The organism is Shewanella salipaludis (assembly GCF_012911865.1).
In the GTDB taxonomy this organism is placed as follows: domain Bacteria; phylum Pseudomonadota; class Gammaproteobacteria; order Enterobacterales; family Shewanellaceae; genus Shewanella; species Shewanella salipaludis.
This window is the reverse complement of record NZ_JAAXYH010000013.1, coordinates 57,672-110,731: the sequence shown is the minus strand read 5'-3', so window position 1 is coordinate 110,731 and position 53,060 is coordinate 57,672. Positions and strand designations below refer to the sequence as shown.

The 53,060-nt window shown below is 56.0% G+C and carries 39 protein-coding genes (1 of these 39 only partly in view); 14 read left to right on the top strand and 25 right to left on the bottom strand.

All coding sequences use genetic code 11. From position 1 onward, the window contains the following. Positions 1-630: 630 nt before the first annotated feature. From HC757_RS15615 to HC757_RS15605, 3 genes are all read right to left on the bottom strand, one after another. Positions 631-1,527 (bottom strand): alpha/beta fold hydrolase, encoded by an 897-nt coding sequence (locus tag HC757_RS15615; RefSeq protein WP_211164446.1) that lies wholly within the window; start codon positions 1,525-1,527, stop codon positions 631-633. A gap of 238 nt (positions 1,528-1,765) precedes the next feature. Continuing rightward, positions 1,766-2,479 (bottom strand): hypothetical protein, encoded by a 714-nt coding sequence (locus HC757_RS15610; RefSeq protein ID WP_169565308.1) that lies wholly within the window; start codon positions 2,477-2,479, stop codon positions 1,766-1,768. A gap of 104 nt (positions 2,480-2,583) precedes the next feature. Then, entirely contained in the window at positions 2,584-2,874 is a 291-nt protein-coding gene (locus HC757_RS15605) for a DUF1488 family protein (protein WP_169565307.1), read from the bottom strand. A 1,156-nt stretch (positions 2,875-4,030) separates the two neighbouring features. On the opposite strand from HC757_RS15605, the gene HC757_RS15600 reads away from it, so the two are divergent. From HC757_RS15600 to HC757_RS15590, 3 genes are all read left to right on the top strand, one after another. Then, positions 4,031-4,507, top strand: a complete 477-nt coding sequence (locus tag HC757_RS15600) for a DNA polymerase III subunit chi (protein WP_169565306.1) — start codon at positions 4,031-4,033, stop codon at positions 4,505-4,507. A gap of 15 nt (positions 4,508-4,522) precedes the next feature. Then, complete coding sequence (locus tag HC757_RS15595; RefSeq protein ID WP_169565305.1) at positions 4,523-7,399, top strand: valine--tRNA ligase; 2,877 nt, start codon at positions 4,523-4,525, stop codon at positions 7,397-7,399. 182 nt (positions 7,400-7,581) lie between these two features. After that, entirely contained in the window at positions 7,582-8,055 is a 474-nt protein-coding gene (locus HC757_RS15590) for a LabA-like NYN domain-containing protein (RefSeq protein ID WP_211164445.1), read from the top strand. Positions 8,056-8,356: 301 nt separating this feature from the next. Here the strand turns inward: HC757_RS15590 and HC757_RS15585 are convergent, their stop codons facing one another. From HC757_RS15585 to HC757_RS15570, 4 genes are all read right to left on the bottom strand, one after another. After that, the gene (locus HC757_RS15585; RefSeq protein WP_169565304.1) at positions 8,357-8,956 is read right to left on the bottom strand and encodes an outer membrane beta-barrel protein; all 600 of its coding nucleotides are present in this window, start codon (positions 8,954-8,956) and stop codon (positions 8,357-8,359) included. Between the two features lie 498 nt (positions 8,957-9,454). After that, positions 9,455-10,003, bottom strand: coding sequence for an HPP family protein (locus tag HC757_RS15580; protein ID WP_169565303.1), 549 nt, complete (start codon positions 10,001-10,003; stop codon positions 9,455-9,457). A gap of 361 nt (positions 10,004-10,364) precedes the next feature. After that, positions 10,365-13,580, bottom strand: coding sequence for an efflux RND transporter permease subunit (locus tag HC757_RS15575; RefSeq protein WP_169565302.1), 3,216 nt, complete (start codon positions 13,578-13,580; stop codon positions 10,365-10,367). A 37-nt stretch (positions 13,581-13,617) separates the two neighbouring features. Further along, entirely contained in the window at positions 13,618-14,886 is a 1,269-nt protein-coding gene (locus HC757_RS15570; RefSeq protein ID WP_169565301.1) for an efflux RND transporter periplasmic adaptor subunit, read from the bottom strand. 419 nt (positions 14,887-15,305) lie between these two features. On the opposite strand from HC757_RS15570, the gene HC757_RS15565 reads away from it, so the two are divergent. The 3 genes from HC757_RS15565 (at position 15,306) to HC757_RS15555 (ending at position 17,610) form a co-directional block, all read left to right on the top strand. Next, positions 15,306-15,932, top strand: a complete 627-nt coding sequence (locus tag HC757_RS15565) for a TetR/AcrR family transcriptional regulator (protein WP_169565300.1) — start codon at positions 15,306-15,308, stop codon at positions 15,930-15,932. 375 nt (positions 15,933-16,307) lie between these two features. Continuing rightward, on the top strand, positions 16,308-17,087 hold the full coding sequence (locus HC757_RS15560) for a substrate-binding periplasmic protein (RefSeq protein WP_425313981.1): 780 nt from the start codon (positions 16,308-16,310) through the stop codon (positions 17,085-17,087). Positions 17,088-17,163: 76 nt separating this feature from the next. Then, a complete protein-coding gene (locus HC757_RS15555) occupies positions 17,164-17,610 on the top strand; it encodes a thioesterase family protein (protein WP_169565298.1) in 447 nt (148 codons plus the stop codon). A gap of 8 nt (positions 17,611-17,618) precedes the next feature. On the opposite strand, the gene HC757_RS15550 is transcribed toward HC757_RS15555, so the two are convergent. Both HC757_RS15550 and HC757_RS15545 read right to left on the bottom strand, forming a co-directional pair. Continuing rightward, positions 17,619-19,118: a putative bifunctional diguanylate cyclase/phosphodiesterase gene (locus tag HC757_RS15550; protein WP_169565297.1), complete on the bottom strand. Its 1,500-nt coding sequence runs from the start codon at positions 19,116-19,118 to the stop codon at positions 17,619-17,621. 77 nt (positions 19,119-19,195) lie between these two features. Then, positions 19,196-20,038, bottom strand: a complete 843-nt coding sequence (locus HC757_RS15545; protein ID WP_169565296.1) for an HDOD domain-containing protein — start codon at positions 20,036-20,038, stop codon at positions 19,196-19,198. A gap of 384 nt (positions 20,039-20,422) precedes the next feature. Between HC757_RS15545 and HC757_RS15540 the strand changes: the two genes are divergently transcribed. From HC757_RS15540 to olsF, 4 genes are all read left to right on the top strand, one after another. Beyond that, positions 20,423-21,973, top strand: coding sequence for a methyl-accepting chemotaxis protein (locus tag HC757_RS15540; protein ID WP_425313979.1), 1,551 nt, complete (start codon positions 20,423-20,425; stop codon positions 21,971-21,973). A 463-nt stretch (positions 21,974-22,436) separates the two neighbouring features. Beyond that, the gene (locus HC757_RS15535; RefSeq protein WP_425313980.1) at positions 22,437-23,714 is read left to right on the top strand and encodes a YjiH family protein; all 1,278 of its coding nucleotides are present in this window, start codon (positions 22,437-22,439) and stop codon (positions 23,712-23,714) included. 217 nt (positions 23,715-23,931) lie between these two features. Then, positions 23,932-24,870 carry a UDP-2,3-diacylglucosamine diphosphatase gene (locus tag HC757_RS15530; RefSeq protein ID WP_169565294.1) on the top strand — a complete coding sequence of 313 codons (939 nt, stop codon included), beginning with the start codon at positions 23,932-23,934 and terminating at the stop codon, positions 24,868-24,870. 16 nt (positions 24,871-24,886) lie between these two features. Continuing rightward, positions 24,887-26,647 carry a bifunctional ornithine lipid synthase OlsF gene (gene olsF / locus HC757_RS15525; RefSeq protein WP_169565293.1) on the top strand — a complete coding sequence of 587 codons (1,761 nt, stop codon included), beginning with the start codon at positions 24,887-24,889 and terminating at the stop codon, positions 26,645-26,647. Between the two features lie 57 nt (positions 26,648-26,704). Here the strand turns inward: olsF and HC757_RS15520 are convergent, their stop codons facing one another. Then, positions 26,705-28,060, bottom strand: a complete 1,356-nt coding sequence (locus tag HC757_RS15520; RefSeq protein ID WP_169565292.1) for an NCS2 family permease — start codon at positions 28,058-28,060, stop codon at positions 26,705-26,707. Between the two features lie 408 nt (positions 28,061-28,468). Between HC757_RS15520 and HC757_RS15515 the strand changes: the two genes are divergently transcribed. Further along, positions 28,469-28,849: a PilZ domain-containing protein gene (locus HC757_RS15515; RefSeq protein WP_169565291.1), complete on the top strand. Its 381-nt coding sequence runs from the start codon at positions 28,469-28,471 to the stop codon at positions 28,847-28,849. Between the two features lie 45 nt (positions 28,850-28,894). On the opposite strand, the gene radA is transcribed toward HC757_RS15515, so the two are convergent. Then, positions 28,895-30,259, bottom strand: a complete 1,365-nt coding sequence (radA, locus tag HC757_RS15510) for a DNA repair protein RadA (RefSeq protein WP_169565290.1) — start codon at positions 30,257-30,259, stop codon at positions 28,895-28,897. Positions 30,260-30,360: 101 nt separating this feature from the next. Here radA and HC757_RS15505 point away from each other — a divergent pair, with 101 nt between their 5' ends. Beyond that, the gene (locus HC757_RS15505) at positions 30,361-32,742 is read left to right on the top strand and encodes a PilZ domain-containing protein (RefSeq protein ID WP_169565289.1); all 2,382 of its coding nucleotides are present in this window, start codon (positions 30,361-30,363) and stop codon (positions 32,740-32,742) included. A 436-nt stretch (positions 32,743-33,178) separates the two neighbouring features. Here the strand turns inward: HC757_RS15505 and HC757_RS15500 are convergent, their stop codons facing one another. Continuing rightward, positions 33,179-33,997, bottom strand: coding sequence for an alpha/beta fold hydrolase (locus HC757_RS15500; RefSeq protein WP_169565288.1), 819 nt, complete (start codon positions 33,995-33,997; stop codon positions 33,179-33,181). Between the two features lie 267 nt (positions 33,998-34,264). Beyond that, positions 34,265-35,245 (bottom strand): phosphoserine phosphatase SerB, encoded by a 981-nt coding sequence (serB, locus tag HC757_RS15495; RefSeq protein ID WP_169565287.1) that lies wholly within the window; start codon positions 35,243-35,245, stop codon positions 34,265-34,267. 78 nt (positions 35,246-35,323) lie between these two features. On the opposite strand from serB, the gene HC757_RS15490 reads away from it, so the two are divergent. Beyond that, positions 35,324-35,971, top strand: a complete 648-nt coding sequence (locus HC757_RS15490) for an AhpA/YtjB family protein (RefSeq protein ID WP_169565286.1) — start codon at positions 35,324-35,326, stop codon at positions 35,969-35,971. 80 nt (positions 35,972-36,051) lie between these two features. Here the strand turns inward: HC757_RS15490 and deoD are convergent, their stop codons facing one another. From deoD to pnp, 10 genes are all read right to left on the bottom strand, one after another. After that, entirely contained in the window at positions 36,052-36,762 is a 711-nt protein-coding gene (deoD, locus tag HC757_RS15485) for a purine-nucleoside phosphorylase (RefSeq protein WP_169565285.1), read from the bottom strand. Positions 36,763-36,895: 133 nt separating this feature from the next. Beyond that, complete coding sequence (locus HC757_RS15480; protein ID WP_169565284.1) at positions 36,896-38,119, bottom strand: phosphopentomutase; 1,224 nt, start codon at positions 38,117-38,119, stop codon at positions 36,896-36,898. Positions 38,120-38,129: 10 nt separating this feature from the next. After that, entirely contained in the window at positions 38,130-39,461 is a 1,332-nt protein-coding gene (gene deoA / locus HC757_RS15475) for a thymidine phosphorylase (protein WP_169565283.1), read from the bottom strand. A gap of 131 nt (positions 39,462-39,592) precedes the next feature. Beyond that, complete coding sequence (gene deoC, locus HC757_RS15470; RefSeq protein ID WP_169565282.1) at positions 39,593-40,366, bottom strand: deoxyribose-phosphate aldolase; 774 nt, start codon at positions 40,364-40,366, stop codon at positions 39,593-39,595. Positions 40,367-40,738: 372 nt separating this feature from the next. Further along, positions 40,739-41,578, bottom strand: a complete 840-nt coding sequence (locus HC757_RS15465) for a nucleoside-specific channel-forming Tsx family protein (RefSeq protein ID WP_169565281.1) — start codon at positions 41,576-41,578, stop codon at positions 40,739-40,741. Between the two features lie 324 nt (positions 41,579-41,902). Further along, positions 41,903-43,162: a NupC/NupG family nucleoside CNT transporter gene (locus HC757_RS15460; RefSeq protein WP_169565280.1), complete on the bottom strand. Its 1,260-nt coding sequence runs from the start codon at positions 43,160-43,162 to the stop codon at positions 41,903-41,905. Between the two features lie 177 nt (positions 43,163-43,339). Then, the gene (locus tag HC757_RS15455; RefSeq protein WP_169565313.1) at positions 43,340-44,104 is read right to left on the bottom strand and encodes a TatD family hydrolase; all 765 of its coding nucleotides are present in this window, start codon (positions 44,102-44,104) and stop codon (positions 43,340-43,342) included. Positions 44,105-44,294: 190 nt separating this feature from the next. Continuing rightward, positions 44,295-45,875 (bottom strand): peptide chain release factor 3, encoded by a 1,581-nt coding sequence (prfC, locus tag HC757_RS15450; protein ID WP_169565279.1) that lies wholly within the window; start codon positions 45,873-45,875, stop codon positions 44,295-44,297. Between the two features lie 98 nt (positions 45,876-45,973). Continuing rightward, positions 45,974-46,873: a lipoprotein NlpI gene (nlpI, locus tag HC757_RS15445; protein ID WP_169565278.1), complete on the bottom strand. Its 900-nt coding sequence runs from the start codon at positions 46,871-46,873 to the stop codon at positions 45,974-45,976. A 195-nt stretch (positions 46,874-47,068) separates the two neighbouring features. Next, positions 47,069-49,168, bottom strand: a complete 2,100-nt coding sequence (gene pnp / locus HC757_RS15440) for a polyribonucleotide nucleotidyltransferase (RefSeq protein ID WP_169565277.1) — start codon at positions 49,166-49,168, stop codon at positions 47,069-47,071. Positions 49,169-49,363: 195 nt separating this feature from the next. Between pnp and HC757_RS15435 the strand changes: the two genes are divergently transcribed. Further along, entirely contained in the window at positions 49,364-51,400 is a 2,037-nt protein-coding gene (locus HC757_RS15435) for a putative bifunctional diguanylate cyclase/phosphodiesterase (protein WP_169565276.1), read from the top strand. A 600-nt stretch (positions 51,401-52,000) separates the two neighbouring features. Here the strand turns inward: HC757_RS15435 and rpsO are convergent. After that, positions 52,001-52,270: a 30S ribosomal protein S15 gene (gene rpsO / locus HC757_RS15430; RefSeq protein ID WP_169565275.1), complete on the bottom strand. Its 270-nt coding sequence runs from the start codon at positions 52,268-52,270 to the stop codon at positions 52,001-52,003. Positions 52,271-52,377: 107 nt separating this feature from the next. Beyond that, positions 52,378-53,060 carry the 3' portion of a tRNA pseudouridine(55) synthase TruB gene (truB, locus tag HC757_RS15425; RefSeq protein WP_169565274.1) on the bottom strand. The gene runs 271 nt beyond the window's last position, so 683 of the gene's 954 nt are visible here — the last part of the coding sequence; its start codon lies beyond the right edge, outside the window; its stop codon occupies positions 52,378-52,380.

The window sequence follows — 53,060 nt, the reverse complement described above, 5'->3', positions numbered from 1 at the left end:
TGGAAGACAGTTTTTGCCAGATCGATGCTGATGAGTTTATAGTTCATAACGGTCACCTCGAGTCAGATTTTTTGCACCTAAATCATGGCACATTGCGATGCCGAGACCGAGGTGACCATCTCATCAGGCATAACTTACTGCCGTCCCGATACCAAACTGGAGCACAGACATAAGCACTGTTGCACCAGTGAGCGTTGGCGACAGGGTGAGCATCGCATAGTGATATGCTGCGAACGAGAGCCATGGAGGGCGAACTGGCCTTTATGCATGGAAGCATTTTGTCGCCGTCGAGCCTATAGGGACATATTCACGGCGTCTCACTGGGGTAGCAGTGCGGAAGGTCGTTCCTGAAACCTGCTGACAATTCTAGCCATTCATTCGAGATCCGACACTTATTGAAGTCATACTGACTCCATGATTACCTATCGTAGCTATTGCGGTTCGTCGTTGTTTGAACCTCCAGCATCAATGGCAGACAACGTACGCCTTGGGTCAAAAACGGCCATTCGTGCGGTACCGTATAACGCTGCGCTCTGCGGCGAATTTGAAGCGCAGCGGAAAATTTGTCCGACAGCAGCGCTCTGTTAGGCATCTTCTGGCCCTATGTAAAGCAAAACTGAAAGGCCTCCGTTACTTTGCCGTCGGTGCTTGCAGAAACCCACTGATCATCGGCACCAACCAATCGACCCGCGTCGTCACTTGCATGTGATCTGTATCGGGAAGCACGGCGAGCTGAGCGTGTTGGAAGAGCCGGAATGTTTCTACGGCGTGTTCCGGGCGTATGACGTCGGCGTCGCCGACAACAACCAGCGTCGGCGCGGAAACGCTGCGGATCGCATCAGTTGGAATATCCTTGAATTCCAGCACGCGTCGCGCGGCCTTGTCGTGAAATAGTCGTAGATTCTCTGGGTGAGGCGCAACCTTGAGATATTCTTCTTGCAGCTCCTGTGGCATGTTTTCTAACTTGGCATTAGCCATCGCGTCCCAGAGCCACGGATACGCGCCATCGCGCTTGAGAAGGGTCGAGGCCAATACCAGTTTGCGCACGACCTTTGGATGCCTAATCGCTACCTGCAAAGCTATGGTACCCCCGTTGCTGAAACCGAATAGATCGGCTTTTTCAATATGCAGGTAGTCCAAGAGTGCGGCAGTGTCGTCGGCCGACTGCTCGAAGCTGAATGGCCGTTCGATGATGTCTGCGGTGTGTCCATAGCCCTGCTGTTCGAACGCAATGATCTGCCGGGAACGGGATAGTTCTGGCAAGATGTGACCAAACGACGTAGTGATTGTGTCGCCACCGCCGTGTAGCAGCACCAGAGGCGGCTGCGCTGGGTTCTTGATGCCATGGATCTCGAAGTAAATGCGCAGACCGTTGATAGGAGCGTAGCCTGTCTGGACTGCTTGTTGGTTCTGATTCATTGCTAATTGCTCCGCATTCTGTGCTGCTGTTGGCGCAACGCCCCCGAAAGTGAATATTGCTACTGTTGTGGTTAAATGCAGAAGCTGCATGACGATTCTTTTATTCATTGTGAAATCCTCTCGAAAGAATATACAAGGATGACAAGGCCGGTCGATCTTGATCGACCAGCCCTTAGCCCTCTATATAGTCGTACGAGAAATGTCGAAATCGACATCAGTTGTAAATTTTTGGGGGAGTCATATCAACGTCCTGTTAACAGGCAAAAAATTGTTGGCTAAAATTAGTGACGAAGGAGCAAAAGCCAACTGTTTTTTTGTCCTTGTTTAACAGCTTGTTAGTAGCCGGTTATATACTATAGATCTCTGAAACTAAATTAGTTATTTCACTATGGGATGTCGTTAATAGTTCACGTACATCTAATGTTGTCCCCTTAAGGACAAACTTAACCCATTCGTATTTTCTTTCGATAGGTATATCGAGACCAGTTTCATTAACAATGTCTCTGATGGATTTACCTTTGGTTAAAACTAATGGCCCTTTAGGGTTTTTGTGTTCCCCGTTTACATATATTTTTCCAATAGTTAAATTCCCACCACCTTCCATTCTTACGAGGTTTCCAACGGTAGTTGTTGAATTGTCACTGTTAACTCGATCTTGCTGTTGTAGCTCAGTATGTTTATTAAAATTTACCGTTTTACAAAGATGAAGCAACCATTTATCCCCAGAAATATGCGGCTGAATATTTTCAATGATTTCTCGGTAATTACTAGAAAGGTCAGGGAGATTTGCATTTAAACTTTTTGTGAATATTTTTTTGTCTTTACCGTAAGGAAAGTGAACATTTCTTGGCGTTTTAGACGAATTAGTAATATTTGATAGATCCGTTGCAATGTAATCAAGACAGCTTCGAAGGTGCTCAAGGCAACTTTTTACCTTGGGTTTAGCTATCTGGATAATTTCTTCGCTATTTTTAGCTCCTGCATAGCCATTTTCGATTTGTTGCAATAAATCAAAAGATTCAGCTAATAGTTCATTTATGTCTGATTTACGATTTAGCACCATATCTCCTTGAGGCTACTACCCCTGCGTTAACGGGCCGGAAAACTGCGCAGCAGTTTGGAGGTCCAAGCCAGCTTGCTGTAATTGAACGCTTTGTTATATTTTTACAGGTTGTAGTTTTGGCAGGTTTCAAAATAAATAAATATCCCACCATCTTCCTCGAACACGTCATTTCTAATAAGATGTTCTGCTAAATTGCAGATGTCATATTGATTGTCTTCGAAGTTGATAAGCGCTTGCTCTTTTGTGTCTTCTGTCCTGTAGTAATCGACGAGAGCCTCCCTGCTGATTTGACAAGTTATCCTTTGGTTATCTACGTCAGCCCAGAAAGTAACGGCCTGCTTGGACATATCCCATTGGTATTCTTCCAGAAAAATGATGTCATCGAATCCCATGATGTGATCTCCAAAAAATATAACATTTAAATAGTGCGCATATGTACATTGATAAGATTCAACCCAGATTAGCACAAGCGACTGTTATGTAAAGTATAAAGCATCATTTTCACTCCAAGCGTTCCGGCTATACACACATGCGCGTTTGTACAAATAACCAGGCCTCGTTAAGGAAAGGCAAGCCGCCAAGAATTATGGGGACTATTGTTGCTATCCCGCGAATTCAAGCCATCATTCCCGCGCAAACGGGAACCCGACATGCGCCATGATGTTAAATCTGGGGGAGAGGTCAGCCGCACTCATTTTCAGCATGCGCTTTATCCTAACTGGCTGTTCCGAATGGTAGAACACTCGATAGGACAAGCAGGGTGATGAAACTCTCGGCAGAGAACCAGTGACCCACCAGCCTAGCGTCGCTGCAAGGTGAATTTGCAGCAAACCACCTGCCGTGGGCCTTCGCACTGTTACTCCAATGACACGCAGCAAGTTCGTCCCTGAATGCTCTGCGGCAACATCCCTTTCGCCGAAGGTCATTGGTGCAACAGTGCCTGTTTGGTGCCCTACCTTTGCAATCTGGTGTCAATTTTCATCTTCAAGACCCCCTATCTGCTACCGAAAACACCAGTTCCCTTCTGAGTTGCCGCTGGGCGTTGGACTCTATTGGTAAGAAGCAGGCGTGAGTCGAGCCATGGTCGCTCGTCATCCATGCACTCCACGACATTCAGGCCCTTGTCTATCGGTGCCGCCGCAAATGCAATAATATCCTTCGAAGCCGCTGCAGAGTGTTACAGCGGCTAAGTGAGACACACCATATAGGCAAAAATAGTGCGATTTAGCCGAGTTCAGGCGCACTTTTGGCCTTCGACTCTCGATTCCAAAAAAGTGGGATGTTTTCGTAAAACCTATAGGGACATATTCACGGCGTGCCAAAAGTGTGCTTGCACTGAGGCTCGCTGCAGCAAGTCACTGACCGCGATCGAAAAACTCTTGTGCATGCAAAGCCCCAAGCTGGGGTAGAAGCTGAAAGACATCCCAGGCTAAGGTTAGTCCCTTGCCATTAACCGCCATAAGTTTTTAGTGTAAACTCCCCTCTTCGTCCGCCACCCGGCTTTTGCTACTGGCTATTGCATCGACCTAGAGATAAGGCATTGAAATCATGACCCAAGCGTTGTTTTACCTCATGCCGCCTGCGGCTACAGACGCAGGCCCGGATCCGGCGTTGACGGCAATGCGGCTGCTGGCCTGTCGTCTGGCACGCCAGGCCTATGAGAGGCAGCAGCTGGTGTATATCCACTGCCAGGACAAGACAGCGGCGTTCGAGATTGACGAATTGCTGTGGCAGTTTGAGCCGACGGCCTTCGTGCCTCACAACCTCAAGGGCGAAGGGCCGCTGACCGGCGCGCCGGTGGAGATAGGTTTCGATCGCCTCGGGCCCAATAAAACTCGCCAGTTACTGATTAATCTTGCAGACCAAGCGCCTGCTTTTGCGGTAAACTTTGGCCACATTATCGATTTTGTTGCCAACGACGACAGCCATAAAGCCGTCGCCCGCGAGCGCTACAAGCAGTATCGCAACCTGGGGGTCGCATTGCAGACCCAGGACTTAGCAACGCATCCACTTAATTTAGTTTGAGAAAAACACGCGCCCATGGAAAAAACATACGATCCTCAGTCCATAGAACAAGCCCTTTACCAAAACTGGGAAGAGCAAGGTTACTTCAAGCCCCACGGCGATGAGTCCCAAGGCAACTATTGCATCATGATCCCGCCACCGAACGTGACGGGCAGCCTGCACATGGGCCATGCCTTCCAGGACACCATAATGGATACCCTCACCCGCTATCAGCGGATGAAGGGCAAGAACACCCTGTGGCAGGTGGGCACAGATCACGCGGGTATCGCCACCCAGATGCTGGTGGAGCGCAAGCTGGAGGCCGAAGAAGGCAAGAATCGCCACGACTTGGGCCGCGATGCCTTCATGGACAAGGTCTGGGAATGGAAGGCCCAGTCCGGCGGCACCATCACCAAGCAGCTGCGCCGCATGGGCGCCTCGGTGGATTGGGATCGTGAACGTTTCACCATGGACGAAGGTCTGTCCAAGGCGGTACAGGAAGTGTTCGTGCGCCTGTACGAAGACGAGCTTATCTACCGCGGCAAGCGTCTGGTGAACTGGGATCCCAAGCTGCACACGGCTATCTCGGATCTGGAAGTGGAAAACAAGGAAAAACAGGGCCACATGTGGCACCTGCGTTATCCGCTGGCCGACGGCGCCCTGACGGCCGACGGCAAGGACTACTTGGAAGTGGCCACCACCCGCCCCGAGACCATGCTGGGCGACAGCGCAGTGGCGGTGCATCCGGACGACGAGCGTTATCAGGCACTGATAGGCATGTTCATCCTGCTGCCGATAGTCAACCGCCGCATTCCCATCATTGCCGACGACTATGTCGATATGGAGTTCGGTACCGGCTGCGTCAAGATCACCCCGGCCCACGACTTCAACGACTATGAAGTGGGTAAGCGCCACAAGCTGCCCATGTTCAACATACTCACCCTGGATGCGGCCATTCGCGGTGAGGCCGAAGTGGTCAACACCGACGGCACCCTCAACACAGAAATAGATGCCAGCCTGCCGGCACGTTACGCCGGGCTCGACAGATTCAAGGCCCGTGATGCCGTGGTCGCCGAGTTCGAGACCTTAGGATTGCTGGAAAAAATTGCCCCCCATGGCCTGAAGGTGCCTTACGGCGACAGATCCGGCGTGGTGATAGAGCCGCTGCTGACGGACCAATGGTATGTGGCGGTCGCGCCCATGGCCAAAACCGCCATAGAAGCGGTGGAGAACGGCGACATCAAGTTTGTGCCCCAGCAATACGAGAACATGTACTTCTCCTGGATGCGCGACATTCAGGACTGGTGTATCTCGCGCCAGCTGTGGTGGGGTCACAGGATCCCGGCCTGGTACGACGACAGCGGCAAGGTCTATGTGGGTCGCGACGAGGCCGAAGTGCGCGCCAAGCATCAACTGGGCGGCGAGGTTAAGCTGCGTCAGGACGAAGACGTGCTGGATACCTGGTTCAGCTCGGCGCTGTGGACCTTCTCCACCCTGGGCTGGCCGGACAATCTTGAAGATCTCAAGACCTTCCACCCGACCGATGTGTTGGTGACGGGTTTCGACATCATCTTCTTCTGGGTCGCGCGGATGATCATGATGACAATGCACTTCATCAAGGATGAAGACGGCAAGCCACAGGTGCCCTTCAAGACTGTGTATGTGACCGGCCTCATCCGCGACGAAGCCGGCAACAAGATGTCCAAATCCAAGGGCAACGTGCTGGATCCGCTGGACATGATCGACGGCATAGATCTCGAATCTTTGGTGGAAAAGCGCACCGGCAACATGATGCAGCCACAGCTCGCCGCCAAGATAGAAAAGAGCACCCGCAAGGAATTTAGCGAGGGCATAGAAGCCCACGGCACAGACGCGCTGCGCTTCACCCTGGCGGCCATGGCCAGCACCGGCCGCGACATCAACTGGGACATGAAGCGCCTGGACGGTTACCGCAGCTTCTGTAACAAGCTGTGGAACGCCTCTCGCTATGTGCTGATGAACACCGAAGATCAGGACTGCGGTCCGGGTTCGCCAGCCTTCCAAGGCGGCGAGATGGAACTGTCGCTGGCGGATCGCTGGATCACGGGTCTGTTCAACCAGACGGTGAAGACCTTCGACGAGCACATGGCGGCCTACCGTTTCGACTTGGCGGCCAATACCCTGTATGAATTCACCTGGAACCAGTTCTGCGACTGGTACCTGGAGCTGACCAAGCCTGTGCTGCAGAACGGCAGCGAGGCGCAGATGCGCGGCACCCGCCACACCCTGGTGACTGTGCTGGAGGCCATGCAGCGCCTGATGCACCCCATGATGCCTTACATCACTGAGACCATATGGCAGCGAGTTAAGCCTTTAGCGGGCGTCGAAGGCGACACCATAATGCTGGCGCCTTTCCCGACGTTCGATGCCGCCAAGGTCGACACGGCCGCCATGGCGGATCTCGAGTGGGTCAAGCAAGTGATAGTGGCGGTGCGCAACATTCGCGCCGAGCTCAACATAGCGCCATCCAAGCCGCTCAACGCCCTGCTGCGCGGCGTAAGCAGCCAGGACAAGGCACGAGTCGAAGCCAACCAGACCTTCTTCACCACGCTCGCCAGGCTGGAAAGCATGACGATACTGGCCGAGGGTGAAACCGCCCCCATGTCGACCACGGGTCTGATAGGCGAGATGGAGCTGCTGATCCCCATGGCAGGCCTCATAGATGTCGCCGCCGAGATGGCCCGCATCGACAAGCAGCTGGAGAAGCTGGCCCAGGAGATTGGCCGCATCGAAGGCAAGCTGTCCAACGAGGGCTTCGTCGCCAAGGCGCCTGCGGCTGTCATCGACAAGGAGCGCGCCAAGATGGTCGAGCTGAAACGTGACATGGACAAGCTGGGCGAGCAGAAGAGCGAGTTCGCCAAGCTGGAGGCCTAAGACGCCACCGGTAACGCGATAAGATTAAGGGCAGCCGCTGGGCTGCCCTTTTTTATGCCAAATCCGGTTATTGCGGCGCCGGCTCTCCGGCATATCCTGGGTTCCTGCATGCAGACCGCGCCCCCGCTTTGGTGCCGGCCTGTGTTATAGTCCAAGGCTCTGTTTGAATGTCAGGAATAGGTTTGAAAAAAATTGCCCTGTTTGTCGATGTGCAGAACATCTATTACACCTGTAAGCAGGCCTATGGCCGCCAGTTCAATTACCGCAGGCTCTGGCAGCATCTGAGTCACGAGGGCGAGATAGTCGCGGCCACCGCCTATGCCATCCACAGAGGCGATGACGGCCAGCTCAAGTTTCAGGACGCGCTCAAACACATAGGTTTCCAGGTCAAGCTCAAGCCCTTCATCCAGCGCAGCGACGGCTCGGCCAAGGGCGACTGGGATGTGGGGATCACCATAGATGTGCTGGAGGCCGCTGCCGGGGTCGACACTGTCATACTGTTATCCGGCGACGGCGACTTCGATCTGCTGCTGCAAAAAATCAACCAAAAATACGCTACCCAGACCCAGGTCTATGGGGTGACTGGGTTGACGGCCAAGTCACTGATGGACGCCGCCGGGCAGTTTCATCCGATAGACGAGGGCCTGCTGCTCTAACCCGGCTGCCGGCGCGGGCACGCTGTCGAAGCGAGCGCCTTGCCTGTCCTGACAACACAAGGCCCAAGGGCACAGACAAAAAAGCCCGGGAACCGCAACAGCGATTCCCGGGCTTTGCTTTAGTGTACGCTGCGAGTGCGAACACAGGCTCAGAACCAAGGCTCACACCAGACTCAGGCCAATCACAGGACTTGAGAACTGCGGCTTATGATGCCTATCCTTTAAAAGCTCAGGCTCAGCGACACGCCGAAGGTATCGACCGATATAAGGCTTGAGAGTTGCAGTTTATGCCGCCTATCCTTTAAAAGCTCAGGCTCAGCGATACGCCGAAGGTATCGACCGAGTTGCGCTCGAGAAAATAACGTTTGATGCCGACGCCCGCGCGCCACTGCTCGCTGAGCTTATACTCCAGCTCCAGCCCAACGAAGGGATCTGTGCCGTCACGCTCGTGCCTGATGTTGTCGTCCAGATAGCGACTGGAATAATCCGTATCCCAGCGGAATAATCCGCCGCTGGCAAGGGCGCTGAAACCAGCCTCTTCCCAGAAGCGATAGCCCAGCTCGGCGGCGATCCCCGACCCCAGGGTTGGCGTGATGAGTGCCACCGCCTGGTGGTAACTCTGGGGATCCAACACCTCGGCTTCGAGCCGGGTGGTGGCCTCTCCCAGATCCAGGTAACGGGCAGACAGCAGCCAATTATCCTTGAATTCATAGCCCAGTCCCAGCGACCAGGCCAGATCCGAGTCGTCGATATCGACCTTGGAACTGACCGGCAAGGCGGAGAGATGTTCGGATGACTGTCTGGCCCAGCTGCCGCCGGCATCGGCCTTGATGAACCAATGCGCCTGACTGGGCAAACTGACCAGTGTCAGTAATAGGGCGGTGAGAGCTGTCTGTTTCATAGAAATCCCTTTCCTAGTTTGGTAATGAACCTAGGATATTAATCTTAAAGAAAGCCGAAGGTTATGAGCTCAAGCAATACACTCATGCTTAACTCGGTAAGTCACACAACACCCACATCTTAGACTAAATTGAAACCCAAGATACAGCTTAATTAAGCTGCAACCCGAGGGCTGTTAACCGAGCCAGAATTAACAGCTCCGGACACATGGGGATTAGCCTGGGCGAGATTGCGGTCCATGTCTTGGCCTGCGAGCGCTTATATTTTGCAGACTAAGCCCCTTTGCCCTTTTCATAGGGGCCGGGAATACCGAGTCGGGTAGCGGGCTTGCCGCAGCCCTTTGTGTTCTATGCCCGTAATAAGATTAATCCAACAGCCGTATTTCGCAATAAACCTGTGGCAAATAACGAAATATTCTCTCGCCATTGGCCCATGGTCAACCCTAAGCAGCCTGAAAATAGCAGACTCGCAGAGAACGAGAAGCCGCTGGGGCGGCCTATTACCACCAATAGACGGGGTAATGACGCTTGGGATTGGTGGAGAGATTGTTGACCAGCAGCGCCACCAGCAAGAGAGCCACCGAGCCTGCCAGCACCGGGGTGAGTGGGTAGAGGTAGCCCAACTCATGCACCCCGTCGCCGCCTATCACGGCGATCAGCGCGGCGGCCCCTCCGGGGGGATGCATGGTACGGCTCAGGTGCATGGCGGCTATCGCCAGGGATACCGCCAGGGCCGAGGCGAAAATGAGGTTATCGCCACAGAGCTGGTAGACGCTCACCCCCAGGGCTGCGGAGAGCAGATTGCCTAAGACTAAATTTCGCGGCTGGGAAAATTCCGCCAGGGGGGCGCCATAGAGCAGCACGGCCGAAGCACCGAAGGAGCCGATGACAAACATTTGTCCGACGCCACCCGTGCCCAGCCAATCCCCCAGGCTCGCCACCAGATAGATACCGGCGAAGGCGCCGACCCATGACCAGACAATTTTCTTCAGGGGTTTTCGCGGCGGGCATACCGCCTTGGGCCTCATGCGCTTGAAGTAAAGTTTCATTTATTGTACGACCTCAATCAATAATTCGCCTTCTCTGCCGGCCCAGCGGCGCTACGGCCGGGCATTCTACAACAGAAGATCCCAGGACTCTAATGACCGACATCAAGCCGATACCACAAATTCGGCTCAAGCTTTCCGAAGCTGACACAGGCGGCCGACACAAGGGCTATGGCTCCAGGCATAGAGAGTGCCTGCCAGGGGATTTCTGTGCTGGACTGCAGCTGCTGAATGGCAACTACTGGTATTGCAGCTACTGGTATTGCAGCCATGGATGCGGCAACGGCGGCCACACACAAAAAAAAGCCTGAGTCGGGGGACTCAGGCTGCCACTAAAATGTTGCAGGGCAAGATGAGGTGTAAATTATCCCAGAGTGCCGGACCTGGAGGTTAACCCAGGCACGGGATGCGGCTCTGTCGCTGCATCTGACCCGTCAGCCTGGTTCCCGGCGGCGCGGCGCTCACCGCGTTTGGCCAGGGTATGGTAGAACAGAGGTGTCAGTATCAGGCCGAATACGGTCACCCCTATCATGCCGGCGAAGACCGCGACCCCCATGGCCTGACGCATCTCGGCGCCGGCGCCACTGGAAAATACCATGGGCACCACCCCCATGATGAAGGCGATGGACGTCATGAGTATGGGTCTGAGCCGTAACCTGGCCGCTTCCAATATGGCGTCCATGGTCGACAGGCCGTGATCTTGCTTCTCCTTGGCGAATTCGACTATCAGGATGGCGTTCTTGGTCGCCAGCCCCACCAGCACTATCAGGCCTATCTGGGTGAAGATGTTGTTGTCGCCGCCATAGATGAGCACCCCACTGAGGGCGGACAAGAGCGTCATGGGGATGATCAGGATGATCGCCAGTGGCAGGCTCAGGCTCTCGTACTGGGCCGCCAACACCATGAACACCAGGATGATCACCAGAGGGAACACCAGCAAGCCGGTATTGCCCGCCAATATCTGCTGGTAAGTCAACTCGGTCCACTCATAGGTCATGCCATTGGGCAAGGTCTCGGCCAGGATCTTCTCGATCGCCGCCTGGGCCTCGCCCGAGCTGACCCCCATGGCCGGGCCACCGTTGAGCTCGGCGGTGGTAAAACCGTTGTAATGCATCACCCTGTCCGGCCCAGAGGACTGAGACACCTTGATGAAGGAACCCAGGGGGATCATGTCACCCTCGAGGTTGCGCACCTTCAGCTGGCCTATCTGCTCGGGGCTCTGCCTGAAGCTCTCATCGGCTTGCATATTGACCTGATAGGTGCGACCGAAGCGATTGAAATCGTTGACATAGGTCGAGCCCATATAGGTCTGTAGGGTCTGGAAGACACGATCGAGCGATACCCCTTGCTGTTTCGCTTTGGTTCGATCTACATCCAGATCCAGTTGAGGCACATTGACCTGATAGCTGGAGAAGACTCCGGCCAGCTCGGGCGTCGCCCAGGCCTTGTACATCACTTGTTGGGTCACCTGATACAAGGCCTCATAACCCAGGTTGGCTCTGTCTTGAATTTGCAGACGGAACCCTCCTATGGTGCCGAGGCCTTGCACAGGTGGCGGCGGGAAGATGGCAATGAAAGCGTCCTGAATACCGGCAAACTGCTGGTTCAGCTGGGCGGCGATGGCTGCCGCCGACTGGGATGGACTGCGACGCTCTTTAAAATCTTTCAGGGCAACGAATACTATGCCCGAGTTGGGACTGTTGACGAAGCCGTTGATGCTGAGCCCGGGGAAAGCCACCGAGTGCTCGACCCCAGGATGCTCCAGGGCCAGGGTCGACATGCGCTTGATCACGCTCTCGGTTCTGTCCAGAGAGGCGGCATCGGGCAATTGCGCGAAGGCCACCAGGTACTGCTTATCCTGGCCTGGCACATAGCCGGTCGGGGTGTTGGCAAACTGCACCCCGGTCAAGGCCACCAGCCCCAGATACATCAGGCCTATGATGCCACCGAAGCGGATCACCTTGCGTACCAGGAAACCATAGCCGCTGGAGGCGCGGTTGAATAAACGGTTGAAGGGGGCAAACAGCCAGCCACCGAGCAACTTGTCCATCAGCCGGGTCAGAGCGTCCTTGGGTGCATCATGCTCCTTGAGCAACAGGGCCGACAGTGCCGGGCTCAGGGTCAGGGAGTTGATCGCCGAGATGAAGGTCGAGATGGTGATCGTCAGGGCGAACTGCATGTAGAACTGGCCCGTCAGCCCCGACATGAAGGCCGTAGGGATGAACACAGCCGCCAGCACCAGGGTGGTGGCCACAATGGGCCCTGTCACTTCCTTCATCGCCTTCTGGGTCGCCGCCACCGGGCTCAAACCCGAGGCAATATTGCGCTCGACGTTCTCGACCACCACTATGGCATCGTCCACCACTATGCCTATCGCCAACACCAGGCCGAACAGCGACAGGGCGTTGAGCGAGAAACCGAACAGGTGCATGAAGGCGAAGGTACCGACCAGAGACACGGGCACGGCCACCAGAGGAATGATGGAGGCACGCCAGGTTTGCAGGAACAGCACCACCACCAACACCACCAGCAGCACGGCCTCCAGCAGTGTCTTGACTACGGCTTCGATGGAGCCGCGCACGAATACCGTAGGATCGTAGACGATGGAATATTCCAGTCCCTCGGGGAAATTTTGTGACAGTTCGGCCATCTTGGCACGGACATCGTCGGAGATCTGAATCGCATTGGAACCCGAGGCCTGGAACACGGGAATAGCCACGGCATCCTGGTTATCCAGCAGGGAACGCAGCGCATAGGTGGAAGCGCCGAGTTCGACCCTGGCCACATCCTTGAGGCGGGTGATCTGCCCCTGGGGGCCGACATTGATGATGATGTCTTCGAACTCGGACAGCTCGGTGAGACGGCCCTTGACGTTGATCAGCAACTGGAAGTCGGCGTTGCCACTGGGCTGGGCGCCGAGACTGCCGGCCGCCGCCTGTTGGTTCTGCTCACGCACCGCATTGACTATGTCCTGGGGCGCCAGTCCGAGGGCCGACACCTTGTTGGGATCCAGCCAGATGCGCAGGCTGTATTCACCGGCGCCGAACAGACGCACGGCACCGACCCCTTCGATACGCGCCAGCTCGTCTTTGACATTGAGCGCCGCATAGTTGGACAGGTACAGCATGTCATAGCGTTGATCCGGTGAGGTCAGATGCACCACCATGGTGAGATCCGGCGACGACTTCTCAGTCACTATCCCCAGACGCTGCACTTCCTGTGGCAAACGGGGCTTGGCCCTGTCGACGCGGCTCTGCACCTGGGTCTGCGCCCTGTCCACATCCGTGCCTATGGCGAAGGTGATGGTCAGCGTCATGCGCCCATCCGAGGTCGCCTGGGATGACATGTACAGCATGTCTTCGACGCCGTTGATTTCCTGCTCCAGCGGCGAGGCCACCGTCTCGGCGATCACCTTGGGGTTGGCGCCGGGATAGTTGGCCGTCACCACTACCGTCGGCGGCACCACTTCCGGGTATTCTGTGATGGGCAATTGCCAGACGGCGATGGCCCCCGTGATAAAGAACAGCAGGGAGATCACTGCCGCAAATATCGGTCTCTTGATGAAGAATTGCGAAAACATGGCCTTTCCTTAACTCGTCTAATTTGCTACTGCGGTCTTAGCCGCGGCTGGCCGTGGCGTTGCCTGAAGCTTGAACCCCATGCGCCGCAGCCGTGCTCACTTCCGCCACTTCTGCGTCCTGGCGCTTGTCCAACAGCACCTGTTGTGAACGCAAGGACTCCAGCTGCTCGGGCGCGGCCATCGCCACCGGCTTGGGCTCGACTTGCATCTTGGGGCGCACCCGCTGCAGGCCCTTGATCACTATGCGATCGTTAGCGCTCAAGCCCTGGCTGATGATCCTCAGGCCCTTGACCTTCTCCCCCAGGGTGACCCCGCGGTATTCGAGTTGATTCTGTTCATTGACCAAGAGTACAAACTTGTTGTTGAGATCTGTGCCTATGGCCTTGTCGTCGATCAGCACGGCATCATAGCTGGCACTGCCCGCCACACGAATACGGGCAAACAGACCGGGTAACAGCAGGTTGTCTCTGTTGTCGAAACTGGCCCTGACCCTGATGGTACCTGTGCGCTGATCGACAGCATTGTCGACGAAATCGACCTTGCCCTGGTAGTTGAAGTCGCTGTCGTTGGCCAGCGCCATGTACACAGGATTGCCACCGTCGCGCTTGTCGGCCAACTTGCCCTGGGCCGTCAGACGGGCGTATTTGAGGTAAGTCTGCTCATCGACATCGAAATAGGCATGCATGTTGGCCGTCGACACCAGACGGGTCAGTTGGCTCTGGCCGGCACTGACATAGTTGCCCGCCGTCACCAGGGCGTAAGACACCCGGCCCGCTATCGGCGCCGTGACCTTAGTGTAAGAAAGGTCCAACTTGGCCTTGTCCAGTGCCGCCTGCACCGAAGCCACCGCCGCCGCGGTTTGGCGTTTATGGGCCAGACGTGAGTCGAGCAATTCTGCCGACACTGCGTTTTGCCCGAAGAGCTTGTTCGCCCGCTCGAAATCGTTGGCAGCCAGTTGCTGTGCGGTTTGGGCACTGGTCAATTCGGCGCTCAGGCGTTGCACTTCGGCAATGAAGGCGTTGGGATCTATCTGGAATAAGATCTCGCCGGCTTCCACCATGGCGCCTTCCTTGAAGCGCACCTCCTGGATATACCCGGATACCCTTGGCACCAGGGTCACGGTTTCCGGCGCCTGCAAGCGACCGGTAAACTCATCCCATTCTGTGATGCGCTCCTGGATCACTTGGGCGACGTCCACCTGAGGCAGCGCCTGTTGGGCAGCCTGCTCCGCCTGTGGCTGACTACAAGCGCTCAGGACCAGGGCCGCCCCGGCTAAGACAAGATGTCGAAAGTGTGTATTGCTCATAGTCATATCCTCAGTTCGCTGTCGGGGCACGTCTCTGTCTTCCCCGGATTCATTACGTCAATCTTGCCCCTCGGCCACATATGTACCAAGCGGTAAAAAAGTTCTGTACCGAACGGTAATATATAGCCTAAAATATTTCTGTCAACGAATTTTATACCGAGTAGTATGAAATTAAATTGACAGGCGGAACAGGCCGGGGATAACCTGACCAGGAGTAAGGATTTGATCCCCAAAGCCGGCTGAGGGCGACTTGTCAGCATAGGATGTGCCCAATACGAGGCTGGCGACAGCCGTCAGGGAAAGTGCCCGAGCGAAATGAAGACAGTCAACCTGGGGTTTCGTCACATATGTGCCAATAGATGGACAGGGGTAAAACCAGTGTTTATCCTATGGGCACTTTAGAACAGAGGAGCCATAAAATGTCAGCAGCCAACTGCCCCCCAAGCGTCGGGCGTCCACGTTGTTTCGACATAGATCAAGCACTGGAGCAAGCCCTTGGTGTTTTTTGGCGCAAGGGTTATGAAGGCACCTCGTTAACGGATTTGACCGAGGCCATGGGGATCAACAAACCCAGCCTATATGCCGCCTTCGGTAACAAAGAGCAGTTATTTCTCAAGGCGATAGAACTCTATGAGAACCGCCCCTGTGCCTTCTTCTATCCGGCGCTGACGCAACCGACGGCGCTGGCCGTGGCCGAGTTCATGCTGTACGGTGCCGCCAGGAGTTATGCAGACAGCAGCCTGCCCCAGGGCTGCCTGGTGGTGCAGGGAGCCCTCTCCTGCAGCGAAGCCGCCGCCTCGGTGAAGCAGGCGTTGATCACCCGCAGACGCGAAGGCGAACAGGCCCTATTCCAGCGTTTCGAGGCAGCCCAGCAAGAGGGAGATCTGCCTGCCGATGTCAATCCCAAGGTCCTGGCACGCTACATAGGGACTGTGCTGCAGGGCATGGCCATTCAGGCGACCCATGGCGTCAGCAGCGACGACCTGCTGCAAGTGGCACGGCTGGCCTTGAGCAACTTCCCGCGTCCCCCTGAGCCGAGCGCTTAAGCCAGCCTCAGCCTATGTGGCACTGCCCCTATATAGCACTGCCTAAGTGGCACAGTCTAAGTGCCACTGTCTAAGTGGCACAGCCTAAGTGCCACTGTCTAAGTGACGCTGCCTAAGTGGCACAGTCTAAGTGGTACAGTCCATGTGGTGCAGTCTAAGCCGCGAGTTGCACTGGCCAGGGTCAGGCCACTGCATGCGACTTAGCTCGGCGCCCTTTCCTCTTCTCTCCTTCCCGGCATCCTGCTTCCCAGGCAAATTTACACTGGATCGGACACGACGGCGACATCCGCCACCTCGGCGGTGACTGAGGTGTGAGACTGAGGTATGATAGGCCGGCCGCGACTCTGGCAGGGATATTCAATGATAGGGATGACGATGAAACGCATAGTGTTTTTACTCCATTTGGCAGTGATATTTTTTCAGCCATGGTGCTTGTCACAGGCCGGGGAGTCGATGGCGATCCCGGCGCCGCAGCCTGCCAAACTCATGTTAGCCGCCGAAGACAGCTGGCCGCCCTTCGCCGATGACCAGGGCCATGGCCTGTCTCACCGGCTGATCGCCGCGGCTTTGGGGCGGCGCGGGATCAGGGTCGAAAGCCTGGTGGTGCCCTATCAGAGAGCCATGATGATGGCCGAGAAAGGCAATGTTGACGGTGTCTTCAATGTTGCCCGTCAAGGCAGCACCCAGACGCGTTTCGTCTTCGGAGAGCGGCCCTTGTTTACCGCCAGCGCCTCCTTCTACCATAAGATGGATAAACGGCTGGCTGCCAAGGATAAGTGGTCGCTGCCCAAGGGCACAATGATAGGCATAATTAGCGGCTATGAATACGGTGATGAGCTGGCCAAACTGACCCAGCTGCAACTCGTCAAGGTGGATAATCAGCAACAGCTGATCAACTTGCTATTGATAGGCAGGATCCATGGCGCCATCATGTATGACGCCGTCGCCCGGGAGCAGCTGCAACTTATGGGGGTCGCCGACGAGATAGTGCCGGCCTTCGCCAACCACAGCAGCGATATCTTCCTGGCGTTTTCGAAACAGAATCCGGCCGCAAAGACCCTGGCGCAACAACTGGATCTCGGCCTGACAGAATTGCAACAGAACGGTGAGTACGACAAGTTGCTGGCACAATTGGGCCCGCTCGGCCGCCCCTAAGGTGCCTGTGCTACACCACAGACCCGAACCACTCACCTGCCCTTGCAGGATACGGAAGTAACCTAGACCTAAACCTATGCCGAATAACGCCTCACCCCACTACAGCCCAGACTATTGCCACAGCGTGCAGATTTACTACGAAGATACGGATTTCTCCGGGGTCGTGTATCACCCCAACTTTCTTAAGTATTTCGAACGGGCCAGGGAACATGTGATAGGTGCCGGGGTGCTGAGCCGACTCTGGCATGAGCAGCAATTGGGCTTCGCCGTGTATAAGACTGAGATGCTCTGCCTCGAGGGCGTCGAGTTTGCCGATCTGGTCCAGGTACGAACCCGCTTCTATTTCGAAAGCAAGTACCGCACCGTTTGGTTACAGGAGATCTGGCGCGAAGGCGGCAAGAAAGCCGCCGTCAGCGCCACCATAGAGATGGTGTGTATGGATAGCCAGCGCCGGCTATGCCCCATGCCGGAGGCCCTGTTGCACAGCCTCAGCCAGGATTTCATTGCACCACCCGGGTTATAGCCGCTGAACTAGTCTTTGGTTGCCGCGCGCGCCTGCAGCTGTGGCCAATTGCCCTCCAGCTCGGAGGCCGTCATGGGGGGGGCGAAGAAATCCCCCTGAATGACATCCGCACCCATGACCTGCAGCGCATCCCGCACCGCCTTGGTCTCCACCCCTTCGACCGTGACCTCGAACCCCAGTTTCTTCGCCAGGCTGATGCTGGCGCCCATGATGTGGGCCGCCTGTTCATCCTCCAGCAAGTCTTCGAGGAAGGCCTTGTCTATCTTGACCTCATCGACGGGCAAATGCTTGAGATAAGCCAGGGAAGAATGCCCTGTGCCGAAGTCATCGATCGCCAACCTGACGCCTATGGCACGCAATTGATTCAAGGTGGTCAGCGCCCGCTGCAGATCTGTCATCAGGGTGCTCTCGGTGATCTCTATCACCAGGGCATCGGCCGGCAACCGGTAATGTTCGAGCCGAGCCGCTATCTCTTCGGCCAGGCCGTCGTTGTCCAGATCACTGGTGGAAAGATTGAGCGCCACCTGGAACGTCAAGCCTGCCTGGCGCCATGCGGCTTGCTGCGCCAGTACTTGCTCCAGCGCCCACCTGCTGACCAGATCTATCATGCCGGCATACTCGGCCAGGGGGATAAACTCGGCCGGCGACACTGTGCCCAGCGAGCCATGTTCCCAGCGGATCAAGGCCTCCATCTGGGTGCAACGCCCCGAACTCAGGGCCAGCTTGGGCTGATACACCATGTGCAGCCTATCCAGCTGCAAGTCCTTGGGCAGGCTGCTGATCAACTGCAATTCCCGCTGATGAACCAGGTCGTCGCCCGAACCGTAACTGGCCACCCCATCCCTGGCATTCCTGGCCTTCTTCAATGCCAGATCCAGCCGGCGCAGCATCTGGCTCAGATCCGCATGGTGTTGTCCCAAGTCGAGCAAGCCTATGTGTACCTTGATGGCTATGGGGGTGCCCTTGACGTCGAAGGGCACCTGCATCCGCCCCTTGAGCCTATGCAGCTGCGCCTCATCCACCCGGGTATCGTAATACAGCAGAAACTCATCGCCATTCATCCGGCTGATGAAGCTGGGTGCCTGTTTCAGATGTTGCAGTCTCTGGGAAAACAGCCGCAGCAACTCGTCACCGAAGGCGAAGCCCAGCAGATCGTTGACATACCTGAACCTGTGCACATCGATCAACACCAACGCCCCCTGGGTCAGGGGCATGGAGGCACAGGTATAACGCTTGAAACCGACCCGGTTTGCCAGCCCGGTTAACCTGTCACGGGTGATGTCTTCGGGCAGGCTCAGCAGCAGTTCGCTCAGGCTCTGGTACAGGGGCTGGAAAGCCGCGGGGACGGGAGAGATCTTCAGTGGCAGATGCAGGTGCTGTTGCTGCGTCAGCTGGCGTTGCAGCTCGGCGAGAAAGCGTCGCCGCCTCAGTAGCTGCCACAGCCAGAGCCCAAGGAGTATCGTCAGGATGCCGGCGAGTGCGCCCAGCCACCACAGTTGGCCAGTCATGGCCTGCCTCTGCTAATCCTATGGCTCACTCGCATGCCTCCAGTCTCGGCGCTCGGCCGTGGGTGGGTTAATTCAACCTATTCATAGCTTTGCTTGATGGAGTTAAACTTATCCAGAAACTCGGCGTCAGCCAGTTCGTTGGCGGAAACCGGCAAGCCCCGCTGGATGAAGGGCGCCAGGCGCGACTCGAGTTCGCCCCCTGTCCTGAGCTCGCCGGTATAGAAGGCGGCGCAGCGCACAAAATCCAGGTAAGTCACCTGCTCGGGCAGGTAGGGCAGATCGGCCCAGCGCTCGACCACTTCCATCACCTCGGGAGCAAATTCCCAGCTTTTCAGCACGGCCCGGCCCAATGGCCCTTGCAGCTTGCGCACCAGGGCGCGCAGCTGATCTACGCTGCCGAAGAGTTCGGGATGGGCTTCGGCTTCGGTCAACACAGGCAAGGCGCCGATATTGTGAACCAGCCCGGCCAGGGTCAGGGTATCTGTATTCAAGCCACTGTTGCCATGCTTGGCATTGTAGAGTTGCAACATGGCACAGGCGGCGGCCGTCACTTCTATCGAAGTGCTCCAGACCTCATCCATGACTTCCCACACCATTTCGTTGGTGGAGATGAATAACTGTTCCATGGCGACCGAGGTGGCTATGGTCTTTATCTGTTGCAGGCCGATGCGGGTCACGGCGCTGTTGATATTGTCGACCGGCACACCGCGACTGAACAGGGCGCTGTTGGCCACCTTGATGATCCGGGCCGAAATGGCGGCATCCTGACCAATAACATCGGCCACTTGCTTGAGACCCGAGTCGCTGCGGCCAACGACCTCCTGCACCCGCATCGCCACTTCCGGCAGGGTGGGCAGTAATAAGGCATCATCTTTGAGTTTCTTTAACAAACCGACCAAGAGTTGGTGTTCGGTAGACATTCTGACTCCATCAAGCGCTTCGCTGTTGCAACTATGTTGACGAGTATATCAGCTAGTGGCTAGCTGGTATGGGCAAAAAAACGGCAATCGAACCCGCTACGGGATGCAGGCATGGCCTCTCCCGCCCAAAGTTAGCGGCAGGCGCAAGGAAACGGCATCCGGCGCCAGGCGCTTTGAATCCGTATAACCCTATTTTTTATGAGTAATACTGCATCTTGGTATGGCTTTATCCCGATGATCGGAGATAATAGCCGTTTTCGGGCCGCCCCAGGCGCCGCCAGCGGTAAGATAAAGGTGCCGTCAGCTGGTTAGGCAAATACAGATGAAAATGATGCCTTTAGCTCATTAGCAGGCCCCAGCCATTTCCCCCTGTCCAGGATGATTATGACTATGAACCAAAGGAATGCCACAGTGTTGAATCAGGAAGTTCGCCTCAATCAGGGCGACGAACTCATCTCCATCACGGATAAGCGCGGTGTCATCACCTATGTAAACACCCGCTTCATCGAAGTCTCGGGCTACAGCCAACAGGAACTGCTCGGCAGTAACCATAATCTGGTGCGTCATCCCGAGATGCCGAAAGCCGCCTTCAAGGAACTGTGGGACAAGCTCAAGGCGGGGCAATCCTGGCGGGGCATAGTCAAGAATCGCTGTAAGGATGGCCGTTATTATTGGGTCGATGCCTTCGTCTCTCCCCTGTTCGAAAGGGGGCAAATTGTCGGTTATCAATCCGTCCGTCTGCCGACCACGGCCGCCCAAGTCAGTCGTGCCGAGCGCATTTACCAACGCCTGAACCAAGGCAAGCCGGTGCGGGATCCGCTGTCGCTGCTGCAAAAACGTCAGTTGTCGGCGCTGGTAGCCGGCTTGGGACTGGCGTTGACAGGGTATGTGTGGGGCTGGGAAGTCATACTCGCCGGCGGGTTCCTGATGGCGCTCAATCTGGCCATCTTCTATGACGAGGCCTTTCGTATTCCCGCCCGCCTGATGGCCTTGAAACAGAATTACGACTCTGTGAGTCGTTTCATCTACTGTGGCAACGACACCTCCTCGGTGCTCGACTTCCAGCTGCTGATGCAACAGGCCAAGATGCAGGGCGTGTTGGGCCGGACCCAAGATCAAGCCAACCAGTTGCACTCTATTGCCGATCAGATGGTCGTCGCCACCCAACAGACCCATGTCAGTCTGGACAGGGAGAAGCACCAACTGGAACAGATAGCCACGGCCATGGGGCAGATGAGCAGCACTATCACTGAGGTCGCCCACAATGCCCACAGCACCTCGAACAGCATAGAAACCGCCTATAAGTTATGTATCGACAGTCGCGACAGCATGCATGCCAACACCCATAACGTGAAAGCGCTGGCCCAGGCGGTCTCGGATGCGGCCGCCAACGCCAAACAGCTGAATATCGAGGCCGAACAAGTCGCCAACGCCATGGGTGAAATCGATGCCATCGCCGAGCAGACCAATTTGCTGGCGCTCAACGCCGCCATAGAAGCGGCCAGGGCCGGTGAGCAGGGGCGCGGATTTGCCGTGGTCGCCGATGAGGTTCGGGCCCTGTCGAGCCGCACCCAACTGTCGACCGAAAGCATCTCCAAGAGTCTGGATAAGATGTTTTCCATGCTCACCAGCTGGGCACAACAAATGGATCTCAGCCGGCAACAGGCAGATAGCTGTGCCCAGGAGATCCTCGCCTCGGCCGGCAAGATAGACACCATATACCAGGAAGTCAGTGGCATACACGCGTTCGCCCAGCAAAATGCCGTGGCGGCCGAACAGCAAACCCAGGTAGTGGCTGAGATCAGCAACAATATTAATGATATAAATCAGCTGAGCACGGAGAACCTAACGGCTGCACGGGTGATAGGCGAAGCGGCACTCGAGCTGCAACAGAGTGCCGATAAAGCCAGGGCATTGCGTCATACCTTCGGTTAGGCCCGAGGACAGCCGGCCGTTTTGCGGTCGGCTGCAGACTCAACGACCTGGCTCTCTGGACCCAATCGCATCCATGCCACAGGCAGCCACAGCCACCAACGCCGCAGCCACTAACAATTAACAGTCTAATGACAATGGGAAAACCGCCGATTTATTCAACTTTTCTGCCGGCGGAATAACCAAGCATAAACCCCAGATAAGTATGCTGCGACGGCAAATCTCTCGCGACCCGAGCTGAATCGTTTTACATCCCTGGGCTAAGGCGGTAATCTTTGCCCCTTTCCGTTTCAAGGGGTGAATTATCATGCATGGCAACGCCAATACAGCCGGCACCGAGCGCGCAGGTCTGAACACTCAGCCCCCAACAAAAGGTGCACCACAGGTGGCAGAACAAGCACAACATCGCAACATAAAGACGATACTCACCTTCATCATTCCTTCCCTGATAGGCCTGTTGTTATTCATGACGCCGGTAAGCTACCAGGGCGCCGTGACTATCCCTATCGCCATCATCTCCAAGGCCCTGCAAAATGCCTTGGGCGACTATGCGACCCTTGTCGTCACCTGCGTCGTCGTGGCCACAGGCCTGGCCTCGTTGCTGACCAAGATATTCAGGCCCAAGTTTGTGTTCAACAACGAGTTTCTCAATGGCTTGCTGAATATCAGCCCACTCTGGTTCTCTATCCGCTGCCTGGGCGCCGTCTTCATCCTGATGACCTATTTGGGACTGGGGCCTGTGGCTATCCATTCCGCCAGCACAGGCGCTCTGGTGCTGAACGATCTCTTGCCCGTGTTGTTATCCGTGTTCATCTTTGCCGGTATGTTGTTGCCGCTGCTGCTCAATTTCGGCCTGCTGGAGTTATTCGGCACCCTGTTGACCAAGGTGATGCGCCCGGTATTTAACCTGCCCGGCCGCAGTGCCATCGACTGCATGGCCTCCTGGCTCGGCGACGGCAGTGTCGGTATCCTGCTGACCAGCAAACAATTCGAAGGCCGCTTCTATACCCAGAGGGAGGCGGCTGTCATAGGCACTACCTTCTCGGCCGTGTCCATCACCTTCAGCCTGGTGGTCATCTCTCAGGTGAAACTGGGGCATATGTTCGTGCCTTTCTACCTGACAGTCTGTCTGGCCGGCTTCGCCGCCGCCATCATAGTGCCGAAACTGCCGCCGCTGTCGTGGAAGAAGGACAACTATGTCGACGAAACCCCGCGCCATGTGGACGATGAAGTGATCCCCGCCGGGCATCATGTGTTTTCCTGGGGCTTCGACCTGGCGCTGCAGAAGGCGGATCGCGCCGGTGGCATCAAGCAGCTGCTCAGCGAAGGCATCAAAACCGTGGTCGACATGGTGTTCGGCATCATACCTGTGGTGATGGCCATAGGCACAGTGGCGCTGGTCGTTGCCGAATATACCCCGGTATTCAACTACCTGGGCATGCCTTTCATTCCTTTGCTGGAACTGCTGCAGATCCCCGAAGCCACGGCCGCGTCCAAGACCATAGTGGTAGGTTTCGCCGACATGTTCATCCCCTCGATTTTGGCGGGCAGCATAGAGTCGGACATGACGCGTTTCGTCATCGCCGCCCTGTCCGTGACTCAGTTGATCTACATGAGCGAAGTCGGTGCCCTGCTGCTGGGCAGCAAGATCCCGGTGAATTTCATCGAGCTGTTCGTGGTGTTCATACTGCGCACCTTAGTGACCCTGCCCGTCATCGCCGGTGTCGCTCACCTGATTTTCTAGCGTTCGCACCTGATTTTCTAGCCTTGATCCCAGGTATGGCCATCGGCCATACCTGGGCCTCCTCCCCGCCATCCCCTTGGCCGCAGCGCCGGCCGGCTGGCGCTTCAGTGCCGCAGTCATCGCCCTTCCATGTCATTCAGACGTCATCTTGCTGTCATCAATCGGTCAAGCCCCATGCCTACTCTTGAGCCAGAAACCTTAGCTCAGGTGATCACAGATGACATTAGCCCGGACCCAAGATCCAACGGCCTTATTCCCCCCCAAAGCGCAGCGACAGGACGCAGGCGCGGGTCACGCCCCAGGCAGCAAGACCAGCCATTATCATGCCCTCTGGCTATCCGACATCCATCTGGGCTGCAAAGACTGTAAGGCCGAATTCCTGCTGCAATTGCTGGCGCAAACCCAGGCGAAACACATCTATCTGGTGGGCGACATCATAGACTTCTGGGCGCTGAAACGCCGCATCTACTGGCCGGAAAGTCATAACCAGGTGCTGCAAAGGCTGTTGCAACTGGCAAGCAGCGGCACCCGCATCCTCTATGTTCCCGGCAACCACGATGAATTGCTCAAGCCCTACGCAGATCTCAAGCTGTGGGACATAGCCCTGGCGCGGGAATATATCCACCTGACCTCGGGCGGCAAGCAGTTGCTCATGGTGCATGGCGATCAATTCGACTCCCAGGTCTGTGTCGGCCGCTTCTACGCCCGTCTGGGCGATCACCTCTACGATTTGCTGTTATTCCTCAACCGCAAGCTGCATCAGGTCCGGGGCCCCTTGGGCTACCCCTACTGGTCGCTGGCCAGCTACATCAAACTCAGGGTCGGCAAGGCACAGGAGGCCATCAGGCGCTATCGCCAGGCGGTGGTGGACTATGCCAGGCGCCAGGGGGTCGATGGGGTGATCTGTGGCCATATCCACCAGCCCGAGTTGTCGCTGCAACAAGAACTCATCTATGCCAACGACGGTGACTGGATAGAAAACTGCACCCTGCTGGCCGAAACCAACCAGGGGGAGCTGCAACTGCTGCGCTGGGACGAAGCCATAGGCACCACCCGCATCGTCTCGGCCATCACTCTGGCCGCACCATGCGCCGCCCCCCATGACCACAAAAGCATGCCTACCCAGGCGACCTCAACACAAGAAGAAGTAGCCTGAACCTAAGGTGGACCCCATGATTTTTACCGTAGATAGAGTCGTCGAAGATAACCTCCCCGGCATCAACCAGAAACCCTGGCTGGCCAAACCGGCCAAGGCCATGTTGCGTTACCTGCTCAACGAGAAACAATGCAACGAGATAGCCAATCAATTCTCCTACCTGCAAGGGGTCGACTTCGTCGAGCAGGTGCTCACCAGCTTCGACTTCAGCTTTACCGTGCCGGACAACGAAATTGAAAACATCCCCTGCGACGGCAGGGTCGTCATCTTCGCCAACCACCCCATAGGCTCGCTGGATGCGCTGGCATTGATCAAACTCATCAGCGAGATCCGCCCCGACATCAAGGTGGTGGCCAACGAGCTGCTGATGGCATTGACACCGCTGCACTCCATACTGCTGCCGGTGCGCAACATGACGGGTGGCACCCCCAAGCAACACCTGGAAAAGATCCGCCAGCATCTGCGCAACGAAGGCGCTGTGCTCATCTTCCCCTCGGGAGAAGTCTCCAGGCTGCGCCCCAACGGCGTCAGGGACACCCAGTGGCAATCCGGCTTCCTCAAGCTGGCCATTTCCTGCAACGCGCCGCTGCTGCCCATGTTCGTCGACGCCAAGAACTCGGCCACCTTCTACGGCGCTTCGATGATCTACAAGCCTTTGGCCAGCCTACTGCTGGTCAAGGAGATGTTCAAACAGGCCAAACGCAACATGCCTATCCGCATCGGCGAGCTGATCCCCAGCGAAGCCGTGCGCAGCGTCGATTTTCCGCTCAAGACCAAGGTCGGCCTGCTGAAGAACCACCTGTACCGCATAGGCAAGGACAGAAAGCCGCTGTTCACCACCCAGAGCGCCATCGCCCACCCCGAGGCTCGCAGCGAGTTACAGGCGGCACTGCAGCAATGTGAATTATTGGGGGAAACCCAGGACAACAAGTTGATCTACCTGTACCAGCATAAGGACAGGAATCCCATAATGCGCGAGATAGGCAGGCTGAGGGAGATTGCCTTTCGTGCCGTGGGAGAAGGCACGGGCAAGCGCCGCGACACGGATAAATACGATCCTTACTACCAGCACCTGGTGCTCTGGGATCCCCGGGAGCTGGAGATAGTCGGTGCCTACCGCTTCGCCAGTGCGGCCAAGGTGCATGAGTTCCAGGGCGACAATGCCCTCTACAGCCAGTCCCTGTTCCAGTATTCGGCCGAGTTTGCCCCCTACTTCGAGCGCGGCCTGGAGCTGGGACGCAGCTTCGTGCAGCCCAAGTATTGGGGGAAACGCAGCCTGGATTACCTCTGGTATGGCATAGGCGCCTTCCTGGGCAAACATCCTGAGTATCGCTATCTGTTCGGCCCCGTGTCCATCAGCAACCAGCTGCCCGGCAGTGCCCGCGAAATGCTGGTGCATTTCTACCAGCGCCAATTCGGCACCCCAACCCAACTGGCTCAATCCATGTCGCCCTTCGGCCTGTCCGAGGCGCAAAAAGCCAAGCTGGATGCCCTGTACCAGGATGAGGACTATCAGGAAAATTTCAAACAACTGAAGCAGACGCTGGCCAGCATGGGGGCGGCGGTGCCGACCCTCTACAAACAATACGGCGAGTTATGCCAGGAACAGGGGGTACAGTTCCTGGCCTTCGGCGTCGATGCCGATTTCGGCGATTGTATCGATGGCCTGGTGTTGGTGGATACCCACAAGCTCAAGCATAAGAAGCGCAGCCGCTACATAGACAGTCATCTGGCGGAGCTGAACCTGGCGACCGAGGAGCCGGAAGTCTTGGCCTAGACGGCGTCACGCCTGGCCGTTACCCCGGCCAGGCATGTGACTCCGACTCGTACCCGATTAGAGTGCCCAGCCGCCCATGTAGAAGCACACCAGGCCCAGGGTAATGAGCAGCACCCCGGGTTTCAGCCGACGCCACTCGCCGCTGCAGAGACGCCCCACCACCAGAGTCACGAACCCCAGCATGATGCCCGTCACTATGTTGCAACTGAGGATGATGAACACGGCGCAGGTCAAGCCCGCCATGGCATCGACCCTGTCGTTGAAATCCAGCTTGGTCACATTGCTCAACATCAGCAGCCCCACATACATGAGTGCCGGCGCGGTCGCGTACGCAGGCACCAGATAGCTCAAGGGGGCCAGGAACATCATGACCAAAAACAACACCCCGACTATGGTCGCCGTCAGGCCCGTCTTGCCGCCGGCGGCCGTGCCTGCCGCGGATTCTATGTAGACGGCGGCGGGAGCACCACCGACCACACCGGCAAACATGCTGCTGACCGAGTCAGAGGTCAGGGCCTTGCCACCGCCTATGATATTGTCTTGCTCGTCGAGCAAGTCGGCCTGACCGGCAACGGCGCGTATTGTGCCTGTGGCATCAAAAATGGCCGTCATCACCAGTGCCAGCACTATCGGCAGCACCACAGGATTGAGCGCCCCCATCACATCCAGCTGGCCTATGAGCGAATGTTCCGAGCCCAGATCCGGCCAGGCGAACAGCCCCTGGTACTTGACCGCTGGATCGAACACCAAGCCAAATACGGACAGGAGGATGATCACCAGCAGTATGCCGCCCGGCACGCCGCGACGCTCCAGCCCTATGGTCGCCGCCAGGCCCAACACGGTTGCTATCACGGGCAGGCTGTTGATGTCACCGAGTTTGACCGGCAGCCCAGCGTCGTTGGCGACGATCAGCTGCACGCTGTTGGTGGCGATCAGGAGCAGGAACAGGCCTATGCCTATGCCTGTACCATGGGCTATGCCCGCAGGCAGATTTGTCAGTACCCACTGACGTATGCCGGTCACACTCACCAGGGTGAAGCAAACGCCCATCAGGAAGATGGCCCCCAGGGTCACGGGAATAGACATGTGCTGGCCCAATACCAGACTGAAGGCGGTGAAGGCGGTCAGGGAGATGGCGCAGCCGATCGCCATGGGCAGATTGGCCCATAGCCCCATGAGCAAGGAGCCGAAGGCGGCGATGAGACAGGTGGCGATAAACACGGCTCCGGGATCGAATCCGGCCGTGCCCAGCATATTGGGCACCACTATCACCGAATACACCATGGCGAGAAACGTCGTCAGGCCGGCGATCACTTCCTGGCGCAGATGACTGCCCCTGGCCGTAATCTTGAAATAGTTGTCGAGCAGGGCCTTAGGGGGTAAGGCGGTTGAACTGATAGATGCGGATTTCATATTGTTATACCTTTAACGCGCTCGCTCGAAGCAAGGCAATTTTTATCTTTGGGTATGTTTTATCTTTGGGTAGAGTACGCCAGCCTCGGCTGCGCCGCGGATCATACTGGATTCTGATCGCGAATGCGAAATCTTGCTGCCGCCCGACTATGCCCCGACGACTAAATGTTGACCTGAGCCCTGTTTGACCTGAGCCCAGTTTGACCGCGGCTTTCTGCGCTCTGCCCTATGAGCTATGAGCTATGAGCTATGACAGAGAGCCGAGCGGCGCCATACCGTCTAGGGCAATCCAGGGCAATCGCCGGGGAAAATCCGTGGGAAATGGGCTTAAGGGACAACAAGGACTACACTAAGCCAAGAGCAAAGAGACCAGACTGGCGGCGATCCCGAGCCGCCTGAGGAAGCATTATGGATGAAAGGCGCATGTTCTCGAGAGTGTTATTTGCCGCACCGGCACAACTGCACCAGAAGCTGCGGAGCTGGCCCACCCATATACTGGATTTGAGTCTCAACGGCGCCCTGGTCGAAGAACCCCAAGACTTCGACCCCAAACCCGATGAAGTGCTGTGGCTGAGTCTTTGCTTGCCAGATTCGGATATCCAGGTGCGGATGGAGACCCTGCTGGTCCATAGGGATAGGCGCCAGCTGGGGCTCAAGTGTACCCATATAGACATAGACAGCATCTCACATCTGCGGCGCATGATGGAACTGAACCTGGGCGACGCCTCCCTGCTGAACCGGGAGTTGCTCCGCTTCGTCCAGCGCCATGACACCGAGCCCTACGTCTAGCGGCCGTGGCCTTGCCTCTTCTACTGACAGGTGTCACGGCCAGGCTCAGATGGCCTCCAGCGCCTCGGACAACTTAGTCACTCCTATGACCTGCATTCCCGGCGGAAACTTCTTCGGCACATTGGCCTTGGGCACTATCGCCCGCTTGAAGCCATGCTTGGCCGCCTCGATCAATCTTTCCTGACCGTTGGGCACGGGGCGAATTTCCCCGGACAGGCCCACCTCGCCGAAGGCCACCAGCTCGCTCGGCAGTATCTCGCCCCTGAAGCTGGACACCATGGCCAGCAGCAGGGTGAGATCGGCGCTGGTCTCGCTGACCTTGACACCACCGACCACGTTGACGAACACGTCCTGATCCGACATCTGCAAGCCACCGTGGCGATGCATCACCGCCAACAACATGGCCAAACGGTTGGCATCCATGCCGACGGCGACCCGCCGCGGATTGGCCAACGCCGAATCATCCACCAGCACCTGCAGCTCCACCAGCAGCGGCCTGGTGCCTTCCCACACCACCATCACCAGGGAGCCGGAGGCCGCTTCGTCGCCGCGGGACAGGAAGATAGCCGACGGGTTGGCCACTTCCTTCAGGCCGCGCTCCGTCATGGCGAACACCCCCAGCTCGTTGATGGCACCGAAGCGGTTCTTATGGGATCTCAGGGTGCGGTAACGGCTGTCGCTGTCGCCCTCAAACATCACCGAACAATCTATGCAGTGCTCCAACACCTTGGGGCCGGCCAGGCTGCCGTCCTTGGTGACATGACCCACCATGATGACGGCTATGCCATGCTGCTTGGCGAAGCGGGTCAGGAAGGAAGCGGACTCGCGCACCTGGGATACGCTGCCGGGGGAGGATTGCACATCACTCATGTGCATCACCTGGATAGAGTCGATCACTATCACCTTGGGCTGTTCCTGCAGGGCTATCTCGCAAATCTGCTCGACGCTGGTCTCGGACAGCATGCGCAAGCGGGTCGTCGGCAGGCCCAACCTGTGGGCACGCATGGCGACCTGCTGCAAGGATTCTTCCCCCGTCACATACAAGGCCGGCATCACCTCGGCCAACTGGCATAGGGTCTGCAGCAAGAGGGTACTCTTGCCCGCCCCAGGGTGGCCGCCTATGAGGATGGCCGAGCCGGGCACTATGCCGCCGCCGAGCACCCGGTCCAGCTCGCCGAAATAGCTGGCGATTCTGGGGAGTTCGTTGAGATCTATCTGATCCAGTGTCTGTACCGCACTCGGGCCGGCACCGGCATAACCGGCAAATTTGCTGCCCCGCCCGGGGCTTATCGCACCCAACCTGACTTCTGTGATGGTATTCCATTCACTACATGCACTACACTGTCCCTGCCAACGGGGAAAGTCTTGTCCACACTCATTGCATACATACGCGGTTTTATTTTTTGCCATAACTCATCGGGGTTCATATAAAATCAATAAAGTAGCCGGGATTGCGGCCGACATAAGACTAACAGCCAGATACATAATAAGCATTATAAAAGAACCTGTAGATGAGCCTAGAAGAACATAGCGCCTTAATAGCCCAACTCAAACCTCTGCTGATGGAACCCGATTTTGACGAGGTATTTCAGCAGCTGACGCTCGACGAGTCCAACTCCACCCGTTTCCTGGTCAAGATGGAGTTGAACCGTCTCGCCTCGCCCTGCACCCGCATCATAGATCTGCGCGATAAGTCCGAACTGCCATGCGATGAGATCCGCCAGGGCCAGCTGAGGCATTTTCTCGACGCCCCGGCCAAGAGCGCATTGCTCGAAGCCATGTCACTGTTTCGCGACAAGTATACCCTGGGGGTATACGAGCATGTGCTCCAGGCCCATAAGGAGCGGCGCCAACGCCAGAGACAAGACAAGGCGCTGGACAAGAGCCAGGCAGACAACTTTCTGGTACCAGGCGTCGTGCTGGGTAATTACCTGTATCGCTGCGAGCAGCGGATGAACTACAGCATCAAGATCTCACTGCAACAGGGTTCGCAACCGGCCGTGGCCGGCGTCACCCTGGATCTCTCGGTCGGCGGCGCCCGAATTCGGCTGCCAAATCCTGTGGTTGTGGATGCCAGTGAGCCGGTACGCATCAAGTTGTTGGAACTGGGCGAAGAGTATTATTTTCAGGATCTGCAACAGGGGATAGAGTATCAGATAGTCGAACTGGAGACGGACAACGACTTTAGCTGGATGCGACTCAAACGCCTAGGGGGCTCACAGGCACTATCCGACCTGCTCGAACAGGTGATCCTCAGCTATAAGTTGAGGTATAAGGTCGACATCAACGATGTGTTGCTCAGCACCACTGGCCTGGGATTCGAACGTCACTATCTGCCGCACTTGCCCCACCTGCCGCTGTTTGTCGCCGGCTCGGCCCCAGCCCCGGTGCTGAGCCACATGCTGCTCAGCCAGGACAACAGCCAACTGCTGCACTATTTTCAGGATGAAAATAACATCAGCCAGCTTCCCGGCATGCTGACCCAGCCCAGGCTCACTGCCCTGCTCGCCGAGCCGGACAATGCCGAACATAGCCTGTTCTTCTGTTTCACCCACCTGGTCCAGGGCAAGCTCTTCTTCTATTCGGCGAGCCTGGCCGAGCTCAAGCGACAATCCAGGTTAGCCCTGTTCTTGGGCTTCGGCTCGACCAAGGCCAGCTGGCGGGTATTCAAGCTCATGCAGCATGAGATCAGCCACCAGAAAGGCTACAAACCTGCCATCTTGCCCGGCGACGACAACCGCTACTCTCCCTTGGTGGAGCAACAGCTGGCCGGCTTCAGCCATGTGCTGCAGTTGATGGACCTGAGCAGCGCCGCGGCTCAGCAGCATTACCAAGGCTGGCAATACGATACAGATGCCAACGCCCTCAAGGGCTTCGGCCAGGCAAAAATCACCGACAAGCCCATTAAACTGGTAGCCATGGAGTTCAGCGAAAGGCGCCAGGAATCCAGGTTTGCCTTCAAGACCAAGGTCAAGATCAACTTGGGACAAGAGGAGATCTCGGGTATCAGCCAGGATATCTCGGGCCGTGGGCTGCAGATCAAGCTGGAGAAAATTCCCCAACTGGATAAGCAAGATAAACAACAAGTCGTGCTGTTGAATTTCCCCGGTTTGCAATCGCTGGCGGGCAAGACAGACTTGAGCCAGATGCCATACCGTTTGGTCAGGCAGCGCAAACGCGGCCAGGTATTGCACCTCAACGCCGTCATGGGGCATACACCGCATGTGGGCATAGAGTTCCTGAACCGCTTGCTTGCCCACAACAAGGATAAGCTGGAACAGCTGGTCGAACGCCACGCCGAGGCGAAAGAGCTGGCCGATGGCATGAAGAACCTGCTGTTGCGCGAGCTGCACTCCTTGCCTTACTTCGTTGAAAAAACCGTGAAGTCGGCCAAGATAGCCTGCCTCGGGGTCGGTAATCCAGGCGCTCGCCTGAGTGCCCTGTTCGCGGATGCGGCGGCAACACAGAGCTTCAACCTGGGCCCCCTGCTCAGGGATGGCGGCTTCAAACGCCTGCTCCTCGAACCTATCCGCCAGATGAAGGCCAGCGACAACATGGATTTCTTCGAAGTCTTTATCCAAGTGTCACAACCATCCAGCGGCAGATTGCACCTGAAGTCAGTCGCCGCCTGTGAGCTGGGAGAAACCCGGGCCCAAATCGACTTCATCCGCCAGGCGCGCACCATGGGGCGTTTCGTCGCCCTGCGGGTCTATCGCGGCGCCACCGACAAGCCGGACATGCAGTACATAAGGCGTGAGCTGGAATACATCAGGGTGCATGCCAGCCACAGGGCCAAGCAACTGGAACAGCAGCTGTGGCATATCATAGGAGTAGGTGAGCTGCTGGACATAACCCAGGAAGTCGAGCTCAGATACCCGGTACTAAGCAGCTGAGTCAGATACCCGGCACTGGCCAGCTGAGCCCAGCCTAGGAACAAACACACAGCTGAAAGCCGCTGTGGCCCATACAGCATACTGGAGTAGGCGAGCTGCTGGACATAACCCGGGAAGTCGAGCTCAGATACCCGGTACTAAGCAGCTGAGTCAGATACCCGGCACTGGCCAGCTGAGCCCAGCCTCAGGAACAAACACACAGCTGAAAACCGCTGTGGCCCATACAGCATACTGGAGTAGGCGAGCTGCTGGACATGACCCGGGAAGTCGAGCTCAGATACCCGGCACTAAGCAGCTGAGAGACGGACACACAGCAGAAAAGCCGCTATGGCCCATACAGCATACTGAGGTAGCTGAACTGCTGGACATGACCCGGGAAGTCGAACTCAGCGCACTGGCGAGCCGAGTCCAGCCTCATAACAGGTCTCCGCCAAGGCTAGCCGGCCCGATACCAGTCCAGGATCTGCGGAAAATGGTCCCGCTCGGCGTCGATATGGGTCAACATGTTGGCATGGCCATAATCGTGCAGAAAACCATTGCACCTGGCCAGCAGGGTAAATTTCGCCTCCTGCATGCCGCACTCGGCGAGCATCTCCCGCACATCCGCCGGATTGCCCAGTACCTTGTCACCCTGGCCGGCAATAAACCAGGCCGGCGGCCATCGAACATCCCTGGCGGCAACCCCGTAATCGAAGTCATCGTCATGATCTATCCAGGGTCCCCTGACCCAGTCGATGCTCTGGCTCAAGGAGGCGCGGCTCTCGTTGTCCATCCCCAGACGCAGCCTGTCCGCGGCCAGATAGCCCTTGCCCTTGGCCAGGCCCGGGGCCAGACGATTCCAGAACAGGTCCACCATCAGCCATTTCTGCAGCGATTTTATCTTGATGCGGCGTTTACTGCCGAAAGTCAGCAGGGAACTGACACTGGGACGAATGTCGGCGAAACGGGCCAGACAACTGGCCATCAGGACCCCGCCCCAGGAATGGCCACACCAATGTACCCCGGCGGCATCCGGATGCCACTCGAGGATCGCCCGCTGCACCAGGGGTAATTGCTCGCGAATGACCTCCCCCTGTCCCAGGCCGAAGCCCCGGCTAATCCTCGGGGTGCTCAGGCCCCGCCCGGCCGTGTCCAGCACATACACCACAAACCCCGCCCTGGCGAGAAAACAGGCCAGGCCACGGCCGGACTGGCTGTAGAATACCCGTCCGTTGGACATGGCGCCATGCAGCATGAGGATGGGTGTCTTCCCCATATCCGGCGACGACGGCTGCACTCGCCTCAGATGCAGCCGACCATCGCGATAGGGAATAAAAACAGAGTCTTGCGCTACTGTTGATGCAGATATTGCTGAAGATGTTGCTGCTGAGGCGGTTTGCTGGGACACGGGAATTCACTGGCTAAACTAAGATACGAATAAATTAGCATCCAGGCAGCAGAAAACAAGAGTAAATACTCAAATCAACGATTTGAGCACCGCCCGGCCTGGCGCGCCGCCAATGGGCAAGCCAGGAGCGGCAGCTTAGCCCAGCCGCAACAGGTAAGGCAGCACCCGCAGATCCAAGCGCTCGATGCCCGCATCGGCGGCGGCGGCCAGCTTAGGCTTGGCATGGAAGGCGATGCCGAAATCTGCGGCCGTCACCATGGGAATATCGTTGGCACCATCGCCTATGGCCAGGCGCTGGCCCTCGGCTATCTGCCAGCGCTCGGCGCTGCTGCTGACCACATCGGCCTTGAACTGGGCATCTACCACCCTGCCCCTCACTTCGCCGCGCAATTTACCCTGCTCGATCACCAACTCGTTGGCGAAGGCGGCATCCAGTTGCAGCAGCTGCTGCAGATGGCTGACGAAGGGAGTGAAGCCCCCCGAGGCCAGCACCAAACGCCAGCCGTGGGACTTGAGCTCTGCGACCATCTCCCTCAGCCCCGGCATCAGCGGCAAGTCGGCGCATAACCTGTCTATGATCCCCGCATCGGCACCGGCGAGTTGTGCCACCCTCTGGCGCAGACTCTGCTCGAAATCCAGCTCGCCCTGCATGGCCCGCTCGGTCACGGCAGCAACCGCCTCACCGACGCCGGCCATGGCGGCCAACTCGTCGATGCATTCTATCTCTATGGCCGTCGAGTCCATGTCCATCACCAGCAGTCCCGGCTTATTCAGTTGCGCCAGCGCCCCTGAAGGTATGAATAACTCGGCCCCAAGATGCCCGGGGAAAGCCAGTCGCTGCGCCTGGCTCAAGGGCTGCGCCAGGCTGATTTCGGCGCCATACAGGCCACAGCCGCGCAGGAGCCGCGCCATGCTGAAATCACACTCGAGCCGTGCCAGCCAGTCTGCCAACCCAGGCTCTGCCTCGAGATCCCGGTAGATTAGCCTGAAACTGTGCGCCGTGCCGGCGCTGTCGGCTTCCGGATAACGGCCTATGATCCGGCCCTGAAACGCGCATGCCGATGACGCTTGCTCTCTTAACCATACAAATAAAGCGGCTTGGCTGGGCTTATCCATTAAGTCTTCTTCTCCGGCTATCGGCCTCACCCGGAATCCATTATGATTAGGCAAGCGCACGAACAATTAAGGGGCACAGTGTTATTTCTCAAAGGGCTGAAGAAGCGCCATAAGATCAGTCGACTGCTACAGGTTGCCATAGCACTGACCCTGATGGTGGGCCTCATTCAGCTGTGGCAGACAAGCCTACTACAAGGGCAAGAGCTTCTGAAGTCCCAAACACAAAAGATGGCCAGATTATTGGTACAACAGACAGCCTATGGCGCCGCCCCGGCATTGCAGCTGCAAAACGATGAGCAACTCCAGTGGCTGACCAGTGCCTTGGTCGAAGATCCCAAGGTCATGGCGGCCACAATCTACAGCGAAGCCGGGTTGCGCCTGTCTTTCGCCCAGAGCCTGACCACAGAAGAGCTGGAGCCGGACTCGCCGGCCATGGCCGACTTGCTGGCCCCCTACCCGCCCTATGTCGAACCCGTGGTTCAGGGCGGCAAGAACCTGGGGTATGTGGAAGTCAGGCTGGATCCCAAACGCTTCTTCGATGAGATCAAAGAAGCCCATCTGCATAACATGCAACAGCAACAGATAATGCTGATCGTCGCAGGGGTAATAGGCCTGCTGCTGGCCAGGGCCCTGTCGTTCAAGCGGGCCGAATTCGATCGCCGCCGCCATAGGCTGAAGCAGAGGCAAATCAGCCAACAAAAAACCAAGCCTGGCAATCAGGCCTGAGCGGGCAACGACAGTCGCAGCACAGGACATAAAAAAGCCCCCGGGCGCGAGCGCACAGGGGCTTTTCCGTTCGGTGGCCATTAGAGGGTAATGGCGGCGTCCAATGTCATTTCGATCATCTCGTTGAAGGTGGTTTGACGCTCATCGGAAGAGGTCTTCTCACCGGTACGAATATGATCCGAGACGGTAACCACACACAGGGCTCTGGCGCCGAACTCGTGGGCGACACCATAGAGACCGGCGGCTTCCATTTCGACGCCGAGCACGCCCATCTTCTCCATCACATCGAACATTTGTGGATCCGGGGTGTAGAAGAGATCGGCCGAGAAGATGTTACCGACGCGGATCTTGGTGCCCTTGTTCTTGGCAGACTCGATCACCGCGTTCATCAGCTCATAGCTGGCGATGGCGGCAAAATCCTGGCCCTTGAAACGCAGACGGTTGACCGCAGAATCTGTGCAGGCACCCATGCCTATGATGACGTCACGTACTTTCACATCTGTGCTGATGGCACCGCAGGTACCGACACGGATCAGGTTTTTCACGCCATAATCACGGATAAGTTCGGTCGCGTAGATGGAGCAGGAAGGGATGCCCATGCCTGACCCCATGACTGAGATACGCTTGCCCTTGTAGGTACCTGTGAAGCCCAGCATGTTGCGCACATCTGTGACTTGCTCAACATTCTCCAAGAAGGTTTCGGCTATGTATTTTGCCCGCAGCGGATCGCCGGGAAACAGCATGGTTTCAGCAAATGCGCCATCGACAGCATTGATATGTGGTGTTGCCATTGAAATAACCCCTGTTTATTTTTAGTAAGACTCGAGTCTTTGTTTACTGCCGGCCCAAGATGGGGCCGGCAAATTCTATTCGTCGGCGAAGCGCCAACCTTTATATGCAAATCTGCTATGCCGCATGGCAAATTCACATGCCAGCGATGAATGATTCGCCATATTCCATAGGTTCCAGCCCGAAGTAACTGGCAATCGACTGGCCCATGTCGGCGAAGCTCTGGCGCAGCCCCAGAGATCCAACCGCCAGTCCGGCGCCATAGGCCAGCACAGGCACATGTTCACGGGTATGATCCGTGCCCGGCCAAGTGGGATCGCAGCCATGATCTGCGGTCAACAACAGCAGATCTTCTTTGCCAAGTATGGCCAGTAATTCGGGTAAGCGTGAATCAAAATATTCGAGCGCCCTGGCGTAGCCGGCCACATCGCGTCTATGGCCATAGTGAGAGTCGAAATCGACGAAGTTGGTGAACACTATCGTCCTGTCACCCGCCAGCTTGACCTGTTCCAGGGTGGCATCAAACAAGGCTTCCAGCCCGTTGGCCTTCACTTTCTTGGTGATGCCGCAGTGGGCATAGATGTCGGCTATCTTGCCGACACTCACTACCTCGCCGCCGGCGTCACTCAGCTTATCCAGCACCGTCTTGGCCGGTGGCGTCAGTGAATAATCACGGCGATTGCCGGTACGGGCAAAATCCGCCGGCCCAGTGCCATCGAAAGGCCGGGCAATCACCCTGCCTATGTTGTAGGGTGCCAACTCTTCGCGGGCGATTTCACACAGGCGGTAGAGATTGTCCAGGCCGAAGCTCTGCTCGTGACAGGCAATCTGGAATACCGAATCCGCCGAGGTATAGAAAATCGGCAGCCCAGAGCGCATATGCTCTTCACCCAGCTGCTCCAGGATAGTGGTGCCCGAAGCATGGCAATTGCCAAGAAAGCCACTCAGCCCGGCGCGGGCCAAGATCTTATCCGTCAATGCGCTCGGGAAGGACTCGGTAAGGTCGCTGAAATAGCCCCAATCGAACAACACAGGCACACCGGCCATTTCCCAGTGACCACTCGGGGTGTCCTTGCCCGTGCTCAGCTCCTGGGCATGGCCATAGGCACCTATGAGTTCGACCTTGTCATCGAAACCTGCGGCGAAGGCGCCCGTGCTTTCCATTGCCGCATGTCCCAGGCCCAAACGCGCCAGGTTAGGCAGCTTCAAAGGGCCTTCGCGCCCGTCATTGGCCTCGCCATTGGCGCAAGCCTGGGCGATATGGCCGAAGGTATCTGAACCTGTGTCACCGAAGGCCGCGGCATCGCCTGCGGCGCCTACGCCGAAGGAGTCCAGCATCATAATTATGGTACGTTTCATTGTATTTCCTTTAGAGATCGCCGGCACGAATGTGGCGATAAATCTCGGGTGTTTTTTCCGGCTTGGTATCTGCGACATGCACGGCGCGTTTAACCGCGTCGGCCGCCTCGGCGAAGGCATCCTCGGACTGGGCATGGATGAAGGCCAGCGGCTTGTCGCTGCCAAGCTCATCTCCAAGGGCGCAGACCTGACTCAGGCCGACACTGTAATCCAGGGCATCGCCCGGTTTACGCCGGCCACCGCCGAGCGTCACCACCGCCAGTCCCAGCTCGCGGGTATCCATGCTGTGGGCAAAACCTGAAACATCGGCATACACGGGACGAATGATCTGTGCCTGTGGCAAGTAGTTGGCATAATTTTCGACAAAATCCGTGGGGCCACCCAGGCCGGAGACCATGCGGCCGAATACCTCTGCCGCCTTGCCGTTATCCAGCACCTGCTGCAGCTTGGCTCTGGCCTGCGCTTCGTCGTCCGCCAGGCCGCCCAGTTGCAGCATCTCGGCGCATAAGCCCAGGGTGATCTCATGGAGTCTGGGGTTGCGGTAGCGCCCGGTGAGGAAGTCGATCGCCTCCTTCACTTCGACCCCATTACCGGCACTCGAGGCCAATACCTGATTCATGTCCGTCAGCAGCGCCGTGGTCTTGGTACCGGCACCATTGGCGACGGCCGTGATGCTGCGCGCCAGCGCCTCGGAGGCGTCGTAGCTTGGCATGAAGGCGCCCGAACCGACTTTGACATCCATCACCAGGGCATCGAGACCGGCGGCGAGTTTCTTCGACAGGATAGAGGCTGTGATGAGCGAGATGGACTCGACTGTGGCCGTATTGTCGCGGATAGCATAGAAACGCTTATCCGCCGGCACCAGGTCGCCGGTCTGGCCTATGATGGCCACCCCGACCTCCTTGACTACCTTGCGAAACAAAGCGCTGTCGGGCTCAGTCCGATAACCTGGGATGGCATCGAACTTATCCAGGGTGCCGCCCGTGTGTCCCAGGCCACGGCCGGAAATCATGGGCACATAGCCGCCACAGGCGGCGGCCATGGGGCCGAGCATCAGGCTGATGACATCGCCGACACCGCCGGTGCTATGCTTGTCGATGACTGGGCCATCGAGTCCGAGTGACTGCCAATCGAGCACAGTGCCTGAGTCGCGCATGGCCTCGGTCAGGGCGATGCGCTCATCCATATTCATGTCGTTGAAATAGACCGCCATCCCCAGCGCGGCTATCTGACCCTCGGATACCGAATTGTCTGTGATCCCTTTGACAAAAAATTGAATCTCTTCTGTACTCAGGGCTTTACCGTCGCGTTTATTGCGAATAATTTCTTGCGCCAGAAACATCTTACTGCCTCCCAAACTGTGCCGAGTTCACATTCGGCAAGATTTGTCCTGCTCTTCTGCCGGTAGCATGACCGGCATAGGCTGCTTACCCTACAAGGCGATAAGCACCGACATCCGCTATATCACAGAGATCAATAGCCCTGGGCAGGCTTAGGCGCATCGGCCAATTCCAGTGTATGCAGCAGGCTGTTGAGCAGGCTGGAAGCACCGAAACGGAAGGTGCGAGGGCTGATCCAGTCGGCGCCCAGAATACGCTCGGCGACGCCCAGGAATTCGGCGGCCTGGGCCGCATCACGCACCCCACCGGCGGGCTTGAAGCCCACTTTGGTATTCTTCTCGGCTATCACGGTCAACATGATTTCCGCGGCTTCCAGAGTGGCGTTCACAGCCACCTTGCCGGTTGAAGTCTTGATGAAATCGGCGCCGGCATCTATGGCCAGCTCGGAGGCACGGCGGATCAGCGCCGCATCGGCCAGCACGCCGGATTCTATGATGACCTTGAGCAGCACCTCATCGCCACACTCTTCCTTACAGGCCTTGACCAGCTCGAAACCCAAGGTTTCGTTGCCATCCATCAGGGCGCGATAGGGGAAGACGACATCGACCTCGTCGGCGCCGTAGGCGATGGCCGCACGGGTTTCCAATACCGCGATGGCGATATCGTCGTTACCATGGGGGAAGTTGGTGACTGTGGCTATTCTGATATCTTCAGCGCCAATTTCTTCCAGGGTCTTGCGGGCGATGGGAATGAAGCGTGGATAGATGCAGATGGCGGCGGTGTTGCCCGCCGCCGTCTTGGCCTTGTGGCACAGTTCTATGACCTTCTGCTCAGTGTCGTCATCGTTCAGTGTGGTCAAGTCCATCAGTTCGATGGCGCGTTGGGCCGCTTGTTTTAAGTCTGTCATTTTAGCTCTCCGAAACGAAAATTAAAGTAATAGCAATCCGTCGTTTGGCTACGCATAGAAGTGGCATTTCTTGATTATTCTTATGGCCGGGCCTTCGGGCTGTGCCTGGCATCCTGTACGAGCAGGATACCTTATTTTTAGGGTATTCAATGTTGATAACAACTAGCTGACGCTAGGGTCACGACTTGAATCCTTGAAGACCGGGAAGGGGAACTAGAGACTAGATTCCTGCCTTTCCGCGAAAATTCCATTTTAGCGCGAGAAAATCACAAACCTTTAGCTAAATAAGCTCGACAGAGATGGAGCATGCTTACATAAAGATTCAGATAGCAGAGAAAAACCGGGCCGCAGCGACTGCGGCCCGGAGACACATTAGAACTTGTATGTCGCAGACAGGTAGTGTGACCAACCAGTAGATTCCAGACCTACTATGCCACCCTTGTCTTCCAACAGGTACACGTCCTTGAAGCCTTTCAGGCCATAACCCAGGGCGTAACGATCTGAGTGCCAGTACAGGCCGAAGAAGATGTTACCACCGCTGGTCGTCTTAGGAACGAACATGTTGTCGTCAGCGTCAGCACCGAACTGGTAGTCGATGTAACCCTGGAATGACAGGAAGCTCTTGTTATCGAAGAAGTAGAAAGGCTTGAACCAGTTGGCAGAGAACTGATAACCGTTCCACTCTTTGTTGTTCATGTCATAGTAACCGTACAGGTTCATGCCGGTTTTGCCTAACCAAGGCACCATAACATCGGCACCCACACCCCAGAAGGTAGAGTTCACGCCTTCGCCGTTCAGACCGTCCCAGTTGAACAGAGTAGAGAAGTACACTTCCTGGATAGGACCAACAGACAAGTCTTTACCGAAGATGGCATCCAGTGAGAAACGTGGATTGAACTTCATGAAGATCTTGCTGGTACCTGAACCTGGGTTCTTGTCGCCATGCTGTGAGCTTTCATTAGCCAGGTTGAACACGTCAACATAACCGTACAGGTCTACTATGCCTGAACGACCGCCGAATTCCATTTCCAGGTAGTTATGTTGATCGCCTGAAGCTGGGTTATCTGGCTTTTCACCGATAGAATACATGGCATTGAACTGCATCCACTTATAGTCAGTGGCGTGCAGATCGGTACGATCGGCAGCGAAAGCGTTACCTGAGATAGCTGCAACGGCGGTAGCCGCCAGTGCTAAAGACTTAACATTTTTCATCATCAACCCCATTTATCTTAATGTGCTGTCATCGAGGACAGCGTTCTTTTTTTATGGCGCCCGCATTTTACCTGGATTAACAAAAAGCACAATAATCAGAGGTAAAATCACAAACACAAAATTCTTAAATGTGAACAAAGTCGCGACTTTTTGTATACAGCTTTACAACTACAAGCCAGTCTTGGACTTCAACAGCCAGAGCTCCACTGCATGGGTAATGCCCTGAACTACATAAATAAAAATCTACTTCGGAAAATGGTTGGATTAACTTGGGTCCTGCCCTCGAGGCACAGGACCCAGTTAGCTGCAGAGAAGCGCTTCGCCTTAGAGGGCGATGAACAAGCCTGCAAGTGTCGCACTCATCAGGTTAGCCATAGAGCCGGCGATGACGGCACGTATGCCCAGCTTAGCCAGATCATGACGACGTGTTGGCGCCATGGCACCTAAGCCACCCAGCAGGATCGCGATAGATGACAGGTTAGCGAAACCACACAGGGCGAAAGAAATGATAGCCTGAGTCCTGTGAGACATGGCCAGACCAGTTTCAGCAACAAGCAGACCACCATCGGCGATGTCTTTCAGGTAAGGAGCGAAGTTCAGGTAAGCAACGAATTCGTTGACTATGATCTTCTGACCTATGAATGAACCTGCGATGAAGGCTTCGTTCCAAGGTACACCGATCAGGTATGCCAGAGGCATGAACACATAACCCAGGATCAGTTCCAGCGTCAGACCTTCAACACCGAACCAACCGCCTACGCCACCCAAGATACCGTTGAGCATGGCGATCAGACCCACGAAGGCCAGCAACATAGCGCCAACGTTCAGTGCCAGGTGCATACCTGATGAAGCACCGGCGGCAGCCGCGTCGAGTACGTTAGCCGGCTTGTCTGGATCTTCTGGCAGCTCGTCCATTTCGTTCTTGGTGGTTTCAGTTTCAGGATGCATCAGCTTAGCCATCAACAGACCACCGGGTGCCGCCATGAAAGAAGCCGCAACCAGATACTCGATAGGCACACCCATTTGGGCATAACCGGCCAGCACTGAACCTGCGATAGAAGCCAGACCGCCCACCATGATGGCGAACAGTTCAGATTGAGTCATGGTAGGAATGAAGGGACGCACAACCAGAGGCGCTTCAGTCTGACCCACGAAGATGTTTGCCGTAGCAGACATAGACTCGGTACGGCTGGTACCCAGGGCTTTCTGCAGACCACCACCTATGATGCGGATGATCCACTGCATGATGCCCAGGTAATAAAGCACGGCAATCAGCGAAGAGAAGAACACGATAACCGGCAGTACGTTGACGGCGAAGATAAAGCCCAGCTTGAAGTGAGCCAGATCGCCGAACAAGAAGCCGATACCGTTTTGTGCGTAGCCTATGACGCTGGATACGGCATCAGACACGCTTTTCAGAATGTCTTTACCTACGGGAACGTATAATACGAAACCACCGAAGGCCGCCTGAATAGCCAAGGCGCCACCAACGGTACGCCAGTTAATGGCCTTCTTGTTATTCGACAGGAGGTAACCTATCGCAAGCAGGGTGACCACCCCTACTAAACTCATTAATATATTCATCAACCATCACCCTATTGTTAACATTTTTTAATTATGTTGTTAATCAACCTATATTCCGCGGGAGATTATACCCGAGCCAAAATTGAAAATCGTTGTTTTCATCGCCTTTTTGACGCTAAATTTCAGAAGTTTATCCAAGTAGTCAGACCTCTCGACAACCTGTTTATTCAAAAACAACTAAAGGTCAAACAGTTGACGCGCATTGGCCTGGAGTTGTTCTGATATCAGAACATTGGTTTTTTTTCGGATCTGGGCTATTTCGTCGACAAATTGCACGAGATTGGTGGGGTCATTGCGGGAAACCGCAGAGGTTATCGGGGTCATGGCGGGAGAATCCGTCTCCAAAACGAAGGCGTCCAGCGGCATTTCGGACAGGGTTTTATGCAGTTTTTTTGCATTTGGATTCACCACCAAACCGCCGACACCCAGCTTGAAACCCAGCTTGATATACTCACAGGCCACCTCTGGGCCGGCGGAGAAAGCATGCACTACCCCCCCACGAGCCGGGCGGGAAGCCTTCAACAGCGCCAGCATCTCGCCATGGGCCTTGACCACATGCAGTATCAGGGGCAAGTCGGTCCGCTTGGCCAAATCGAGTTGCGCCTGTACATAAGCGACTTGCAAGGGCCAGGGCTGTGAATGCCGCTTGTCCAGGCCACATTCGCCTATCGCCACCAAACGTTTGTTGCCAAGGTGTCGATTCACCAAGGCCTCGAGTTCGCTCATGGCCGGCTCCAGCACCGGCGGGCAATGCCAGGGATGGATCCCCAAGGCAAAATAACAGTCAAATTCGGCGGCCACCGCCAATTGCTTATCCCAATGGCTCGGCGATACCCCGGGAATGATCGCCCCTGTTACCCCAACGGCGGCCATGGCGGCAAACACCGCCGCCCTGTCGGGATCAAACTCGCTGAAGTCCAGATGTGCATGTGTGTCTATCAACATAGCAATCCTATTGAGGTTATCCCTTGAATGCAAAGCCAATATCGGAGGCTTTGACCCGGAACCAGATCTGGCAACGCCGGCCAGCGATGTTAGTTATAGCACTTATCCCTCCGAGGGAGCGGCGTTTCAGGCAACAAAAAAGGCGGTGATTAGCCGCCTCTTTCATTCAAAACCTGGATGAGCAAACTCAGTGCTCGCGGGTCTTGGCAAACTCGACATCCGGATACCTTTCCATCGACAAGTTCAAATTGACCATGGTGGGTGCGATATAGGTCAAGTTGTCGCCGCCATCGAGTGCCAGATTGGGGCTGCATTTACGGCGGAACTCTTCCAGCTTGCGCTCATCCTTGCAGTAAACCCAACGGGCGGTCGCCACATTGATACCTTCGTAGATGGCTTCGACATTATATTCGCTCTTGAGGCGACCTACGACCACCTCAAACTGCAGCACCCCGACGGCACCGACGATGAGGTCGTTACTGTCCAACGGCCTGAAGACCTGCACAGCCCCTTCTTCGGACAACTGAACCAAGCCTTTGAGCAGTTGTTTCTGCTTCAGCGGATCCTTCAGGCGAATGCGGCGAAACATCTCCGGAGCGAAGTTAGGCACCCCAGTGAAACGCAGCTTCTCGCCCTGGGTGAAGGTATCGCCGATGCGAATGGTGCCGTGGTTATGCAGGCCTATGATATCGCCCGGATAAGCCACTTCGGCGCGCTCACGGTCGCCGGCCATGAAGGTCAAGGCATCGCTGACGTTGACATCCTTGCCGATGCGCACATGGTGCATCTTCATGCCCTGCTCATAACGCCCGGAACAGATACGCATGAAGGCAACCCTGTCTCTATGCTTGGGATCCATGTTCGCCTGGATCTTGAACACGAAACCCGAAAACTTTTCTTCGTCAGGGGTCACATCACGGACATCACTCTCGCGCGGCAACGGCTTGGGTGCCCACTCGACTATCCCGTCGAGAATATGATCGACGCCGAAGTTCCCCAGAGCCGTACCGAAGAATACCGGGGTCAGTTCCCCCTTCAAGAAGGCTTCCAGATTAAACTCGTGGGAAGCACCGGCAACCAGTTCCATTTCTTCGCGTAAGTCGGCGGCATAACTGCCGATGGCAGCCTCCAGCTCGGGGTTATCCAGGCCCTTGATGGTGCGCACGTCCTGAATGGTGTGGCCCATACCGCCCTGATAGAGGATCACCTCATCACGCAACAGATGGTACACCCCCTTGAATTCCTTACCCGAACCTATGGGCCAGGTGATGGGCGCACAGGCCATTTTGAGTATGTCTTCGACCTCATCCATCAACTCTATGGGATCGCGAATATCGCGGTCGAGTTTGTTCATGAAGGTGACAATAGGGGTGTCGCGCAGCCGGGTGACTTCCATCAGCTTGATGGTACGTTCCTCGACACCCTTGGCCGAATCTATCACCATCAAGCAGGAGTCAACGGCGGTCAGAGTTCGATAGGTATCTTCGGAAAAGTCTTCGTGGCCCGGGGTGTCGAGCAGGTTAACCAAGGCGCCGCCATAGGGAAATTGCATCACAGAGGTGGTAATGGAAATCCCCCTGTCCTTCTCCATTTCCATCCAGTCAGACTTAGCGTGCTGACCGGACTTCTTGCCCTTGACGGTACCGGCTTTTTGCAAAGCGTTTCCGAACAACAGCACTTTTTCCGTGATGGTGGTTTTACCCGCATCGGGGTGCGAAATGATGGCGAAGGTACGACGTTTGTCCACCTCTACTCTATTGCCTGACATGTTAACCTGTGCACTGAGATCGCTAAAAAGGCGCAAATTATACCGTCTCAGCCCAGCCTTGGCTAGGCAAAGGCTGGGCTGAGTCCCGCTTGGGGTGATTAATCCCGATTTTCCAGCCGTTGCTGAACCTTGGCCAGCTCGATTCTGGCATACCTGTGTTCGACGAAATCATAGATATTGGTCGCCAGCGTCAGCCTGAAATAATTGGCCGCTTCCTGATAGTCACCCTTGGCACTGGCCATCTTGGCCAGATAGAAATAGGCTTCGCACAGGCGTTCGGCATACTCCTTGGGTTGACTCAGGCCTGTCTTGGCGGCGGTAAACACGGCTTGTTTGCTGCGCTTACCCAAGTAGTAATCCACCAACACAGTCGCCCAGGCGGCATCATCGAGCTTACTGCGATTGGCCATCAGCTCTGATTTGGCGCCGGGCGCATCGACGGTGGCTTCGATGAGATACAACCACAGGGCGCGATAACCATCGTGCTCGTCCTTCTGGTAGAAGGACTTCATGTCGGCGATGGCCAGCTCATTGCGCTCACCATAATAAAGTGCGATCCCCCGGTTCAGATAGGCATAATCATAATCTGGGGCCAACTCCAATACCCCTTCGAATGCTTCATAGGCACTCTCGAACTCGCCTTCCTGGGTGTAGTAGATCCCCAGGAAATTGTAGGCATCGGCGAGATTGGGTTGCAGCTTCAAGGCTTGATGAAAGTCGATGCGTCCGAGCAACCTCAGGCCGACACTGTCGTAGATCACTCCCCTGTCGTAATGAAACCTCGCTCTCTGCTCGTCGGTCAGTTCCATCATGGCCAAAATTTCATTCAGCTTGGCCAGGGTAATTTCCAATTTATAGTCAGGCATCACGGGGGCGACGACCAGCTTGCCGGCGATATCTGCGTGACTGTCGTCCAACGAGGTCGATGCACAGCCGCTTAACGAGAGACTGGCCGTGGCCAATAACGCTGCCAGGGTGCTTGCTAGTTTAAAATTCATCCATTCCTACCTTTACAGTCGAAGACGCCATGGATCGAGGCGCCGAGATTCATACGCGCCTGTCATGCCACTGTATTCCATAATAGCAACCCCACTGCGGCAGGGCTATCGACGAATCACGATAAATGATCAATTCATAAATTACGGGCACAAAAAAGGAGATCCGAAGATCTCCTTTTTTATCAGCCTATTAAATTATTCGGCAGCGACTTCTTTAGTCTGCGCTTCTTTAATAGACAACCTGACACGGCCCTGGCGATCCACTTCCATCACCTTAACGGCAACTTCCTGGTTCAGTTCCAGGTGATCCGACACGTTGGCAACACGCTCATCGCTGATTTGCGAGATGTGAACCAAGCCATCTTTACCCGGCAGAATGTTAACGAAAGCACCGAAATCGACGATGCGGATAACCTTACCATTGTAGATACGGCCCACTTCGACTTCTGAGGTGATCTCTTCGATACGACGTATGGCTTCCTTGGTCGCTTCACCGTTTGAAGAAGCAATCTTCACAGTGCCGTCGTCATCCAGCTCGATAGTAGTACCTGTTTCTTCGGTCAGAGCACGGATAACGGCGCCGCCTTTGCCGATAACATCACGGATCTTCTCAGGGTTGATCTTGATAGTGGTGATACGCGGAGCGTGATCTGAGATATCGTCACGGTGTGAACCGATCGCCTTATCCATCACGTTCAGAATATGCACACGGGCACCATAGGCCTGTTGCAGTGCGATATCCATGATCTCTTTGGTGATGCCTTCGATCTTGATATCCATCTGCAGTGCAGTGATGCCGTCACGGGTACCTGCCACTTTGAAGTCCATGTCGCCCAGGTGATCTTCGTCACCCAGGATGTCAGACAGTACGACGAAATCATCGCCTTCTTTAACCAGACCCATGGCGATACCGGCAACAGAGGTCTTGATAGGCACACCGGCATCCATCAGCGCCAGTGAAGTACCACAGACAGAGGCCATGGAGCTTGAACCGTTGGATTCGGTGATTTCAGATACCACACGAATGCTGTATGGGAACTCGGCAGCCGATGGCATAACCGCGTTGATACCACGCCATGCCAGCTTGCCGTGACCTATTTCGCGACGCTTGGGCGAACCGACCATACCCGTCTCACCGACAGAATATGGAGGGAAGTTATAGTGCAGCATGAAACGGTTGGTGCGCTCGCCCATGATGCTGTCGATCTTCTGTGCATCACGCTCTGTACCCAGGGTACAAGTCACCAAAGCCTGAGTTTCACCACGAGTGAACAGAGAGCTGCCGTGAGTACGTGGCAAGACGCCGGCCAATACGCTCAGGGCACGGATCATGTCGGGTTCACGACCGTCGATACGCGGCTCACCACGTATGATGCGACCACGAACGACTTTCTTCTCCAGGCTACCCAGCAGGCCGTCGACTTCACGTAGATCCAGGCTTGGGTTTTCTTCAACCAGTTTGGCGATGGCGGCATTCTTGACTTCGATGACGGCATCACGACGCTCGTGCTTGGCGATGATCTGGTATGCGGCGGTGAAGCCTTCCTCGGCCAGGGCTTTAACCTTGGCGACCAGGTCTTGATCTTGTGTCGGTGCTGACCAGTTCCAGGTTGGCTTACCGGCTTCGGCTTGGAACTCGGCAATGGCGCTAACCACGACCTGTTGCTGCTCATGACCATAGACCACGGCGCCCAGCATGATTTCTTCCGGCAGCGCTTTGGCTTCGGATTCAACCATCAGTACCGCACCGGCAGTACCGGCAACGACCAGGTTCAACTCGCTGCTTTCCAGCTGTGCAACCGTTGGGTTCAAGGCATATTCACCATTGATATAACCCACGCGGGCGGCACCCAGAGGACCGCTGAAAGGAATACCTGAGATAGCCAGAGCTGCCGAGGTACCTATCATGGAAATGATGTCCGGCTCGATCTGAGGATCGACAGAAACCACGGTGATGATGACCTGGACTTCGTTTTTGAAACCATTAGGGAAAAGAGGACGGATAGGACGGTCAATCAAGCGTGCGATCAGCGTTTCATCTTCAGAAGGACGACCTTCACGCTTAAAGAAACCACCAGGGATCTTACCTGCTGCGTAGGTTTTTTCCTGATAATTAACAGTCAGAGGGAAAAAATCACGGCTCAGATCGGCTTCTTTCTTACCGACCACTGTCACTAATACTGTCGTGTCGCCCATGCTGGCTAAAACGGCAGCATCGGCTTGACGTGCGATTACACCTGTTTCCAGGGTGACTGTATGTTGACCATACTCAAAACTCTTTACAATAGGATTCACGTGACCCATTCCTTAATTAATGACCTTAAATTACGCGCGTAAGTATACTGCAATAAGCATACATAGATAAAGAGCAGATAATGATGACAAAGATCCTTCTTTTCTCTAAAGTGGACATAACAACAGTGAGTTGCCATAAACTTTGACACGGAATCGCTCCCCTATGATGAAACATTGCCGGCAAGGGCCAAACCTATGACAGGGAGTTTCAAGTCATTAACCTGGAAACAGACTCACCTTGTGGTATTCAGCGCACTCTTCTTCGCCATCGTCGTCTTCATGGTCGAGATTGCCCTGGTCGTCATTTCGACCAAACAGCAACTGATACTGAAACAACAGGAACTGCTGAGTTCAGTGGAACAACCGGCCGCCAACGCAGTTTGGGCGCTGGATGACAACCTCGCCAGACAGACACTGCAGGGCGCCATCAAGGTCGAACATCTCGCCGCCGCCCAAATTATCCTGGATGACGGCTCGGACTTCGTCGCTGTCAGCAATCCCAAAGCCGAGTATTCACATCCTTTTACCCTGCTGAGCCGCTGGTTATTCGCCGATTTGGAAACGGTTTCTCACCTGTTATACCGCCCCTCCTACTTCGAGGGCACCCAGGCCAACCAACAGATAGGCACCCTCACCCTGAGGTACGATACCCAGGATCTGACAGATACCCTGTTTTCCCAATTGCGTTTGAGTTTCCTGGCTACCCTGGCGCGAGCCCTATTGCTGACCTTGGTGCTGTCCCTGGTGTTTCATCGCTTCCTCACCCAACCCATAGCCAGGATCAGTGAAGCCATAGACAAGATAGATACCGACTCGCCGGATGAAAACCTGTTACCCATGGCGACGGCACACAAGGACGATGAGTTAGGCCTGGTCACCTCTAAATTCAACCAGATCCTCATTCAGTTCAGTCGCACCCAAAGCAAGCTGAGAAAAATGGCGACCCGGGATCCCCTCACAGGCCTGCCCAACCGCGCCTTGCTGCTTGAAACCCTGGCCAGCACAATACAAAAATCCCGGCTGCATAAACGCAACTTTGCCCTGTTGTTTATCGACTTGGATAGATTTAAAAACGTCAACGACTCCCTCGGCCATGCCCTGGGCGATCAGTTTCTCGCCCGCATCGCCCGCATCCTGGAACGGGTCGTAGGCGACCAAGGCTCGGTCGCTCGCCTGGGCGGCGATGAATTTGTCATACTGGCAGACGAAGTACAGACAGCGGATCAGGCGGCAGACTTCGTCGACAAGTTACTTTCTCAGCTCAATACCCCGGTCCAGCTCAACGAACATGCGATACATCCGGCAGCCTCGGTGGGCATTTCCATCTACCCGGAAGACGGCCACTGTGCCGAAGATCTGATCCGCCATGCTGATATCGCCATGTACAGCGCCAAGGCCTCGGGCTCGAACCAATGGGCCTTCTTCAAACAACAGATGACAGAGCGCGCCGCCGTGCGTCTCAGAACCGAAGCCTCACTGCACGACGCCCTCAAAAACGAGGAATTTGTGCTGCATTTTCAGCCTAAGTTCGATTTAAACACAGGCAAGGTCATAGGCTGTGAGGCCCTGATCCGTTGGCAGAAGGAAGGCCGGCTGATAAGCCCCATGTCCTTCATTCCGGTCGCCGAAGAAACCGGGATCATCATCCCCATAGGTCGTTGGGTCATAGAAGAGAGCTGCAAGGTGATAAGGCATTGGCAAAAGAAATACCAATACGCCATCCCCATAGCCGTCAACGTCGCCTCGCAGCAATTCGCCGATGCCAGTCTGGTACCGGATATCAAACAGCTGGCATTACGTTATCAGATCCCGCCGGAGTTATTGGAAATCGAGATCACCGAAACCTCCTTGATCAATGACATAGAACTGGCGATCAACAAGCTGCAACAGCTCAAGTCCGCCGGCTTCGGCATCGCCGTCGATGACTTCGGCACCGGCTACTCTTCATTGTCCTACCTGCGCCACCTGCCCATCACCACCATGAAGATAGACAGGGGCTTCGTCTCGGATCTCCCCGGCGACAGCGCCATAGCGGCCACCATCCTGATGCTGGGGCAACAACTGAACTTGAACATAGTCGCCGAGGGCATAGAGAACGAGCAACAACTCGACTGGCTCAAGGCCCATAACTGCGCCATCGGCCAAGGGTTTTATTTCAGTCAGCCGTTGCCGCTGAGCGAATTTGAAAGCCGCTACATCCAGGCTCACGACACCAAGGTCTCGCTGCTCTGATGGGACCTGCCTAGCCTAAGAGTTCGCCGCTGCCGCGCGCCTAGAGGCCACATGGCCATACAAAAATCGGGCAATAAAAAAGGAGGCCTAGGCCTCCTGTTTTACGGTAAATGTCGAATTAACGACGCAGACCTAACTTCTGGATCAGAACAGTGTAACGAGCACTCTCGGTAGGCTTTGGGCCAAGGAGAGCCAGTCAATTTACGGCTATGGCCGAACTCGAACTACACTGCCGGCAACGACCTGCCATCACATTGCTATCACTGCCAATACCAATACCAATACCAATACCAATACCAATACCAATAGTGCCATACAAAAATCGGGCAATAAAAAAGGAGGCCTCCTGTTTTACGGTGAGTGTCGAATTAACGACGCAGACCTAACTTCTGGATCAGAGCAGTGTAACCAGCATTGTCGGTAGGCTTTGGGCCAAGGAGAGCCAGTCAATTTACGGCTATGGCCGAACTCGAACTACACTGCCGGCAACGACCTGCCATCACATTGCTATCACTGCCATTACCAATACCAATAGTGCCATACAAAAATCGGGCAATAAAAAAGGAGGCCTAGGCCTCCTGTTTTACGGTAAGTGTCGAATTAACGACGCAGACCTAACTTCTGGATCAGAGCAGTGTAACGATCATTGTCGGTACGCTTCAGGTAAGCAGTCAATTTACGACGTGCGCTAACCATACGTAACAAACCACGACGTGAGTGGTGATCATGGATGTGCTCTTTAAAGTGACCTTGAAGGTGGTTGATTTGTGCAGTCAGCAGAGCAACCTGAACTTCAGTTGAACCTGAGTCGTTTTCGCCACGGCCAAATTCAGCCAGGATTTTTGCTTTTGCTTCAGTACTTAGTGACATGGTTTTCTCCAAAATAATATAAAGTATCTCCAGCCGATCACTAACTCAGCCGGAGGGCGCGCTATTTTACCCATTATCGGTCCCTAGCGCAACCAGCAGGCCATGGCTTATGCCGGCGCTGGCCCGCCATGCAGGACGACCAGGCGTTTGGGTGCCAGCAGGCCATCCTCATTCATGGCGCCGATACCGACAAACTGGTGTTGCTCACCTATGGTGATGCGCACTAATTCGTCCGGCTTGAGTCCGGTGGCCTGTACCGCCTGGCCCTGCATCAGATAAGGGGCAACCGCCTGTGGCAGATTGATCTCGGCGAAATTGGCAACCGCCGTATCCATGGGCAACAGCAGAGGATCGAGCAGGCTCCAGGGCTCCACCTGAGTCTCGGCCGCTTGCGCCACCAGGGCTTCGAGCTGTTCCAGGGTCACCATCTTATCGTAAGGATAAGCCGCTACCTGAGTCCGGCGCAGCATGATGACATGGGCGCCGCAGCCGAGCATTTCCCCCAAGTCGTCTATGATGGTGCGTATATAGGTGCCCTTGGAGCAATGTATGTCCAGGGTCAACTCATCGCCTTCCAGGCCGATGAAGTTCAGCTCGAATACTGTGATCGGCCGCGCTTCCCGGGGAACCGTCTTGCCTTCGCGGGCGTACTTATACAAGGGCTGGCCCTGATACTTGAGCGCCGAGTACATGGACGGTACCTGCTGGGTATCGCCGCGAAAATGCTCCAGTGCCTCGAGCAGCTGTGCCTCGCTGAAATCGACGGTCCGGGTCTGGACCACTTCACCGT

What these genes read in the sequence shown, in the direction of transcription:
- HC757_RS15615 (WP_211164446.1), bottom strand. Translation starts at nt 1,527, where the DNA reads ATGAATAAAAGAATCGTCATGCAGCTTCTGCATTTAACCACAACAGTA.
- HC757_RS15605 (WP_169565307.1), bottom strand. Translation starts at nt 2,874, where the DNA reads ATGGGATTCGATGACATCATTTTTCTGGAAGAATACCAATGGGATATG.
- HC757_RS15600 (WP_169565306.1), top strand. Translation starts at nt 4,031, where the DNA reads ATGACCCAAGCGTTGTTTTACCTCATGCCGCCTGCGGCTACAGACGCA.
- HC757_RS15595 (WP_169565305.1), top strand. Translation starts at nt 4,523, where the DNA reads ATGGAAAAAACATACGATCCTCAGTCCATAGAACAAGCCCTTTACCAA.
- HC757_RS15585 (WP_169565304.1), bottom strand. Translation starts at nt 8,956, where the DNA reads ATGAAACAGACAGCTCTCACCGCCCTATTACTGACACTGGTCAGTTTG.
- HC757_RS15580 (WP_169565303.1), bottom strand. Translation starts at nt 10,003, where the DNA reads ATGAAACTTTACTTCAAGCGCATGAGGCCCAAGGCGGTATGCCCGCCG.
- HC757_RS15575 (WP_169565302.1), bottom strand. Translation starts at nt 13,580, where the DNA reads ATGTTTTCGCAATTCTTCATCAAGAGACCGATATTTGCGGCAGTGATC.
- HC757_RS15570 (WP_169565301.1), bottom strand. Translation starts at nt 14,886, where the DNA reads ATGAGCAATACACACTTTCGACATCTTGTCTTAGCCGGGGCGGCCCTG.
- HC757_RS15565 (WP_169565300.1), top strand. Translation starts at nt 15,306, where the DNA reads ATGTCAGCAGCCAACTGCCCCCCAAGCGTCGGGCGTCCACGTTGTTTC.
- HC757_RS15560 (WP_425313981.1), top strand. Translation starts at nt 16,308, where the DNA reads ATGAAACGCATAGTGTTTTTACTCCATTTGGCAGTGATATTTTTTCAG.
- HC757_RS15555 (WP_169565298.1), top strand. Translation starts at nt 17,164, where the DNA reads ATGCCGAATAACGCCTCACCCCACTACAGCCCAGACTATTGCCACAGC.
- HC757_RS15550 (WP_169565297.1), bottom strand. Translation starts at nt 19,118, where the DNA reads ATGACTGGCCAACTGTGGTGGCTGGGCGCACTCGCCGGCATCCTGACG.
- HC757_RS15545 (WP_169565296.1), bottom strand. Translation starts at nt 20,038, where the DNA reads ATGTCTACCGAACACCAACTCTTGGTCGGTTTGTTAAAGAAACTCAAA.
- HC757_RS15540 (WP_425313979.1), top strand. Translation starts at nt 20,423, where the DNA reads ATGACTATGAACCAAAGGAATGCCACAGTGTTGAATCAGGAAGTTCGC.
- HC757_RS15535 (WP_425313980.1), top strand. Translation starts at nt 22,437, where the DNA reads ATGACGCCGGTAAGCTACCAGGGCGCCGTGACTATCCCTATCGCCATC.
- HC757_RS15530 (WP_169565294.1), top strand. Translation starts at nt 23,932, where the DNA reads ATGACATTAGCCCGGACCCAAGATCCAACGGCCTTATTCCCCCCCAAA.
- olsF (WP_169565293.1), top strand. Translation starts at nt 24,887, where the DNA reads ATGATTTTTACCGTAGATAGAGTCGTCGAAGATAACCTCCCCGGCATC.
- HC757_RS15520 (WP_169565292.1), bottom strand. Translation starts at nt 28,060, where the DNA reads ATGAAATCCGCATCTATCAGTTCAACCGCCTTACCCCCTAAGGCCCTG.
- HC757_RS15515 (WP_169565291.1), top strand. Translation starts at nt 28,469, where the DNA reads ATGGATGAAAGGCGCATGTTCTCGAGAGTGTTATTTGCCGCACCGGCA.
- radA (WP_169565290.1), bottom strand. Translation starts at nt 30,259, where the DNA reads ATGGCAAAAAATAAAACCGCGTATGTATGCAATGAGTGTGGACAAGAC.
- HC757_RS15505 (WP_169565289.1), top strand. Translation starts at nt 30,361, where the DNA reads ATGAGCCTAGAAGAACATAGCGCCTTAATAGCCCAACTCAAACCTCTG.
- HC757_RS15500 (WP_169565288.1), bottom strand. Translation starts at nt 33,997, where the DNA reads ATGGGGAAGACACCCATCCTCATGCTGCATGGCGCCATGTCCAACGGA.
- serB (WP_169565287.1), bottom strand. Translation starts at nt 35,245, where the DNA reads ATGGATAAGCCCAGCCAAGCCGCTTTATTTGTATGGTTAAGAGAGCAA.
- deoD (WP_169565285.1), bottom strand. Translation starts at nt 36,762, where the DNA reads ATGGCAACACCACATATCAATGCTGTCGATGGCGCATTTGCTGAAACC.
- HC757_RS15480 (WP_169565284.1), bottom strand. Translation starts at nt 38,119, where the DNA reads ATGAAACGTACCATAATTATGATGCTGGACTCCTTCGGCGTAGGCGCC.
- deoA (WP_169565283.1), bottom strand. Translation starts at nt 39,461, where the DNA reads ATGTTTCTGGCGCAAGAAATTATTCGCAATAAACGCGACGGTAAAGCC.
- deoC (WP_169565282.1), bottom strand. Translation starts at nt 40,366, where the DNA reads ATGACAGACTTAAAACAAGCGGCCCAACGCGCCATCGAACTGATGGAC.
- HC757_RS15465 (WP_169565281.1), bottom strand. Translation starts at nt 41,578, where the DNA reads ATGAAAAATGTTAAGTCTTTAGCACTGGCGGCTACCGCCGTTGCAGCT.
- HC757_RS15460 (WP_169565280.1), bottom strand. Translation starts at nt 43,162, where the DNA reads ATGAATATATTAATGAGTTTAGTAGGGGTGGTCACCCTGCTTGCGATA.
- prfC (WP_169565279.1), bottom strand. Translation starts at nt 45,875, where the DNA reads ATGTCAGGCAATAGAGTAGAGGTGGACAAACGTCGTACCTTCGCCATC.
- nlpI (WP_169565278.1), bottom strand. Translation starts at nt 46,873, where the DNA reads ATGAATTTTAAACTAGCAAGCACCCTGGCAGCGTTATTGGCCACGGCC.
- HC757_RS15435 (WP_169565276.1), top strand. Translation starts at nt 49,364, where the DNA reads ATGACAGGGAGTTTCAAGTCATTAACCTGGAAACAGACTCACCTTGTG.
- rpsO (WP_169565275.1), bottom strand. Translation starts at nt 52,270, where the DNA reads ATGTCACTAAGTACTGAAGCAAAAGCAAAAATCCTGGCTGAATTTGGC.